Below are 57,671 nucleotides of genomic sequence, written 5' to 3'. Positions count from 1 at the left end.
TAGAAAAACCCAACTTTGAAAATCAACAGATTGCTGTCGGAATTTCAAATATGAGCAACATTGCTTTACTGACTTTAGAAGGAAGCGGAATGATTGGAATTCCGGGATTTTCTGCAAAATTATTTCAGTGTTTAAGCAATGAAAAGGTGAATGTTATTCTCATTACTCAAAGTTCATCTGAACATTCCATTACGGTTGCTATCCATGAAAAGGATGTTTTTAACGCAAAAAATGCTATTGATTTCGCTTTTGAAGATGATTTAAAGCTAAAAAGAGTTGACCCCGTAAAAATTGAAACCAATCTTGCTATTGTCGCTTTAGTCGGTGAAAACATGAAAAGCAGAAGTGGAGTAAGTGCCAAAATGTTTGGTTGTTTGGGAAATAATGGAATCAATATTCGTGCGATTGCGCAAGGTTCTTCGGAGAAAAATATCAGCATTGTTATTTCAGAAAAAGACATCAAAAAAGCTGTGAATATTTTGCATGAAGAGTTTTTCGAATCGGAAATAAAGCAAGTTCACCTTTACATCTGCGGAACAGGAAATGTCGGAGTGAAATTAATTCAGCAAATTTATGATCAGAACGAATATCTTAAAGAAAATCTTTTGATTAATTTAAGAATTACTGGACTTTCCAACAACCGTAAAATGATTTTCTCACATCAAGGAATTTCAGAAAATGAATTTGAAAATTTCAATCAAAATGGAGAAAATGCTTCTGCTGAAAAATTTGCTCAGGAAATAATTTCAAGGAATTTAAGAAACTCTATTTTTGTTGATGTAACAGCAAGTTCAGACGTTCCGAATATTTATGAAAAATTACTAAAAAAGAGTGTAAATATTGTTGCCTGTAACAAAATAGCCGCTTCATCAGAATTTGAAAATTATAAAAATCTAAAAAATATCGCTCGAAATCACAGTTGCAAATTTTTCTTTGAAACCAATGTCGGAGCCGGACTTCCCATCATCGGAACAATTAATGATCTGATAAGAAGTGGCGACAAAATCACTGCTATTCAAGCAGTTTTGAGTGGAACTTTAAATTTTGTTTTTAATAATTATGGTGGAAGCAAACCCTTTTCTGAAATCGTTGCCCAAGCTCAGAAAGAAGGTTACACCGAACCCGATCCGAGATTAGATTTGGCAGGGACAGACGTCGCCCGAAAAATTTTAATTCTCGCAAGAGAAGCTGGTTATTCTTTAGAATTTAATGAAATTAAAAATGAAAGTTTTCTTCCGGAAGAATGCATGAAAGGCAGTGTTGAGGATTTTTATAACGCTTTATTTAAATATGAAACTTACTTTAAAAATTTATTTAAAAAAGCCAAAAATGATGGAAAAATTTTAAAGTACGTTGCTGAATTTAAAGATGGAAAAGCAAAAGTCGGATTACAACATATTGCTCCCGAAAGTGACCTTTTTCATTTGTATGGAAAAGATAATATTGTGATTTTTAAAACATCGAGATATTCTGAGCAGCCTTTGGTGGTGAAAGGTGCAGGAGCCGGTGCAGAAGTTACAGCAAGTGGAGTTTTCGCTGATATTGTTCGTTCTGTTTAAAATTTTAATTATGAAAAAAGTAAAATTACAAGTTCCCGCAACGGTTGCCAATTTGGTTTGCGGATTCGATATTTTGGGAATGGCAATCCATGAACCGTTTGATGAAATGGAATTAAAATTATTGGAAACTCCCGAAATTATTATCAAACACAAAGACCATTTCGGATTGTCGGAAGAGCCTTCAAAAAATGTTACAGGAGTTGTTTTATTAAAAATTCAGGAGCATTTAAATTTGAAAAATGGTTTTGAAGTTATCATCAATAAAAAAATAAAACCTGGAAGTGGATTGGGTTCGAGCGCAGCAAGTGCGACCGGAGCTGCTGTTGGAGCAAACGAATTATTAGGAAATATTTTCACCAAAGAAGAACTTGTTCATTTTGCCATGTTTGGGGAAGAACTGGCTTCTGGTGTGAAACATGCGGATAATATTGCTCCATGTATTTTCGGTGGAATAACTTTAGTTAAATCCTCAAATCCAGTTGATATCATTCCGTTGAATTCTCCAGATTTATTTGTTACCGCCGTTCATCCACAAGTGGAAGTAAAAACTTCCGATGCAAGACAGATTTTGAAGAAAAATATTCTTTTGAAAGATGCGATTGAACAATGGGGAAATATTGCAGGTTTGGTTGCCGGAATTCAAAAAAATGATTTTGGGTTGATTGGCAGAAGTCTGAATGATGTTATTGTAGAGCCTGTAAGAAGTATTTTAATTCCGAAGTTTAATGAAATCAAAGAAAAAAGTTTGGAATTGGGAGCTTTGGGTGGGGGAATTTCAGGTTCTGGCCCATCAATTTTTATGCTTTCAGAAAAAGAAGAAACTTCGCAAAAAATTGCAAAAATGATGAAATCTGTTTATGAAAAAATTGAGATTGAGAGTTTTGTCTATGTTTCAAAAATAAATCCGTCGGGAATTAAAATTATTGAAGATTAATGCTATACTTAATTTATTTAAACATTAAGAAGTTTAGAAATTTACAAACTTGAAAAGAGTTTTTAAGGAATTTGACTTCGTCAAATAATAAGCATTCCGCTAAAAAAACATCAAAGATGTTTTCCTTAATCAATCTTAAAACCTTATAAAATCTTAATGTTAAAAATTATTCACAAAATATAAACTAATGAAGTATTACAATTTAAAAGAAAAAAAAGAAGTCGTTGATTTTAAAACAGCCACCATAAAAGGACAGGGAAGAGAGAAAGGTTTATTTTTCCCTGAACTTATTCCGCAATTTGATAAAGATTTTATTGAAAATTTACATCAATATTCTGATGAAGAAATTGCTTTTCGATGTATGAAAGATTTTGTCGGAGATGAAATTCCGTATGATGTTTTAAAGCAAATCGTCTCAGAAACCATCAACTTTGAAATTCCTTTGAAAAAAATTAATGAAAACATTTATTCCTTAGAGCTTTTTCATGGACCGACATTGGCTTTTAAAGATGTTGGAGCAAGATTTATGAGCCGATGCCTCTCCTACTTTCTGAAAGATGAAAATAAAAAAGTAACGGTTTTAGTGGCCACTTCCGGAGATACTGGAGGTGCTGTTGCCAATGGATTTTATAAAACAGAAAATATTAATGTTGTTATTCTTTATCCTAAAAATCGCGTGAGTGCAGTTCAGGAAAAGCAATTGACAGCTTTGGGTGAAAATATTTCAGCGTTGGAAGTTGACGGAAGTTTTGATGATTGTCAAAATCTGGTAAAACAGGTTTTTTCTGATGACGAAATAAACTCAAATTTATTCTTGACTTCAGCGAATTCTATAAATATAGCGAGATGGCTTCCTCAGCAGATTTATTACTTATTAGCTTTAAAACAATGGCAAAAATTGGAAACAGGAAATCCTGTCATTTGTGTTCCCAGTGGAAATTTCGGAAATATTTGTGCGGGAATTTTAGCACATTTCAGAGGACTTCCTGTTGAACATTTTATTGCAGCCTGTAATAAAAATGATATTGTTCCCAATTATTTAAAAACACAGAAATTAGAATCAAAAGAAACAGTTGCCACTCTTTCCAATGCGATGGATGTAGGAAATCCAAGTAATTTTGTGAGAATTTTAGAGCTTTTTGAAAACCATTTCGAGGATTTAAAAAGTAAAATTTCAGGATATTCTATTGATGATGAGGAAACTTTACAGACCATTCAAGATGTATATGAAAACTATCATTATTTACTTGAGCCTCACAGTGCAGTCTCCTACAAAGCAATGGAACGGTATTTGAAAGAAAATCCGGAGAAAAAAGGTTTTATTCTAGGAACAGCTCATCCAGTAAAATTTCCTGATGCAGTGGAAAAGGCAATACATCTTACAGTCGATCTTCCTGAGTCTTTAGAAAATTTAATAAAAAAGGAGAAAAAAAGTACCGAAATACAACCGGATTTTGTAGAATTAAAACGATTTTTGCTTAATAAAAATTAGAAAATATGAGTAAAATATATCTTGAAGATGTAAAAATATATGCATATCACGGAGTCCTTCCTGAAGAAAATATTATTGGAACGTATTACATTCTGAATGTAGAGCTTCACACCGATTTGTGGAAAGCTGCAGAATCTGATGATTTGAACGACACGATCAGCTATGCAGATATTAACCAAATTCTTCATGACGAAATGAAAATTAAATCCAAATTACTGGAACATGTTGCCGGAAGAATCATTACTAAGATCAATAAAAAATTCTCTCAGATAGATTATATTAAATTAAAAATCACCAAAACAGCACCTCCAATGCAGGGCGAAATGAAAGGAGCGAGTATTGAATTGGAAAAAAGCTTTAAACCAATAAGTTAATTTATTCCTTAATTTCGTTTTATAAAAAATGGCACCTGTGAAGTGTATTAAAATATTTTTTCTGATTAGTTTCATCAATATATTTGGGCAAACCAATATTGAAAATCAGACTGCTTACAATTTTCCGAAGATAAAATCGAATATTACAATGCCGGTAACGATTCCTCTTTCGGAAATCAGCAATATGATCAATGCCTCTGTAAAAGAACTTATTTATCAGGACGATTCTTATACAGATAACAACAATGATCAGTTTAAAGTAAAGGTATGGAAAACCAGACCTATCAGATTAGTAGGAGGAACCAGCCAAAATCTTTTAATTGAAGTTCCCTTGAAAATTTGGGCAGAAAAAGGCATTGGAACATTAGGGATTTACACGTATCAAAATACAACTTTTGAAACAGTGATGTACTTTAATACAACCTTAAATTTTCAAAATAACTGGACAATCGCCACGAGTACAAAGCCTAATGGTTTCAAATGGGTAACAAAACCTGTTTTAGATTACGGCAGAATTCAGATTCCTATTACATCTTTGGTGGAAAAAAGTTTGGTTGAGCAACAACAAAAATTCTGCAAAACCATAGATCAACAGATGGCTACACAACTTAATTTTCAGCAATACGCAGTGATGGCTTGGAATGTTTTTTCGAATCCTTTCAATATTTCTGAAGAATACAATACTTGGTTGAAAGTCTCTCCTATTGCAGTAAATATTACTCCTTTGAAATTCTACGCTAATCAGATTAACACCAATATTGGTATTGATATTTATTCTGAAACTTTTACAGGAACTAAGCCAGAAGCTTCACTTCCTATAAAAACAGCTTCAAATTTCAACTTCTCTCCCAATCTATCCGATAATTTTTTGCTGCAGACCACAGCTAATATTCCTTATACAGAAGCCAGCAATATTGCAAGAAAAACCTTCTTGAATAAAGAATTTGATGTAAGAGATTCAAAAGTAAAAATTACTGATATCAGAGTATATGGAGTGGATGATAAAATTATGATTGAGGCTCAGACGGATGGATATATAAAAGGGACATGCATTATTTCCGGAATTCCGGTGTATGATGAAACAAAAAGGAAAATTGTACTTTCAAACACCAAATTCAAACTTAAAACTTCTAATATCATACACAAAACAGCTTCTGTTCTATTTCAGGGAAAAATTGTAAAAATGATTGAAGAAGAATATGGTATTCCTACAGAAGACCTTGAAAACAGTTCGAAAAAAAGTATCGAAGAGGCTTTCAATAAAGAATATTATAAAGGATTAAAAATGTATGGAAAGGTTTTTAATCTGAAACCTACTAAAATACTCCTTACATCATCTGCTATTACTGCAGTTATTGATACAAATGCCTCTTTAAAACTTACACTTGGAGGAATTTGATCTTTTACTTAGTAAAAACAAATATATTTTTTTAAATTTATAGAACTGATAGACAATACAAAAAGACTGTTAAGTATAGAAATATAGCATAAAGTTTTTGTTGAGTAAGAAATTTTACTATATTTGCACACGTAAAAAATGGTGCTTTGGCCGAGCGGCTAGGCAGTGGTCTGCAACACCATCTACAGCGGTTCGAATCCGCTAGGCACCTCACTACAAAACCCTATTCTATTGACTATAAATAGTTTAGGGTTTTTTCTTTTCAAACCTTCACGATATTTTCACGATAAATAAAAATTTTGTTTTTTTTTCGATACTATTTATTATGAAACAACAAAGTCTGGCACGTACTTTAGTGCCTTCAGAATTTTAATCAATAAGTATGATAATTGTGAAATTCTTTAAAGGAGAAAATAAACCTTATTTCTTAATGGAAATAAAAGTTTATGAAGAGATAAATTAACTCGTTATTCTCAGTTCTCCTTCATAAGTAGTATGATTTACATTTAGTTCTATATCATGATTAGGTTTTACATCTTTAGATCCACTTATTTTAGTTAATTCACCATTTAGCTTTAAATACAATGATGGTTTCGGGTTTTCTATTCCATGTACTTTAAAAGGCACTGTCAGCCTATAATGACCATCAGATAGTCGCATCCAATCGGAGTGTTTAATTTTAAAGATATAATTAGTTCTGTTATAATTTGGCAATAATGCAGCTAAGAGAGGAAAAATCACAACCATTGGTAATGCTACATAATCCAAAGTTTTGCTATTAAACCATTGGTAGAGAGCATACCCACCACAGACAATTGCAATTAATATACAAGATATTTTAATTATTTTATTTCTCATGAGTATTAGTATTGATGTTCAAATTTAACAAAAATCCCGATCCGTAAACCGGGATAAAACTAATAACCATGAAAACTCAAATTAAATATGAGAATTGAGTACAAAGTTAGATAATAATGCATTTTTTAGCAATCGGACATATCAATGAGTTGTAATGTAAATTTCATTTATATTTTACTGTATTTCCATAATACATCTAATACAAAAGATATTTAAAGTCACAAAGGGGTTTTACGGAAACATAATGAGTTGACTAAATAATCTTTTGTATATTCGGCTGAACTAAACCATTTTAAATATGAGTAATCAAAAAGAAGAAAGTGATAAAATTCTTCGTTATGCTGCATATGCCATTGCATTTATAATAATTGTATTATTGGGAACATATATGCTTTTGAACGATGATATTACAAACAGAGGCACTTTCGGTGATATGTTTGGATTTGCAAACTCTTTATTTACAGGATTATCTTTTGTAGGATTACTCGTTACTATTATTTTACAGAGACAAGATATTAAAGGTCAAAAAGAAGAGTTAGAAAGACAAAATACAGCCATCCAAGTTCAGGGCTTTGAAAATACATTTTTTCAGATGATGAACATACTTTTCAAAGTCATGGAAGAAGTATTTTTTATGATCAAGAAAGGAGATTAGAAGGTAGATCAGCTATTAGTATGATACATTTTTCCATAATAGGTGCAGCAAGAAAATACAGTGCAGAAAAAGAAAACAGAAGATTAGATCCTAAACAAAATTATTTTGATTTCACAGGAATAGAATGTAAACAAATATTAAAAAATAGATTTATAGCTAATAAAAATCAAATAGAATCATATTATAGAACAATATTTAATATTGTTGAAATGATAGAATTAAATCCATTCATAGATAAGAAAATTTACATCAATATACTAACATCACAATTATCCAGGATAGAGATTATGATGTTATATTACTATGGAATTCTTGAAGGAAATGAAAAAGAAAAAGACTTAATAGAGAGATATGCTATGCTAAAAGATATAGATAGAGAAAACATGATATTCCCTGAATTAATGAATTTATACGATTCTCAAGCGTTTGAAAATTAGCAAAATGTCTAAAATCAAAAGAAGAGAATACATTTAACTTATAGATAACGTGGAAGGGAACTTTTTGGTCGTCACAACCTAAAGAACAATTCTACATCTCCCATTTAATCTTACATTAAACATGGGTTTACTAGAGTAAATAGAAATCATTATCATTGTATTTTATACTTTTATAGCATTATGCTTTTCCATTAGGATAATGCATCTCTTTTTCCACTTCAATACCCTTCCCGTCGATACTTTTTTTCTTAATCTCCATATATTTTTTATAATGAGGGAAATCATAACCATAATACCAAAATCCTGATCGGCTACTATTTTTTCTAAGAAAAAGGTATAAGCAGATCATAACAGACATCACTAACACTAATAGGAAAATTAGTTTGAAGAATGAATAATCAAATAAGTCCATGGTAAGTTTTTTTTAGTTTATACAAATCTACAAAAATAAAAATTCTATAAAAAACTAAAAAAATAGATTTTTATAGTTTTTTTTTCAACTTTTACATAAAAAAAATGTAAAAAAATCACCAAAAACAGATTTATAATTATTTCAATACATTTTGATATAATACAACATTTTTTTCACCAAAAAGTTCTTTCACCAGAACAAAAACCTTTTATCAAAAGCACTTCCAGCATATTTTTTTACGATATAAAAAGACTTTTTTCATTTTTCATCAAGAAAAAGTGAAATAATCATAAAAAAAACATCCCAATTATTGACCAATACACTAACTAATGATTTAAAATTCCCTTTTTCATCATCGAAATTTTTAAAATATTTTTTTTCACATCGATTCAATTTTAACACTTGTTAACATATTTTTGGCTTTATAATTGAAATGTCCTCTACAACCATTGGCAAGATTTCGTCAATAAAAAATTTGAGTTATGAAAAAGATAGTGTTAGCAAGCTTTTTGTCAGTATTTTTAATGACGGCTTGTAAAAAAGATAACCAAGTAGCTGAAAAATCTTTGGAACAGCAAAAAATGGAATTCCAGATGAGACAGCTGGAAATTGAAAAGCAGAAATTAGCTATTGAGAAAGAAAAAATGGCTTATGAAGCTCAAAAACAAGCAGACAGCATTGTTGAAGCTAAAAAAGCAAAAGAAGCTACTTCAAGCAATTCAAAACCACAGGTAATAAGAGAAAAAACCATCTATAGAGAAAGTTCAGGTTCAAACGGAACGTATGCCAACAACGGAAGCAGTGCGGCTTCTCAGGGAACAACCCAGAAAAAAGGGATGAGTAAAGCCGCAAAAGGTACTATTATTGGTGCAGTAGGTGGCGCTGCAGCAGGTGCAATTATTGCTAAGAAAAACAGAGGACTTGGAGCCGTAATTGGTGGTGTTGTAGGAGGTGCAACCGGTTATACAATCGGTAGAGCCGGCGACAGAAAAGACGGAAGAGTCCAGCCTAGTAATTAATTATTTTTCACGATAACACTAAAAGATTGCTTATTTTTAAGCAATCTTTTTTTATGATTTCAATTTTACTTTCAACGATTTTAATTATTCCTACTTTAATCGGTTGGGGGAAAATTTCAGACTATTTTTTAAGTTCTTCATTAAAAGGAATTTCAGGAAAAATATTTTCCGGGATTTTAATAATCAGTTTGATTTGGACACTCCTTTCCTTTTTCATTCCATTGAATATTTATATAGAAATACCAACAATTCTAATAGGTTTTTTTTTCTTTTTGAAAGATAAATATTATCAGGAATTTTCCGCTTTTTCAAAAAAAGATTACATATTATTTCTTATTATTTCACTGATCATTTTATTCTGCGGCTCATTTTATCCGTACATGATAGACCATTTTGGATATTATGTTCCCACCATCAAATGGCTGACAGAATTTGGTCTAGTAAAAGGCATTTCAAACCTGAATCTTACACTTGGGCAAATGTCTATATGGCATATTTTTCAGGCTGGATTTTCAAATTTCTCCGATCCTTTTTTAAGAATAAATTCAATTGTATTAATCATTTACGCCCTATATATCATAGAAAGGAAAAGCTGGATACAATTATGTTTTCTCCCTATTTTATTATTATTTTCCCAATCTCCAAGTCCGGATTTACCGGTAATTATTTTTTCCTTGCTTATTTTAAACGAGATTTTACAGGAAAACAAAAACATTTCCTTCCTATTTATTTATTCCGTCTTTGTTTTTGCGATAAAGCCAACCATGATTTGGCTACCCATTGTAAGCTTTCTATATTCAGTTTTTATTATCAAATCAAGTTTTAAAAACTTAATTCCGGGAATTCTAGTTGTTGGTTTATTTTGCATTAAAAATATTTACACTTTTGGTTATCCTGTTTTTCCAGTTTCTATTGGCGATATTGGAGTAAGCTGGAAACCTAATCCGGAAGTTTTAAAAATTTCGTCACAAATTGCCATTCGGAAAACCTACGACATGCAATACACATATACGCAAATCCAGCAATTCTCATCGTGGGAGTATATAAAAAACTGGTTTTTCTTACATGGAATAAAATCTAAAATCAATATTCTGTTTGTTATAAGCTTATTCATTTTCATAATCTTCACATTCAGAAAAAAAGACAAAACCACTACTCTAATTTGTATTTCAATACTCCTTAAAAGTATTTTAGTCATTTTATTTTCAGCACAATACCGATTTTTTATCGATGTATTTTTTGTCATCTTTTTTGTGATGTTCATTACTTATTTCGATAAGAAAAAATCACTGATCGTATTTTCTGTTTTTAGTCTATTTTTCGTCGGATTCATATCTATTCCTCATCTCGTTAAAAAGCATTTTCAGAGCTTCTATCTCGGTAACTTTATGAAAGAAGCTAAAATGGAACAATTTTACAAACCTGCCGTTTATAAAACCATGGATTTCAATTCTTACAAAATCGGAAATCTAAATTTCAATGTTGCTAAGAAATATCCGCTTAATTATGAAACTCCTCTACCAGCGATTTCAGAAGGTTATGTTTTTGAACACATAAGAGCAGGAATCTTCCCTCAATTGATTGATAAGAATAATATGAAAAAAGGGGTTATCTGGAAAAAAATGAATCCGGAAGAAAAAAAAGAAGCCCAAAATGTGATTCATTCTATCAACAATCTGTATAAACAGAAGTAATCTATTGGCCTTTTTATCTGAAGAAAAAGCCGTAAATTTGTATCATGTTAAATACTTTAGGTAATCTTCTCAGTCTTACAACATTTGGAGAGAGTCATGGCTTGGCTTACGGTGGAATCATCAATAATTTTCCGGCAGGTTTAACGGTAGATTTCGATAAAGTTCAATATGAATTGGATCGAAGAAAACCGGGACAATCCGCAATCGTAACTCAAAGAAAAGAAAGTGACACGGTACAATTTCTTTCAGGAATTTTTGAAGGAAAAACAACAGGAACTCCCATTGGTTTTATTATCGAAAATGAAAATCAGAAATCAAAAGATTATGATCATATTGCGAACTCGTATCGCCCAAGTCATGCTGACTTCACATATGACCAAAAATATGGTTTAAGAGATTATCGCGGTGGAGGAAAATCATCGGCAAGAGAAACGATGAACTGGGTGGTTGCCGGAGCTTTAGCAAAACAACTTTTATCAAATATTGAGATCAACGCGTACGTTTCTTCCGTAGGTGAAATTTTCTGCGAAAAACCTTATCAGGCTTTGGATTTTTCTAAGACAGAAAGCAATGAAGTTCGTTGTCCCGATGCTGAAACAGCAGAAAGAATGATCGAAAGAATCAAAGAAATCAAAAAAGAAGGTAACACTATTGGTGGAACGATTACTTGTGTCATCAAAAATGTTCCTGTAGGAATTGGCGAACCTGTTTTCTCAAAACTTCAGGCTGAATTAGGCAAAGCGATGCTTAATATCAATGCTGCAAAAGGTTTTGAATACGGAAGTGGATTCTGTGGTGCAAAAATGACAGGAAAAGAACACAACGATCTTTTCAACGAAGATTTCACAACAAAATCTAATCTTTCCGGTGGAATTCAGGGTGGAATTTCAAATGGAATGGATATTTATTTCCGTGTAGCTTTCAAACCTATTGCCACCATTTTAAGACCTCAGGAAAGTGTCGATAAATATGGAAACCCTGCAATTGTAGAAGGAAAAGGACGTCACGATCCTTGTGTACTTCCAAGAGCAGTTCCTGTAGTAGAAAGTTTAGCTGCATTTGTATTAGCAGATTTATTTCTGATCAACAAAACAAGAAACATCAATAATTTTTAAATATAAATAGAGTAATGGAAAATTACTGGGCTCAAGGAATTTCTTTTGAAGAGTATGTTCGCATTGCAAAAGAAAGATTAGAAAATCCTTCCACTCAACAAGAAATTGATTATAAACAATATTACGAACTGGGACTTCAGAGAATGGACAGAACTTTAAAAAAGTACGTTCTAGATGAAGAACAATTAAAAGAACTGGCTTCGAAGAATTTTGACGGAAAGATTTTAATTATTTCCGAAGCTTGGTGTGGTGATGCAAGCTCAACCGTTCCTGCTTTGGTTACATTCTTTGAAGGTCATAATGAAGTAAAAATCTTTTTAAGAGATAGTGATAAAAGTTTAATCAATCAGTTTTTGACCAACGGAACTGAATCTATTCCTAAAGTTATTATCTTGGATAAAGATCTGAATGTAAAAAATTCTTGGGGACCACGTCCGAAATATGGCAAAGAATTGCTTATGAAACACAAAGCTGATCCTGAAGGCTATCCAAAAGATCAGTTTTATAACGATTTGCAGCTATATTATGCAAAGAACAGAGGAAAAGATGCTGTTCAGGAAATTTTAGATCTATTATAATTAAAGTTAACCTAAAATATTGCGTACAGTTTGTCATTCCGTAGGAATCTAAACTGAATTTATAATTTTATTACGTTAATTACTTTGTCGAGATTCCTACGGAATGACAACTAAGTGTTTAACTTTTTTACAACAATTATTTACCTTTAAGGTTTAAAATAATCTTATTAAAAGTAAGAATGAAAAAAAACATAATTTATCTTGTATTAATCGTCATCATTGGAGTTATAGCTTTCGTTCCGGGAGTGAAAGAAAAACTACAGGACACATTTTTTCCGATCGCTACCATTGAAAATGCCGTTCATGTAAGCGACGAAGATTATGATATTGATTTACAAGGAATCAATGTTCCGAGTACCAATCTAAAAGCTTTCAAAGACAAAGCGGTTTTTCTTAATTTTTGGGGAACATGGTGTCCTCCTTGTAGAAAAGAATGGCCTTCAATTCAAAAACTATATGATGCAAGAAAAGATAAAGTAGATTTTGTTTTAATTGCAATGAATGATCAGGAAGATGCTGTGAGAAAGTTTTTAAAAGAAAACAATTACAATGTTCCCGTTTATATCGCTCAAAGTCCTATTTCAGAAAAAATACTTCCTAAAGTTTTTCCTACCACTTATCTTTTGGATAAAAACGGAAGAATCATTATCAAGGAAGACGCTTCAAGAGACTGGAATTCAGAATCTGCCCATCAGTTTATAGACAGTATCGTCAAATAATTTTTAACTAAATTTTATATATATTTGGTACAGAGTTTGTGAAGTTTATACCATTAAAATTATTTCAAACTAAACACAAAATGAAGTATTCAAAATTAAGTCTGGCAAAAGAAGCCATCAACCACAAAGGGTTCATCAAAAAGATACCCGACATTTTCAGAATGATAAAAATGTGGCGAAAAGGAGCATACCCAATGAAGTCTATGGATATCATTCTTCCTTTATTAGGTATTCTGTATGTACTCTCACCCATCGACCTCCTTCCTGAAGTAGCAATACCTGTTTTAGGAGTAATAGATGACCTTGCAGTTTTATATCTGGTAATCCCTAAACTGATAAAAGAAGTCGATAAATTTTTGCTTTGGGAAGCTCAACAAAAATACAGCACCGGAGAGACAAAGATTATTGATGCAGAAATAATAGAATAAAATCAAACATTCCTTTTGGGAATGTTTTTTTGTTAATGAAATATGTCATTCTGAACGGAGTGAAGAATCCATTGATCATAAATTATGATTTCTCTTATCGTCGAAATGACAAACTTCTGAAAATTTCACTTAAAACACATCAATAATGTTTTAAAATACTCTAAAAGTTTGAAATCAAAATTCACTATTTGTTTTACTAGATAAAATTGATATTTGACTTTTTTCACATTTCGTTTTCAAATCCTTAAATTTGCACCATCTAATAAAAAATAATGGAAAGTAAAAAAGAATTCTTTTTGGAGTGCTACAAACTAGGTATCATTAAATTCGGAAGATTTACATTAAAAAGCGGTATTGAAAGTCCGTTTTATGTAGATTTAAGACCGCTGGCTTCTGATCCTAAAATTTTGAAAAGTCTGGCAAATTATTTATTGGAAATGCTTCCTTTGGATAATTTTGATTTGATTTGCGGAGTTCCTTACGCAGCACTTCCTATGGCTACAGCAATGTCTTTGGAAAGCTATATTCCGTTAATTATTAAAAGAAAAGAAGCGAAAAGCTACGGTACAAAAAAACTGATCGAAGGAATTTATCAGAAAGGTCAAAACTGTCTTTTGGTAGAAGACGTAATCACTTCAGGAAAATCTTTGATCGAAACTATTGCAGAAGTAGAACAGGAAGATCTTAAAGTTGCAGACATCGTTGTTGTTCTTGACAGAGAGCAAGGCGGAAAACAGCTTTTAGAAAGCAACGGATATAAAGTTCACACTCTTTTCAATATTTCAGAGGTTTGCGAAATTCTTCAGGAAAACGGAGAATTATCTGATGAGGAAGTAAAAAGAATTCAGGATTTCTTACAAGGAAACCATATTCAGTTTGAAGAGAAAACAAAATCTTCTTACGAACAAAAACTAAGCACTACACAACACTCTGTTTCTAAAAAATTATTAGAGACTGCGATCGCTAAACAATCGAATTTAATTGCTTCTGCTGACGTTACAACAACGCAGGAATTATTAGATCTTGCTGATAAAGTAGGTCCACATATCATCGCATTGAAAACTCACATCGATGTTATTTCTGATTTTGAATACGAAAAAACAATCACACCTTTAAAAGCATTAGCTTCAAAGCACAACTTCTTATTGATGGAAGACAGAAAGTTTGCTGATATTGGAAATACTCAGGAGCTTCAGTTTACAAGCGGAGTTTTCAAAATTACAGATTGGGCAGATTTTGTGACTTCACAGGTGATTGGTGGTTTTGAGTCTTTAGACTGTTTCAAAAATGTAGGTGTAGTAGCGATTATCGGAATGTCTTCTAAAGGAGCTTTAACAACAAGCAGCTACAGAGAAGAAGCTTTAAAAGTAGCATCATCACATCCTAATGTAATTGGAGGAGTTTCTCAAAATACGCTTCCTGAAGAACTACTATTATTCACTCCAGGTGTAAACCTTGCTGATTCTGGTGACGGAAAAGGACAGCAATACAATACTCCGGAACATGTATTCAAAACTCTTCATACCGATTTCATTATCGTAGGAAGAGGAATTTATAAAGCTGAAAATGCTGAGCAAGCTGCTATCACTTATAAAAATGAAGGCTGGAAAGCTTATTTGAATTCTTTGTAAAAAACAATTCAACATATTTTTTTTAAACCACAAAAGGGATAAAAGAACTTATTTAAGTCTATTCTCTCTTTTGTGGTTAATTTTTTATCAACTCCTTACTCAAATCTTTACGAAATCTATTCAAAATAAGTTATATTTGATACTTTATCAGGAATATTGAAAAGGATTAGTATTTGTCTTATTTTGTTTTTAGGTGTTGTAGAGATTTCTGCACAGAAAGACAGTATCTCTATTGAAGCAAAATTGTCTTCAGATAAGAAAACAATCACAGTGAATCAGGAACTGGTGTATTACAATCACTCAGAGAAAGACCTGAACACTATAAAATTATTGAACTGGATTTCTGCTTATCATAAAAGAGGAACTTCTTTAGCCTACAGAAAACTTGAAGACCGAAATACCGATCTTCATTTCGCTAAAGACGAGCAGCTGGGAAAGCTTTTAAGCTTACAGATTAAAAGTTCCGATCAGGAAATTCCCGTTCAAAATCTCTCTGATGAAAATCTTTTCCTGCCTTTGCCAAAAGCATTGAAGCCGGGAGAAAAAATAAAATTACAGATGCAATATCAGATGCAGCTTCCTGATAAAAAATTTACAGGATACGGTATATCTGATAATAATGTAGCTTTAAAATATTTCTTTATTGTTCCGGATCATTTCGATCCGGACAATATTTTTTCAAAAAAGTATCATGATATTGAAGAATCTGTCAGCTTCAATACGTTTTGGAAGATCAACCTTACTACTGATACAAAATATTATATCCAAAGTAATATCTCCCAATCTTCAAATGGAAATTTCGTTGGTGATTTAGATTCTGATCCCGAATTTATTCTTTCTAAAAAGGAACTTCCGGTTATCAAAATAAATTCTGACGACATTCATACAGAAATAAAATTCGGATATGTTCTAAGTCCACAAGAAAAAGAAAATCTGGAATTTTTCCTGCCTCTTCATTTAAGATTTATAAAAGAGAAGTCGGGATTTGTTCCTGAAACTATTTTTATTTCTGATAAATTCAGGAATAAGGAAGATTTTTTTGGGAATAATGACATCAATGTCTTGAAGTTCAATTTCCCACTTTTTACAGATGCTGAAAAAGTTGATTTAGATTATTTCGGAATCATTGCGAAGAAAATCCTTGATGAAAGTATTATTACTGATAAACAGGACAATCATTGGTTTAAAAATGGTTTAAAATCCTATTTAGAAATTCAATATCTGGATAAGTTTTATAAAGAAACCAAACTTTTAGGAACTCTTCCCGAAACAAAGATTTTTGGAGTGAAGCCTTTAAAATTATTTCATGCTTCGAAAGTTAAGCTAGTAGATCGATACGGTCTTGCTTATCAATATATCATGTCACAAAATCTTGATCAGAAAATTGATGAAAAATTTACTGTATTAAGCAATTTCAATGATATGGCAATCAGCAGTTTTGAAACAGGGAGCCTGTTCAATTTTTCTGCGGATAAAATGGGCTATGAAAATTTCAACAATCTGTTAAAAGATTTCATTGTAAAAAATACACACCAAAAAACCAATCCGAAAGATTTTTTAAAAGAGCTTTCAGAAAAAGATAAGAGAACAGAGTATCTGACAGATTTTCTGGAACAAAAAAACAGAGTCAATTTTAAATTAAAAAGATTACAAAAGGAAAATGATACCCTGAATATTAAAATTCATAAAAATACATTTTCTACTATTCCCGTAAAATTAAAAACAGTAGATCAAGAGAATAACAAACAAGAATATTGGGTAGATACCGAAGAAAACGAAAAAATAAAAACATTTTCAATTCCGGCTGCAGACATTTATAAAATCACATTAAATGATGACTATATCTTCCCGGAATCTAAATACAGGGATAATTACCTGTATGCCAAAGGATTTTTCTCTAACGCAAAAAAAATTAAATTCAAATTCATAAAAGATATTCCCAATCCGGAATTCAACGAAATTTATTTAAGTCCAAGAATTAGATTTAATAATACTTACGATAAATTTTTATTTGGGATCAATTTTAAAAATCAGTCATTCTTTGATCAAAAATTCCTGTATTCAGTTACTCCAATGTATAGTTCCGGAACCGGTAAAATGACAGGTTCAGGAGCAATTTCTTATTCTTTTTTACCTGCTGAAAGTATTATCCGCAGTCTGACTTTTGGAGTTTCTGGATCCTATTTTCACTATGATTACAATCTTGCTTATAGTAAGTTATCCGCTTTCTCCAATATTAATTTCAGAAAAAATCCGAGAAGTACGGTAGGAAGAAGCTTAGCTTTTTCATACAATTATTTTGAGAGAGATCTTAGCCCGGCAAGAATTGCAAACAAAGACTATGATAAATACAACCTTTGGAGTCTTGGGTATGGATACAGCGACAGTCAAATGATTCATGAGAAAAGCTTAAGCATCAGTACTCAGGGAATGGAAGATTTCAATAAAATAACCGCAGAAGGTTTTTACAGATGGGAATTTGCTCCTAAACAAAAACTGAGTTTACGATTATTTGCAGGATATTTTGTCAGAAATGATACCCGAAACAGCACGTTCAACTACGGAATTTCAAGGGTTTCGAATTATTCGTTTTCATACACCTTATTAGGAGAAAGCGCGAGTAGCGGAATTTTATCTCAACAATTTATTTTGGCAGATGGAGGTTTCAAATCTTTCTTGCCCGGAAGCGTAAACCAATGGATCACTTCTTTTAATGTAGATTCAAGTATCTGGAAAATTTTCCACGTATATGCAGATGCCGGATTTTATAAAAATAAAAACCGACCAACACAATTTATCTGGGACAGTGGAATCAAAGTAAGAGTCATTCCTGATTTTCTTGAAGTTTATTTCCCTATACAATCTTCACTTGGTTTCGAACCTTCATTTAAAGATTATGCGAGACGTATTCGATATACTTTGGTTCTGAATCTGGGATCTATTATTAATGCGGCGAGAAGAGGTTGGTATTAATTACTAACATCTAAGAATTCATTATCAACAAATCCTACTTATATAAGAAAAAGAAAAGAGCTGTCTTTCGACAGCTCTTTTCTTTATAATATTATTTTAAAATTAATCTTTCAAAATTTTCTGAGAAACAGCTTCATTGTTTACTGTACCTGTAACAATATAATTCCCTTTTGCCAAATCAGAAACATTTAAAGTTCCGTCAGCTTTTACAGATGCTGTTTTAATAACTTGTCCAAACATATTGAAAACTTTCACATCTTTTGCATTTGCTCCAAAAACAATTTCATTATTTTTTACAAAAGTGTTTTTCACAAAAAGAGATTTTTCTTTTCCAAAATCTGAAACAGCTAATGTTCCGCTAGTAGAATTTTGAGGAGTTGGAGTTCCTGCTGTAAAATCAGCTCCATTATTATTTGTATCTACTCCATTCGTTCTACTTATAGATGTTGTGTTCGACGGCGCAGGTGCAGCTGCTGTACCTTCAAACCAAACTGCTGTAGAACCATAACCAACAAAATCTATAATATTAGAATCTGTTGCAGAAGCAACGGGTGTATTATTAGATGTCAAAAAAATCTTTCCCGCAGTAGCAGACATATTAAGAACATTTGTTGTTGGGGCAAAATCTACTGTTGGTAAAGCCGCACCAACAGAAGTAGTAGTCGTCCCTTCACCTATCAAAAAGGTTTGTCCAGGATTTAATGTAATATTTGGTAAAGCTTGAATATTTGAAGCACCAACCGCACTTGTAGATGTCGCCGAAGAATATTGAAGATATGCACCGGTTAATGTAACTGATGACGTTCCTTTATTAATCAGTTCAACATAATCTTGATTAAGCACAATACCTGCACTTGTTCCTCCGCCTCCTCCATACACTTCGTTAATCACTATCTGTGCATTCATAGCAACAGACGCACAAACAATCCCTAAAACAGTAAATATTTTTCTCATAACTTATTTTTTTAATTTTTTATAATTTATAGAGCAAAATTACATCATTTTTTAAACCAAAAATAATAATTGGATTAATTTTCCGTTAACAATACTAAAACCCCGACTATAAGTATTTTTTTAGCTATTTTTACCAATTATTTTTAAGGAATTGCGGAATTATCTTTTAATATTCGTATTGTTTTTTATGGGCTTATTTTTAGGTAATGCACAGGTTTTCTCATGGAAAAATCCCAACCTACCGAAAGACACCTTAAAGAGAGATGGTATTCTTTCTGCGAAAAAAGACAGTATCATTGCTGCAAAGCTTGAACAAGACATTTTTGCAAAAGACACCTTAGATTTCGTAAAGACCAGCAACAGAATTATTGTAGACGAAGCCGTCTTAGCTAAAAACGATAAAAAAAGATTTTTAGGAGAATTAAACTCTAAAGGTTCTATTATTCGTGGGATTACTTTTGGTAACAATCAAGGGCAGTCTGTACAAAGCTCTATGGATCTTCAGATTTCCGGAAGACTTTCAAAAGATGTAACGATTTTAGCCAGTATTTCCGATCATAACTTACCGATTCAAGCTGATGGATATACACAAACATTGGAAGAGTTTGATAAGATCTACATGCAGCTTAATATAAAGGATAAGTCTATCCTTAGAGCCGGACATTTAGATTTAGCCGAAACAAAAAATTATTTTGCCAAATACCAGAGAAGAAGTATGGGACTTCAGTTCCAGACGGAAATGGGAAAAGAAAACAAAACTTTTCTGGATGTCTCAATGGGAGTTGCACGAAGTGAATTTCACAGAGTCCGTTTTCAGGGGGTAGAAGGAAATCAGGGACCTTATCGATTGACTGGTAAAAACGGAGAACAGTTTATCACTCTTATTTCCGGTTCGGAACAGGTATTCATTGATGGGATTTTAATGAAAAGAGGTGAAAACCAGGATTACATCATCAATTATAATACAGGAGAGGTTACCTTTACCAGTTTCCGTCCAATTTTCCAACAAAACTTCATTACCATTTCTTATAACTATACCAATAGAAATTATTCAAGGTATTTGTTTACAGGGAAAATAGAACATGCAAGGGAGAAACTTAAACTAGGCCTTAACTGGTTTATGGAAAATGATAACAAAAACGCTCCTCTTGCGCTTAACTTATCTAAAGAAGATGAGCAAATTTTAGCCGATGCCGGCAATAATCCTAATTTAATGTACGCTCCATCGGGAGTTGTTACCGAATATGACGTCAATAAAATATTGTATCGACTGAATCCTACCGGAAATTATTATGAATTTTCAACCGATCCCAACGAAACTCTTTATCAGGTTTCCTTTACTTATTTTGGTGCCAATTTGGGAGATTATAAATTAACGCAGACAACAAATAACGGACGTGTTTTTGAATACGTAGGAACCAATTTAGGAGATTACAAAGCCGTTAGAAAATTACCTTCGCCAGAAAAATCTCAGGTTTACTCCGTAAATTCTGAATATTTGCTTAAAGATGGTAAAATAGGAGCGGATTTCTCTTTAAGTAATTATGATATCAACTTATTTTCTTCAAAAGATTCAAGTCAGAATACAGGATATGCCTGGAGAGTATTCGGAAATAAAATTTTCAAGAGAAACAACTGGAGTGGTACTCCAACTTTTGAATATCAATATATTGATAAGCAATTCCACATTTTAGATCGTATTAACGATGTAGAATTCTCCAGAGACTTTAACTTGGCTCAGGAATTCAGTGGAAAAACTCAAAACAGATTTATTTTCAGCTTTCTGAATAAATGGAATAACAAATCGACTTTAAATTACCGCATCAATTACCTTGATGAGCAGGATTCTTATAAAGGAATTAAAAATGATTTAGATTTCGGATGGACAAAAGGTAAATTTTTAACAAAAGGAAATCTATCTTATCTGGATACCAAAGCAACTCTTCAAAATACTAAATTTATAAGAGGAGGTGTTTCCACAGAGTTTACAGGGCAAAAAGGAAGTTGGGCTGTAGGTGGAAGTATGGAACATAATGAGAAGAAATACAACGAAACTCAACTGATGGATGTCACCAGTTTTAGTTGGAAAGAAATATTTGTTCAAAAGAAAATCGGAGACAGCACCAGAACTAAATTACTGGCAAAAGTTTACATGAGAGATAACGACTCTGTACGTGATAATCGCCTTCAAAGCATGAATAATATTTTAGGATTCATGGCCGAAAGTCAGATCATTAAAACAGAGAAAACAACTCTGAACGCTCTACTACACTATAGAAAGTTTTTCTATCAAAATCAGGATGCAGACATGACTCAAAATAATGATTTTGTTGTTGGGAATATTCTGTACAATCAGCAACTTTTCAGAAATGGAATGCGTTTGCAGGCATTTTATGAATTAGGAAACGGACAGGAAGCTCAAAGAGAATTCCAATATCTAAAGGTAACCGACGGACAAGGTATTTATAAATGGACAGATTACAACGGTGATGGTGTTCAACAGCTTGATGAATTTGAAATTGCCGAATATTCAGATTTGGCACAGTACATCAGAGTATATACCAATTCGGTACGCTATCTCCCATCCAATAAGAATAAGCTTCAGTTGGCATTATTTGTCAACCCTTCGATTATTTTTAACTCAGAAAATAAGTTTTTAAAACGCTGGAATTTTAATATTTCCATGAATTCTCAAAATTCATTCTATAAAAAAGATAAAGTTCTGGTACTAAATCCTTTTGAGAAAAGCGACAATCAGATCCTTAAAAATCAAAATATACTAACTTCCGTACAGTTCAATCCTACCGAAAAATCAGGCTGGAATGGTAACTATCGTTTTATATCGAACGACAACCTCATCAATGCCAATTTCAGCAATGAAGAAAGAGAGCAAACCTCTCATTTCTTGAATGTCGGGTATTGGTTTAATAAAGAATTCAGGGTAGACTGGGAAAATTCCGTTCATGATATTAAAAACTCGTCTCAGTTGTTTGCAACAAGAGATTATCGTTTAAACAATTTTGAAACAAAGCCTAAAGCTACTTACAAATTTACAGATGCTATACAAGCAGAGCTTTCTTCCGCTTACAGAGAAAAACAAAGAGTGGATGGAGAAGAATTATTAAAAGCGTTCGACATTACCGGAACCATACAGTGGGAACGCAAAAAAACGTCTATAAGAGGTAATTTCTCGTTCATTAATAATGATTTTACAGGGAACAATTTCAGTATAGTAGGAAATCAAATGCTTGACGGACTTAAACCTGGTAAAAACCAAGTCTGGAGTGTCTTTATTCAACAAGCCATCAATTCATTCCTTCAATTAAACTTGAACTACGAAGGAAGAAACTCAGGAGATAGAACAATTCATATTGGTAGTATGCAGGTGAAGGCTAGTTTCTAAATTTCTGATAATTTATTTTTCTACAGATTCCATTAATTTACTCAGAGATCTACACAATTCAATGATTAAAAAAAATCCCTGATTCATAAAGAATCAGGGATCAATATTTTAATTTAAATATTAAAAATTATCTTTTAAGAATCTTAAGTGACTCAGATGATTTCTCTGAATTTACTTTTAAAATATACATTCCCGGAGAAAGTTTTCTTACATCTACAGAACCTTTTTCTGCATTTATCGCTTCACTCATTAGTCTTTGTCCTCCTGCATTATAGATTTCTATATTTGTAATTTTGCTGTCGTTTGTGATATTTAAGTAATCAACAACTGGATTTGGATAATAACTGATTTTGTTGCCTTTGCCACCAACATCTTGAGTCGCCAAAACAATATTTGTAAATTCATATCCACCTAAATCTGGTGTTGTTGCACTTCTCGGATTATTATCTGCATCTACACTAACATCCGCCACCACTGTCCCTTTATTATCAAGCGCTGCATTTCCTGATGTTGCCAAATGAAAATCTGTTGCAGAAACAAATACCGGTAAAACATTAATTGAATTCACATTTCCTCCAAAACCAGTCTGAATATCAGTCATGGTAGCTAATGCAGAACCGATATATCCTAGATTTGATCCTGAAGAATAATAATTATTATAATTAATATTAGAAAAAACAGTATTTGCTGCACCGGAATAAATTGCATATTTATCTCCAGTCTGTGTCTGAGTATTTACAAAAATATTATTTCTCAAATCGATAGCACCTGCTGCTGTAATTGTAGACAATACATTCAATGCAGAAGGTCTTCCTGCAACAGTCTGGTTTGCATTCATTACAACTGTATTATAATAAATTTTGTAACCAGCACCTGTTCCAACTACAATTCCATTTCCATTATCATTTACCCCACCTGTTGTAGCATATCCATATCCTGCTACTCCACTTACAATATTATTTGCAATTAATGTATTAGCAGCAGTGCTCGTTGATGCTAAGTAAATTCCTTGTGCACCATAGCCGCTTGTATTGGTATTTTTAATGGATGTAACTTTATTTCTGTCAACAATAACACCATTAGTCAAAGTTCCTGCAACATAAATTCCACTAAACAAAGTTCCTGTTCCGCTAGAAGTAAAATTATTGATATTGTTACCTCTTATAATAACTCCTGCAACTGGTGCTGCACCTGTATTACCAGATGTTACAGATATCCCTGTTGCACCACCTGCACCTGTTCCGGTATACCCAATATTTGTAATTGTGTTAGATGAAATTGTAGTATTTACCGTTCCTGTGGCTAACCAGATTCCTCTTTTGATTTCAGCATTCGTAGTTTCAAAATTCCCAATAGTATTATTACTTACTGTTGCCCCATCTAAACCTTGCAAATAAATCCCGACAAGTCTGTTGGCATCAGTTCCTGAAGCACTGAAGTCATTACCCGTAACTAAGGTATTTGCTCCATTCCCCAGTGCGATTGCCGTAAATAAATACAAGGCAATGTAAGATTTTTTAATAGAGTTATTTTGAATAGTAACATTATTAAAATATCCTCCCGTAGGTGTCGTATTTCCATCATACATAATGAATGCAGATGATGTATTGATACCATTTACGATATTAAGATTTTTAACAACAATATTTGTATTGGCAGTGGCTGCACTGGTTGCTATAAAAGTAATTACCTGCGGACCAGTGGTCGCCGTATTCGTAAATGTAAGATCTCTCGTTGTGCCGGAAGCAGTATTACTTCCGTCTAGTGTAACGTTACTTCCGAGAATTCTCACCAATGCTGCACTCGCAATACTTCCTGAAACCGTAGGCGTTGTAGCCGCTGCCGGTTTTACAACTATAGATGTATAGCTTGTAGTTCCTCCAGTGGCATTTAAAACTGCTGTTGCTGTTTCTGTTGTATTTGCTGTTATGCTTATATTGATCGCTCCCTGATGTGTCCCGGCATTAATGGCGTCGAAAGCCCCTTTTAATGTCGTATAAGTCCCTGTTGTTGTTCCACCTGTAGCGGAAACATTCACCTGTGCGTGAATACTAACGACGGTAAGCCCCGTCATTAAGCAAAATAGAAGTTTTCTCATAGGTATTATTTTTCTATCTTAAATATATACAAAATATTTAATAAATATTTGATTAAAATAAAAATAAAACACTAAAATATCAACAAAACAACAAAAACATCAGCAAAATAGAGCTTTTATAAAAAATAAATAAATTCATATATGATCTACTTATAAACTCTATCAAGACATAAAATAGAATTTTGTAAATTTGCGCCATGATAAAAATAGGCAACATAGAACTGCCGGAATTTCCGCTTTTGCTGGCTCCGATGGAAGATGTAAGTGATCCTCCGTTCAGAAGGTTATGCAAAATGCACGGTGCTGATTTAATGTATTCAGAATTTATCTCTTCCGAAGGGTTGATTCGTGATGCAATCAAGAGTAGAAAGAAGTTGGATATTTTCGATTATGAAAGACCTGTCGGAATTCAGATTTTTGGTGGCGACGAAGAAGCGATGGCAATGTCTGCAAGAATTGTGGAAACAGTAAATCCTGATTTGGTTGATATCAACTTTGGATGCCCTGTAAAAAAAGTCGTTTGTAAAGGAGCGGGAGCAGGAGTTTTGAAGGACATTGATCTTATGGTTCGTTTGACAAAAGCGGTAGTAAGCTCTACTCATCTTCCTGTAACTGTAAAAACCCGTTTAGGTTGGGACAGTACTTCTATTAATATTGATGAAGTTGCAGAACGTCTTCAGGATACTGGAATTAAAGCATTAACAATTCACGCTAGAACGCGTGCTCAAATGTATAAAGGAGAAGCTGACTGGGAGCATATTTCAAGAATTAAACAAAATCCAAATATTGAAATTCCAATTTTTGGAAACGGTGATATTGATTCTCCAGAAAAAGCGTTGGAATATAAACAGAAATACGCTTGCGACGGAATCATGATTGGTCGTGCAGCAATTGGTTATCCATGGATTTTTAACGAAATCAAACATTTCTTTAACACCGGAGAACACTTACCTGCTCCAACCATTGAAGACAGATTATTAGCTGTTCGTCAACACGCAGAATGGAGTGCAGAATGGAAAGGAGAAAGATTAGGATTGGTTGAAATGAGACAACACTACAGCAATTATTTCCGTGGTGTTCCGCATTTCAAAGATTTCAGAAAAAAATTCCTGGAAGTATTTACTTTAGAAGAAATGGATGCTTTGATTAAAGAAACCCAAGCATTCTATACAGAATATTTAGCTCAACAGGCATAAAATAAAAGTCCATCACAAATTGATGGACTTTTATTTTTGTATTATTTAAAAATATTTTTTTACTAATACCCTTCCGAAGCAGGCTGATTTTTAATTAAAGCCAACGCCGAAGAAGTTCCTATTCTCTTTACCCCAAGATTAATCATTTTTTCGGCATCTTCAGGAGTCCTTACTCCACCGGCTGCTTTTACAGGAAGTTTTCCTGCGTTATCCAGCATGATTTTTATTCCTTCAAATGTGGCCCCATTAGGTTTTCCATTCTCAGTTTCAAAAAAACCGGTTGAAGATTTTACGAAAATTTTTGATAAGTCGTTCTCAGAGAAATTCTCTTCTGCCCAATTGGAAATATTTTTAGTAAGATCTGCAATTTGTACATCAGTTAAAGCTGCAATTTCAATAATCCATTTTGCAATTTTATGATGTTGCAGACACAAGTCTGTACATTTTACAAATTCGTCTTTTACTATATGTAAATCTCCTTTCAGATAGGCATTATAATTAATAACAAAATCTAATTCATCAGCTCCGTCAGCAATTGCTTTTGTAGCTTCTGCAAGTTTTTCATCAATAGAATACGTTCCTTCATGAAAACCAATCACAGTTCCTACCACAACATTTGAATTCTTTTCCTGAATATACTTTTTGATTTCAGATACATAATCCGGGCGAATCATCACGGCAAAAATTCCATTTTCAATAGCCTCCTGAGTAAGTTCTATATCTTTCTGTAAAGTTTCTTCATTTGAAAGCCCTGACTGAGCCGGAGTTTTCAAATATGTTGAATCCAAATATTGAGCAATATTCATAATCTGTTATACTTTCAATTGTCTGTAAATACCTTGTTCCAAAGATATGAAAGTTTCTGTTCTCGTTACTCCTTTTAACTTTTGAATTTTGCTAAGAATCTGCATCAAATGATCATTGTCTTTACACAACACTTTTAGGAAGATCGTATAATTCCCCGTTGTATAATGTGCTTCTACCACTTCATTAATATCTTTCAAGGCTTTCACCATATCCGGATAATGACTTGGCTGATCTAAGAAAACACCAATATATGAAATCACCTTATACCCGATCTTTTTAGGATTCAAAAAAGAAATTGAATTTTCAATTACTTCAGCCTGCTCCAATTTTTTTATCCTTTGATGCACTGCTGTTGTTGAGATCCCTACATTTTTTGAGATATGCGCTAAAGAAGTTTTAGCATTATCCATCAGCATATGGATAATCTGCTTATCTATTGAGTCTAAATGGTACGTTGTGTTTTCCGCGTCTTTCATTTTCGTTTAACTTTTTACTTTTTACTTTATATTTTACTTATTATGTTTTCTTAATTCTACTATCACAGGAAAATGGTCACTATAACCACCCAAATAACGGGTTCCTGCATAGGTTCTAAAAGGTCTCCCACTAAACATTTTATCGCGGCTGCTGATTTCTTCCGCGTTAAAAACAGAGGCCTCTTCAAAACAAAATCCTATACTTTTATTAAAAAAAGATATAGATAATATAATCTGATCAAATAAAAGACCAGATTTGTAATGGTAAGTGGAGTACTTTTTTTCAGTAAATAATTGCCGAAAAGGATTTTCTAAGATTTTACCGTGGGGGGCAGATAACATCTCAACTAAATTTTCTTCATCAGGATTCTCATTAAAATCACCAAACAAAATCACAGATTCATTACTATTGCCAATAATCTCTGCAATCTTACTTTTAATCTCTTTGAGAATAAAATCCCTTTTGGGCTTATTGACGTCTTTCTCTCTTTTAGAGGGTAAATGAGCTACAAAGACGTTGATAATTTCATCATTACATTTTATTTTGGAAAAAAGAACATCTCTGGTCGTATCATAATCGTCCTTGATGTGGTTTCCTCTTTCAAAAAAAAAAGTAATGGCTTCGGAATCTAAAATTTCCACTTTTGATTTGTCATACAATAACGCGACATCTACTTTCCTTTCATCCATAGAATTGTAATGTACAATTCCGTAGTTTGAATTAAAAGGCTGCATCTGCACAAGTTCTTCTAAAACTTTTCTTCCTGAAATCTCAGACAAACCAATGAGGAATGGCAAAGTACCTTTCTTATCTTCTATAAGTTGAAAAACATGAGAAATTTTATGAAGCTTGTTTTTATATTTCCGGTCATCCCAGTTTCTCAATCCTGAATTGGTAGGATCAAGTTTGTGTGTGGGCTTCGGATCAGGTAAAAATAAATTTTCTACATTATAAAAAGCTAATAATTCCATCAACATTTGTTTTCAAAGCGCGGTTTCTCGACCTTAAATTCCGAATGTAAATTTATTACTTTTTTACAAATATTATTACCTATTTCACAATTATTTTACTGAAAACCAAAAAACTAAATCTACATAATATGAAAATTAACAATTCAATCACCGATATAGATTTAAATTTTACCGTAAAATATTTAAATTTTAAATTAATTTTTATTTACAAGAATAGATACTTTCCTCTATTTTGGCTATATATAAATCAAATGAAAAACCACAAATTATACCTAATAATCACGTATTTTGTGGTTTTTTAATCTAAATTCCATTTTCAAAATGGTATTATTCTATATTTTTTTTGATCCGATTAAAATTTATTCTCTTTTTATTGAAATTTTCCAGAATTTGTTCAAATAAAAAACCGGAATTATAATAAATCCGGTCGTTTTTCTTTCGTTATTCTTACTGCTTCATCATGTCTCCATTCTTCAATTTTACCAAAATTACCACTTAGCAGCACTTTTGGAACTTCCAGCCCTTTATAGACTTCAGGTCTTGTATAAATGGGTGGTGAAAGGAGATCATCCTGAAAACTATCCGTCAAAGCACTTTGTTCATCATTCAATACTCCCGGCAAAAGACGAATTACAGAATCTGCAAGTACACATGCGGCAAGCTCTCCTCCTGTCAAAACATAATCTCCTATTGAGATTTCTTTTGTAATATGCAGATCTCGTACTCTTTGGTCAATTCCTTTATAATGTCCGCAAAGGAAAATCAGATTGTTTTTTATCGATAACGTATTGGCAATTTTCTGATTCAGAGTAACTCCATCCGGTGTTAAATAAATTACCTCATCGTACTGTCTTTGTGATTTTAGTTCAGAAATACATTTATCCAATGGCTCTACCATCATTACCATTCCTGCTCCTCCTCCATAAGGCTCATCATCAATCTGTCGGTGTTTATTGATTGCCCAATCTCTAAGATGATGAAAATGCACTTCTGCCAATCTTTTATCCATCGCTCTTTTCAATATAGAAGTTTGAAATGGACTTTCCATCAATTCAGGAAGTACGCTTATGATATCAATTCTCATTGTAATGTTCCGTTTTTCTTATTAGGTAAAATAATTAATCTTAATGCTGAATCTTTGTTGAAATAACTCCACATCCAATTAAAAAACACAGCGAGTTTATTTCGAACGCTCAAAATTAACATTAAGTGAAGGAACATCCAAAAATACCAAGCCAAGAATCCTTGAAATTTTATAAATGGCAGATCAACAACAGCTCTATGCTTCCCTATTGTTGCTAATGAGCCTTTGTCATCATATTCATACTCATTCCATTCGCTATTATTTTTCTTCAGAAAGTTTTTGCCTAGATTTTTTGCCTGATTAATGGCTACATTGGCAACCTGCGGATGACCTTGTGGATATTTTGGAGTTTCCATATAAGAAATATCTCCTACCGCATAGATATTGTCATATCCTTTTATCTTGTTGTATCGATCGACAATGTATCGGTTTCTCATAAGATTTTCAGCAGGGAAACCATCAATCACATTTCCTGTAACTCCTGCTGCCCAAATTACATTATTCGACGAAATTTCTTTTCCGCTTTTCATGTACACTTTATCACCATCATAATCCGTCACATATTCCTCACTAATGAAAGTTACTCCTAAATCTTTCAAATATTTTTCAGATTTATCCTGAGACTCATCACTCATCACAGCAAGAGGTTTTTCAGTGGAGCTTACCAATATAATTTTAAGATTGTCAAAATTCATATAAGGATAATCTCTCGGAAGAATCTCTTTTTTCATTTCAGCAAAAGCCCCTGCAAGTTCCACTCCTGTTGGTCCGCTTCCTACAATTACGATATTCCAGTTTCCATCATCGCTCCTGCTTTTTTCTAAAATCAGCTTTTCAAAAGTCATTAAAACATGATTCCTTATACTTATTGCTTCCTGAGTATTTTTCATCCCGAAAGCTTTTGATTCTAAATCTTTATTTCCAAAAAAGTTGGTTTTACAACCTGTTGCAATGACCAATTTATCATAAGTAAATTCGGCTTCATCCGTAATTACTTTATTATGTACCGGATCGATCTCTTTAACCTCGGTCAAACGAAACTGAGTATTTCTGGATTGCTGAAAGATTTTTCTGAACGGAAAAGAAATATTGGAAGGTTCTATTCTCCCACACGCCACCTGATAGAAAAGCGGTTGAAACATATGATGATTTACCCTGTCCAGAACAATAACTTTTTTATTCTTATTGTTCAAAGTCTTTGCCAGTTGTAATCCCGCAAAGCCGCCTCCTATTATGATGATCTTTTCGCGTGTTTCCATATTACACAAATTTACTTATTTATTTTAGTATTTTTTCGCTTAAAAAGTTAGTTTTGCAAAACTCTATGAGCCCTAAAAAGTACACCAAAAAGACTGCCAAAAAGATTCATAAAAGCCGACGAAAGAGCTATTTTTTCCGCCGTAAGATTGTATTGGCTTTGCTTTTTATTGCGCTTATCGGAACCGGATTGTATTTAAAACATTCTATAAGCTATTACTACGCTTTATATTTTAATAAATTTAAGCATAAAAAACTTCATAACTCTGAAACAGAAGCTTTAAGAATTCAGAAAATTCTTTCGGATAATCTCGATAAAACGTATGGTTTTGATGTCTCTCATTATCAAAACAAAGAAGACATCAGTTGGGACAGCTTAAGTATTGGTAATAAAACAATTCCTTTAGAATTTGTAGTAATGCGTGCAACCATGGGAAATCGTAATGCGGATAAGCATTTCGAGGAATTCTGGCAACAGGCTAAAAAACATGAATTAATACGGGGAGCTTATCATTTTTACAGAGCTGATGAAGATCCTATCATTCAGGCCAACAATTTTTTAGCTAATGTACACTTAGAAGATGGTGATCTCCCTCCTATTTTAGATATTGAAAAAATCCCCAGACGAAAAACCAACAAAAGATTGGTTGAAGATCTAAAAGTATGGTGTAAAATTGTGGAGGAAAGATATGGGGAAAAACCTATTATCTATACCTATTATCATTATTATAATGACTTTCTGAAAGGTGAATTTGATGATTACCCCCTCTGGCTTGCCAATTATAACGACGTTCCCAGTCCGTCTCCAAATGGCCATTGGGATTTCTGGCAATTTACAGAAAACGGAATCGTACACGGCATCAATACCAAAGTGGACCTTGACATCTACAATGGAAGTCTTTGGTCTTTAAAAGGACTAACCTTAGATTAGTTTTTCAGAAAATCAACAACGTCTTTGTTTAGATCTTCTGCAATTTCAAAAGGAAGATAATGGGTTGCTTTCGGATAAATTTTAAGCTTTGCATTTGGGATTTCTTTCGATATCATTTCCGTATGCTCTTTTTTAATGACATCATTTTCTCCGGCTAGAATCAATGTCGGATTCTGAATTTGATGTAAAGATTTTTTACTGATATTGGGTTCCTTCAGCATCAAACTCAACAATCTTTTTTCAGTTTCATTTTCCGGTTGATTGGCAAATTGCATCATCTGAACTTTACTTTTAAACTCTTTTAGCAAATCATCGTCTACTCCTTCCGGAAATGTATTGGCTCCAATAATAATTAATTTATTAAGGTTTTGAGGATATTTTAAGGCAAATTCAAGTCCGGTATTTCCTCCATCACTCCATCCTAAAATATTAGCCTTTGGGATATTTAAATGATCCATTAGCTTTTTCAGATCATCTGCAAAAATTTTGTAGTTCAAATCTCCTTTTGTAAGGTCTTTACTTTTTCCCTGAGCTCTTGTATCGATCGCAATTACTTTAAATTTTTTCGAAAGTTCAGGAATCTGCTTGTAAAACTCTTTAATACTTCCCCCATTTCCATGAAGCAAGACAAGCGGTTCACCTTCACCATAGACTTCATAATACAATTCCGCATCATTTAATTTAAAAGAATTTCCGACAGCCTCATTTTTACCATAAACAGAGTTTTCGGATTCTATATTATACTGACTAAGATCCGGAGCTAACATGGAAACTTTATCACTGTTATCTCTTACCTCGTCTTTGATATTTTTACCATTTTTATCCACTTTTACATCAATATTAATTGCAGGTGCCGCAATGCTCATTTTTTTCCAGTCCCCATAAAATTCCCTGATATATCCTGTTCTGAACAGCGCCGCACTAATCGTAATTCTCCCCTGAAATCTTTTCAAAAACTGTATCCCCACGAAAAACTTCCCCTGAACCCAGATATTCCGATCGTTGACATCCAACGTAAAGGTACCATCTTTTATCATCTCTTTCGTCAGTTCAACCGTAATCTCTTCATCTAAAATATTCTTATCCGGAAACCCATTTTTCTCAGAATAAATACTGTAACGCATAACAACAGGCTGATCTGAAGTATAGCTCGAAATATTCAGATTGATATTTTTAATTTTTGATTTCTTACTCGTATTAAATTCTAGAGCAGTCTCTCCCAAAAAATTCTCATTTTTAAAATCCGGGTTTACAGCGTACATAACACTCTTTGTTTTAGTATTTACACCCCAATTTTTATCCACCAATTTTTTAGGTTTAATCTTTACCTCATCAATATTTTTCACCTTTTCTTTCAGGAATATTTTTTGACCGTCTAAATTCTTAAAATTCTGAACAGACTGTGAATATTTTTTATATCCCGGAACTTCAATCAAAACAGACTTTGCTGCATTTATATTGGAAAGGTCAATAGAAAAATACCCTTTATCATCAGAAATCACTCCGCTTTTTTCTTTTTCAATCCCCACTTTTACATAAGGAATCGGTTTGTTTTCATCTTTGGAAAATACCGTTGCTGAAATAATCTGTGCATTGAAAGAAGCAGCAATAAATGAAAGAGATAAAATACGAAGTTTTTTCATGGTAAAAATTTGAAGCAAAAATCCTCATTTATTCCTTTAAAAGGTCATAATAGCTTATTAAATTTGATTCTTGCTTTGTTAAAATTAATTTAAAATATCACTATAATGTGAGATTAAGTATTAAAATCATTTAAAAACACACCCGAAAAAAAGTAAAAATAGATTTTATCTCTTCAAAGTCTTAGATTTCGTATTTTCGCGCTACAAAATTTATAGAAATGAATTACGTTGCTGCTGAAAACCTTACCAAATCCTACGGAATAAAAGTTTTATTTGAAAATATCTCTTTTAACATTAATGAAGGTGATAAAATTGCCATTGTTGCCAAAAACGGAAGCGGGAAATCTACTCTTCTGAAAATTCTGATGGGAAAAGAAATTGCAGATAGCGGAAATGTAATCATCAATAAAGATATTCAGGTTGTTTTATTTGATCAGGAAATAGATTTTGATTCTAATCTGACGGTAGATGAGTTCATGATGACTTTAGATTCAGCTCCTATTGCTGCTCTTAAGAATTATCATAAATCTCTTCATTCTACCGACAACGATTTCATCGAAAAAGCATTAGCTGAAATGGAAGTTCATAAAGCTTGGGATCTTGAAAATGAAATGAAACAAATTCTTTCTCAGCTTAAGATCACCAATCTTGATGCAAAGATGGGAACGCTTTCCGGAGGACAGATCAAACGTGTAGCCCTGGCAAAATTATTGACAGAAACCAGAGCGGAACACCGCCATACGTTGCTGATCATGGATGAGCCTACCAATCACCTAGATGTAGAAATGGTAGAATGGCTTGAAAATTATCTGAATAAAGCTAAAATCACTTTATTATTAGTAACTCACGACAGATATTTCTTAGACAGCGTTTGTGATATTATCTGGGAAATGGAAGATAAAAATCTTTACTTTCATAATGGTTCTTATGCAACCTACCTTGAAAATAAAATGATTCGTGAGGACAATACAAACGCAACCATTGATAAAGCTAACAATCTTTACAGAAAAGAGCTGGAATGGATGCGAAGACAACCCAAAGCGAGAACCACAAAGTCTAAATCGAGAATTGATGCTTTTTACGAAACAGAAAAAGTAGCCAAAACAGATACGAGAAAACAAGGTCTTGAATTAGATTTTGAAATGAAACGTTTGGGAAATAAAATTCTTGAGCTAAAGAACATCGATAAAAGCTTTGGTGATAAAGTTTTATTTAAAGACTTCAGTTATCAGTTTCAAAGAGGAGAAAAAATAGGAATTGTAGGTAAAAACGGTGCCGGAAAATCCACCCTCCTTAATATTATTCAAGGATTTGAAAAAGCTGATAAAGGTGAAATAGAAACCGGCGAAACGATTTCTTTCGGGTATTTTTCCCAGAAAGGATTAACCTATAAAGAAGATGAGAGAGTCATAGATTTCATTAAAGAAATTGCCGAATTTTATCCTTTAGCGAATGGCAAAAGTCTTTCGGCTTCTCAATTCTTAAGATTATTCTTATTTGACGATCAGTCTCAATATTCTCCTATTTCAAAACTTTCAGGAGGAGAGAAAAGAAGATTGCATTTGATGTATATTCTGTATCAAAATCCTAATTTCTTGATTTTTGATGAGCCTACGAATGATCTTGATCTTCCTACATTAACCGTTCTTGAAAACTTCCTGCAAATGTTCCAAGGTTCATTGATCATTGTTTCCCACGACAGATATTTTATGGACAGAATTGTAGATCATATTCTTGCTTTTGAAGGAGACGGAAAAATAAAAGATTTCGTTGGAAATTTCTCAGAATACAGAGAAGCGAAAAGCCGCGAAGAGTCTTTAGAAAAAAATACGGTTCAGAAACAGGAAGCTGTAAAAGAAAATACTTCAGCTCCCACTCAAGCTCAAAATTCGACAAAAAAGAAAAAACTGTCTTTTAAAGAACAAAGAGAATTGGAATTGATTGAAAAAGAAATGCCGGAACTGGAAGCACAGAGAGGAAAAATATTGGATCAATTGAACAACGAAGCGGATTACGAGAAAATATCCAAACTTTCTGCGGATTTAGAAACCGTTTCCGAAAAACTGGAAACCCACGAAATGAGATGGTTGGAACTTCAGGAAATTCTTGGAGAAGCATAAAATTAAAGGTTCATGAAAATTTCATGAACCTTTTTTTATTTTATTTAGAATGACTTTTAACCCAAACTAATAATCCTTCCTTCTTTTGCGCTTTCCTCAGCCGCTTCAATAATTTTCATATTCTGAATCACTTCATGTCCCGGTGACGGCAAAACATATCCAAAAACAATGTATTCATAAATTTGTTGATAGTAATTCATATAATCACCGGCTTCACTGAACATAAGAATTCTTTCCGTTTCGGAATTGTCATTGATGAAATTAAGAATACCATCTGCTTCCTGTAAAGGCTTCGTCCATTCTTTCCCATATTCCGGAATTGCTCCTGCCACCAATTCATTTTCCTGATCGTCTGTTCTTTCCTGTAAAAAGCTTCCTTTATCTCCATGAAAAATGTAGGCATAATGAGCTTCTTTACTAAAAACCGAAGACTTTAATCGTACTCTAAGATCATTAGGATAAAATAAAAGAATTTCGAAATAATCATTCGCAAACTGCTTTCCTTTCATTGAAAAAATATCAGCAAATAATTTTTGAGGATACCCAAAGAACTGAGTTGCCTGATCGATAAGATGCGATCCCAGATCATGTAGAGAACCTGATCCCATTTGCTCAGGATTTTCTTTATGTTGCTTTCCACTGGCTTCAGTTCTGAAACGGTCAAATCGTATTTCTGCTTCTCTCAGAGTTCCCAGTTTTCTATCCTGAATGATTTTCTGAACCTGTAAATAATCTCTATCAAATCTTCTGTTTTGATACACACTAAGAAACAGTCCTTTTTCATCTGCCAATTTCACCAATTCTTCTGCTTCAGCTAACGATACAGTAAAGGGTTTTTCAACAACAACATTTTTACCAGCATGTAAAGCCATTTTAGCATATTCAAAATGAGTTTGAACCGGTGTATTAACTACAACGACTTCAATATCTGCATGATTTACCATTTCTTCTACAGATCGATAAATAACTGCCTCCGGATATTTCTCTTTAGATTCTTCTTTGCTTCTCTCTACTATTGCCGAAATAAAAAAACCGGGATGTTCTTTTAAAAACGGAGCATGAAAAACTTTCCCACTCATCCCAAAGGCACAAAGCCCCACTTTTACCAATTGCATATTATTATTTTTAACAAAGGTATTTATAAATAAATTTTAATCTGATCGCCCAAATCTAAATTTTAACATTTTTTATGATAAAAGTCATTTAGATTATTTTTACTAAATCTAAATAAAGACAAATATTTAATTAGCTTTGCAGCTTATTTAAAACCACTCTAAATAAAAGTAAAAATGAGAAAGCAATTGGTAACTTTAGGATTGTTGTTTACAGCTATATCTATAGGTGCACAAATGAAAAACACTGAATCTGACACCGTTAGAATTCAAACTATTGAAGACGTAAACCTTTACAAAACAGGAAATCCCAATAAGGCAAAACCATTATCTACAAAGTCAAACCTGACGGTAATGGAAACTCCACAACCAATTGCAATTGTTACTCACGAAATCATCGAACAGCAACAGGCTAAGCAACTTAGCGATGTACTTCAGAATGTAAATGGAATGTATGTAACTTCATCAAGAGGTAATTCTCAGGACAGTTTTGGAGGTAGAGGTTTCATTTTAGGAAATGATAATATCTTCAAAAACGGAGCAAGAATAAACAGTGGAGTTTTCCCTGAAGTAAGTAGCTTAGAAAGAGTTGAAGTATTAAAAGGGGCAAACGCAATGTTGTATGGTAATACTGCTGCAGGTGGTGTTATTAATATGATTACTAAAAAGCCTAAATTTAATTTCGGAGGAAGTGTAGGGATGAATGCCGGAAGTTGGAATTCATATAAACCAACTGTTGATGTTTATGGACCTTTATCTAAGAATATTGCATTCAGAGTAAATGGAACTTACGAATATGCAGAAAGCTTCAGAGATGTTGTACAGTCTGAAAAATATTATTTCAATCCATCATTCTTATTTAATCTAAGTGAAAAATCACAATTGATTGTAGAGGCAGATTATCTTAAAAATAACTTTACTCCTGATTTTGGAATCGGATCAATTACGAACAAAGATTTAAGTTATTCAATGGTTGATACTTTACCTAGAAATACTTTTTTTGGAACTGATTGGCAATACCAAGATGTGCAACAAGCTTCAACAAATGTTACATTTAATCATAAGATTAATGACAAATGGACATTAAACGCTTCTGCATCTTATCAAAATTATACTAAAGACTACTTCTCAACAGAAAGAGTGCAATGGTTATATAATAAAGCTCCTTTAGCAGATCCAAACCGTTTATCTTGGATTACTCCATTCAATAAAACTTATAATGAGCAAAATTATGGTTCTGCACAGGTAAACTTAAACGGTGAATTTAACACCGGAAAAATAAATCACAAAGTATTAATTGGAACAGATGCTGATTATAGCCAATCTGATTCATATGCTTATACTTTGAAAAATGCTCCAACAAATGTATTATATTTAGATGATCCAAGCTCTTGGGACAATGGAAATTTAGAAATGCCTGAATCTGATTTAAATACTAATACAAGAACAAGAACAAGAAGAGTTGGAGTATACGCTCAAGATTTTATCAGCCTTACAAAAGAATTTAAAGTAATTGCTGGTTTGAGATGGTCATATGTAGAAAATATGCCAAGCCTTTTCACTCGTTTTGCATTAAATGAAAAAAGTGAAGTAGCAAATTCAGCAACATCGGATAATGCTGTTTCACCAAAAATAGGTATCGTTTATGCACCAAATGACAACCTTTCTGTATTTGCAACTTATACAAATTCGTTTGTTACAAACGCAGGATATACATCTGATGAGCTGAGCAATCTAAATACAAATGGAACAACTGCACAAGTAAAATCAAGAGTAGATAACCTACAAAAACAAGGTATAAAACCAACCACTGTAGATCAGTACGAAGTGGGGGCAAAGAAGAACATTTGGAATAATGCATTAGCTATTAACCTGACATTATACCAAATCATGTATAATAATTACTATCAAAATTACTTCTATGTTGATAATGCCAATGCTATACAGACTCCAGATACCAATTTAAAAGAATTTGCAGGAAAAATGAGAAGCCGTGGTGTAGAATTAGACATTACAGGTAATCCAAATGAAAACATCTCAATTATCGGAGGTTTCTCTTACAATAATTCGGTGTATATCGATACTCCAGAAAAAGGATATGTTGAAAAGCAAAGATTGGTAAGAACTCCTGCTACGACAGCAAACGCATCAGTTTTCTATAAATTCACCTCTTATTTAAAAGGATTAAAAGTAGGAGCCGGAATTTACTATATTGGTAACAGAATTGCAGGCTGGAACGACTCTAAATCTACAAACATAAGCAGAAACGGAGTAAGTAGAAGTTTTGAATTAAAAGATTATACTACAGTTTCATTATCTGCAGGCTACGACTGGAAGAAATTCTCAATCCAAGGAAAAGTTGGAAACCTGTTTGATGTAGTAAACTATAACGTTCACGAAAACTATTCTGTAAACCCAATTACACCAAGAAATTTCTATTTCACATTAACATATAAACTATAAGATTAAATAATTTTTCAAATCAAAGTGGAAGTTGCATTTTTGCAGTTTCCACTTTTAGCTTTATAAACAAAAATAATTAAGATATGGATAAGATTAAAGACACAAGAAGTTTCATGAGAATTACCCACCGATATTTAGGGTTTTTCCTTGCCGGTATTATGGCCGTTTACGCAGTAAGTGGGGTTTTACTGATTTACAGAGATACCGATTTTCTGAAAAAAGAAAAGAAAATTGATAAAGTAATCGCTAAAAACCTTTCCGAAAAAGAGCTGGGAAAAGAATTAAAAATGAAGAATCTTGAAGTAGAGAAAACGGAAGGAACTATTTTAAAATTCAAGCAGGGAACTTACGATGCTGCAACTGGTCAGGCAAAGTATACTAAAAAAGAACTTCCTTTTGTATTGGATAAAATGACAAAACTTCACAAATCCCAATCAAAAGACACATTGTCTCCATTAAATGCTTTCTTCGGAATCGCTTTGTTCTTCTTTGTTATTTCAAGCTTCTGGATGTTCAATCCTAAGACAAAAGCATTCAAACGTGGAATGGTATTTACAGTTGTCGGACTTATTGTTTCCATCATCCTTATTTTCATCTAAAATTGTAAAATCAGCAAGCAAGGTGTTCAAATAATTATATATTAATTTTAACAAAAATTAAGAATATTACAAAAATCACCTTAAAATGAGTTACATGGCATATTTATTGTTTTTAATTAATTATCAAAATAATAAACATTAATTATTAAAACGATAAAGTATGAAAAAACTAATTTTAGCAGGACTATTCGCCATCGGCGGATTGACAGCAACTGCGAATGCTCAGATACAGAAAGGAAATTGGTTGGTAGGAAGCAGCCTTTTATCCAGCAACTTCGGCTTAAATACAGGAGGTGGTTACAACATCTCTATTCAGCCAAAGGGTGCTTACTTTATTGAAGATAATGTAGCAGTCGGAGGATATGTAAATCTTGGAATAAGCAAAGTAACCAACGGAAGCCCAACCAGATTTGATTATGCGGTAGGAGGCTTAGGACGTTATTACCTATCTCCCGGAGAAAAAGGAGTTGATAATTTATTAAACCACGGAAGATGGTTTTTTGAAGGAAATGTTGGTATTGGAGGATCTTCTGTAGAAAACGGAAACTCTACTACCGGTCTTGATTTTGGAGTTGGACCTGGATATTCTTATTTCATCACGCCTAACATCGGATTGGAAGGTTTAGTAAAATACCAAGGTCAAGCAGGATTCGGAAGTGAGGGATTGAATTCTAATATTACCTTTAATGTAGGATTCAGTATTTATATTCCAACAGCGAAAGCAAAACAAGTAATTAGAGAAGCAAGATAAAATCTTCTTCTTTAAAAATAATAAAAGCGGCTCGGAAAATTTCCGAGCCGCTTTTCGTACAAATTAAAACTAAACTATAAAAAATCAAATAAATCATGTATTGGGTTGGGGCGTATATCTCAGATACGGCTTTATTTCTCTTACTCCTTTTGGGAATATTTTTTTAGCATCTTCAGTGGAAATTGCAGGTGGAATAATGACATCTTCACCGTTTTTCCAATTGACAGGCGTTGCAATTTTATGAGAATCTACCAATTGTAGAGAGTCTAAAACTCTTATGATCTCATTAAAATTTCTTCCCGTAGATGCCGGATAAGTAATAATCAATCTTACTTTTTTTTCAGGATCAATAATTAATAAAGAACGAACGGTAGCGGTTGCTGAAGCATTAGGATGAATAAAATCAAACAATTCTGAAACTTTTCGGTCTTTGTCTGCTATAATAGGGAACTCAACCTCTGTATTCTGGGTTTCGTTAATATCTTTGATCCAGTTATGGTGATCTTCTACTCCATCTACACTCAAAGCAATGGCTTTTGTATTTCTTTGTTCAAACTCAGACTTCAATTTTGCAGTATACCCAAGTTCTGTGGTACATACCGGTGTATAATCTGCAGGATGGGAAAATAAAATTCCCCAAGAATTTCCAAGAAAATCATAGAAATTCAGGTTCCCAATGGTAGACTCTGCATTGAAGTCTGGTACTATATCTCCTAGTTTAATTGACATATTCATTCGTTTTATTAGTCTACAAATTTAGTAGACTTTTTGAGACTGGCAAAATTTTTGTTGAAAAATTCTAAAAAAAATTTAATTTTAAAATTCTATGGAGAAAACAGGCTTAAGATATGTAGATGTGGTGTACAAAGTTTTGGAAAACTGGTATTTAACGTTTGCCGAACTCACCCCTAAACTGGTGGTAGGAATTATTGTATTTTCTTTTTTTCTTTTCACAAGTAAATATCTCAGCCAAATCGCCGTAAAGCTTTTGCATAAATTTTTCCCAAAAAGCAAAAAAGAAAGTTCATTGGTTACTTTAATCAGTGTTTTCAGATTTTTAATTATGATCATGGGAACTTTTATTTCATTAGAAATAATGGGATTCAGTGGTTTCTTATGGAAGTTTATCGGAAGTTTGGGAGTTGCAGGGGTTATTGCAGGGGTTGCCTTGAAAGATCTTGTTTCCAGTATATTTTCAGGAATGCTGATTGGAATTGATAAAGCATATAAAGTCGGTGATTATATTACGATAGGAAACCACTCCGGAACAGTACAGGAAATTGGCTTCTTAACGACAAAACTTCTTACTGACGACGGGAAGAAAGCTTATATTCCGAATCAGGTTGTTTTTAACGCACCGTTTTATAATATTACCGCTTCTCCTCAGCGAAGAATTATTTTAAATTTTGAAATTCCTGCCGACGAAGACATCAGTAAAGCACAAAAAGGAATTCTGGAGATCGTAAAAAGCTTGGAAAATGTAGACCGATTAGATAGTATAGAAGTTATTTTCACCGATTTAAAACAAGGAGTTTTCAATCTTCAGGCTAAATTCTGGATGAAAGTAGGAGCCAATATGGTTCAACTGAAAAGTGAAGCCCTCTTAAAAATAAAACAACGTTTTGATGCAGACGGAATTCAGTTGGTAACTCCAACAAGCATAAGCATCACCAATGGAGAAATCGGCATCAACGAAAATCATGATTAATAAAAAAAGCAGTCAATTTGACTGCTTTTCTTTTATATAAAATTCAAAAATTATTTTCCTATAATTAATTTTTCAGTTATTTTTTCTCCATTTTCTAAATCAATTGAGATCAAATAATTTCCACTGGTCAGATCGTTGACTTTAACTTTTGTTTCTCCTTTAAAACTTCCATTTTTCAACAATCTTCCTGAAACATCAAATAATGAATAGTCTGCTTTTTGAGATTGATTTTTCAATTTAATGTTAACCACATCATGGGAAGGATTAGGATAAATTGAGAAGCTCTTAATCTCAGATTCTGATGTTCCCAATGACTGGGTGATTGAAAAGCTTGAAGAATTTAAAGCATAATAAATATTATTGAGTGCTTTTACCATAATTCTTGCTGAGGCAATATTTTCATTAGGTAAATTCACAGAAGCTGAACCATTATTCGGAACACTTGCCGCCAAAACTGTATTAAAAGTTACTCCTCCGTCTTTTGAAAGTAAAATCGTTACATTCTGAGTATTGATGGTTCCTGTATTTGTTCCTGCCACATTCCAGGTAACATTCGTAGCTGTACCTCCGGTATAAGCAGTATTAATGGTATGCGAAGACACCGTGAAAGGTCCATCATTAGTAACCGTAACCACCATTGCATCTCTCGCTGCCTGATTTCCTGTTATTTTATTATCATTCACCAATAGTGAGAAATTCAGGGTTCTGGCAACACTTGGAGTAACCTCCCATTTAGGAATTAAGTTATTAGCAACAACAGAACTTAGCACCGGAAAGTATCTTGAAGGAGAAGTTGTAGGTAACAAAGAACGATAAACAGGACCTCCTGTAGCCGTAGAAACCGGAGGCTGAGTATTTGAAGTATTGTCATACTGCTCCCATAGATAAGTCAATGGATCACCATTTGGATCTGTTCCTGTTCCCGTTAACACAAAAGCTGTTCCCTTCGGAATAATATAGTCTGCTCCGGCATCTGCTGTAGGAACTAAATTATTATTAGGAGTTTTTACCGAACAATCTGTTGCTTTTTGTATTACAGCATTCATTTCCACCACATTTGCAGCATGAAAATAAGGATCACTATTATTTTGGACATTATTTGTAGATCCGCAAATTCCTGCGTAAGCCATAATCGTAGTACCACTCCCTGGTTCAAATGCCGTAGAAGTATTTGCATTACCACTACATGAACCTGTATTTGCTCTAAAGGTATGATTGCCACCAAACTGATGCCCCATTTCATGAGCAACATAATCAATATCAAAGGGATCTCCAACCGGAGCTCCAGAACCTGTAACACCTCCTGCTTTATTAGCAGTACATATTGATGCCAGATAAGCAACTCCGCCTCCACCGGTACTAAAAACATGACCAATATCGTAATTTGCTGTTCCAATCACCGTATTAATATTCGTCTGATTCTCACCTAACATGGTGGATCCGTTATTATTCGTATAAGGATCTGTAGTAGCATTAGTATAGATGATTAAATTGGTGTTGGCTACCATGACCATTGTAGAGGAGATTGTCTTTTCGTAGACCCCATTTACTCTTGTCATTGTCGTTGCCATTGCAGCTAATGCTCCTGCTACAGTTCCACCGTGAAAAGTTGTATATTCTCCTGTTGCTGCTAAAGCCAATCTGTACGTTCTGAACTGCCCATCAGAAACAACAGGTGCTTTGTTGGTAGAACTATTATTTTTTAAATTATCTAATTCATTTTCAACGTGGCATTCAAAAAGACGGTCATTTTTAGGAAGGTCTTTTCTTTTATATAAAATGAAAGATGAATGATCTTTTGCATAACTATCCAGATAACTTACTTCCCAATTATCAAAATACATTACGCTAATTCCCGTTTGTGGAGTGATACTAAAACGAATCGAATTTTCAGGATGATTTTTTTGCCATCCAATGTAAGATCGTATTTCCGGAAATTTTGCCTGTAATTCGGGCTCCATTACAGAAGCTTCCTGAATAATATAATCTATTATTTTCCCATCTGAGTCGGGGAATTTAATCAATAGATTTTCATTCTTAGAAAAACGTTGAGGAGCATTTTTAAGATCCGCTTTCATTTTATCTAAATCTAACTGATATAAAGAAAAAGTATTCGGAGTCGTCCATCTTGGGCTCAGATTTTCTCTGCTTACATGGGTATCTTTAAGTTTTGACCAGTAATTCTGTTGACCAAAACCTTGTGCCGCAATCAGCAAACACGAGACAATAAATGGTTTAGTTTTCATGAGAGTAATTTTATATATTAATATTAGTGGTATTTTCTAAGTGGGTGTTTTAAATTTTCAAATCGGATTTGCTTTTCATAAGACACTGCATCATTATCCACAATATGAAATTGAAAATTAAGAACTAAAAAGAGAGAAAACCATGAATGTATCTTCATTTTAAATCCCAATTATTGTAAAAATAATAATTTTAAAATGAATATGTTATATTTTAACAAAAAACCATTACTAAAATCAACTGACTATTTTTTTGACAATTTGTTCTTCAATGCAATGCTGTCTTTTTTATGAATTTTTGTTGTTTGCTGATCTTCAGGAATTACCGCTTCGCCCATTACGTAGCTTTTATTTTTTACCGTATCTATTTCAGTATCGGATACTACAACACCCGTAGTCATTGTACAAGATTCTTCTTTTTGTTTTGAGCAGCCGGTTAAAAAGAGAATAAAAGAAAAAACAGCCAGTATTATTCTGTTATTTTGAATAGAAGATGGAATATATCTGAAAAGTTCAGTTTTTAACTTTTCAGATGCACTTTCTTTGTGACTTAATTGATCGTCATAAAACCTTCCACATACTTCTCCCTCTTTCTTTTCATTAATGATTTGAAAAATTTCTTCAGATTGTTTTTGTGTAAAATCAATTACACATTTATCACAAACAGAACAAAATCTCCCTTTTTCCTGAGGAGACATCATTTCCCAGTTTTCTGAACATGGATCAGGAATGTATAGGTTTTTCATAAACACATTATTTTCCTACAATACATAAAAAAACCGTTCCAAAAATGAAACGGTTTTAAGTTTTATATAAAAATTTTAGATTAAGCTAAAACTTCTTTTACTTTGTTTGCAGCTTCTTCTAAAGTAATTGCAGAGTGAACCGGAAGACCAGACTCATCGATCAATTTTTTAGCTTCAACAGCGTTGGTTCCTTGTAATCTTACGATCAATGGAACCGGAAGGCTACCCATCGCTTTGTAAGCATCTACAACTCCTTGAGCAACTCTATCACATCTTACGATACCTCCGAAGATGTTGATCAAGATCGCTTTTACATTTGGATCTCTCAAGATGATTCCGAAAGCAGTTTGTACTCTCTGAGCATCAGCAGTTCCACCTACGTCTAGGAAGTTTGCAGGGTTACCACCAGATAATTTGATGATATCCATAGTTGCCATAGCTAGACCAGCTCCGTTTACCATACAAGCAACGTTACCGTCTAGTTTTACGAAGTTAAGACCAGCTTCACCAGCTTCAACATCGATAGGATCTTCTTCTCTTGTATCTCTAAGCGCTTCAAGATCTTTGTGACGGAACAATGAGTTACCATCCAAAGTTACTTTGGCATCTACAGCGATAATTTTGTTATCCGAAGTTTTCAACACAGGGTTGATTTCGAAAAGAGAAGCATCAATTCCTGTATAAGCATTATATAAAGAAGAGATGAATTTTACGAATTCTTTGAAAGCATTCCCTTCAAGACCTAAGTTGAAAGCAATTTTTCTAGCTTGGAAACCTTGAAGACCTAAAGCAGGATCGATCAATTCGTTGTGGATCAAATGAGGAGTTACTTCTGCAACGTGCTCAATATCCATCCCCCCTTCAGTAGAATATACGATAGTATTTTTACCTTCAGCTCTGTCTAAAAGAATAGAAACATAAAATTCTTTAGTTTCAGTTTCTCCAGGATAATACACATCCTCTGCAACCAATACAGAATTTACCAACTTACCTTCAGCAGAAGTTTGTGGAGTGATCAACTGCATTCCGATGATGTTCTGAGCGTTTTCTTTAAGTTTATCCATGTTTGGAGAAAACTTAACACCCCCACCTTTACCACGACCACCTGCGTGAATCTGTGCTTTTACAACCCAGCCTTGAGCTCCTGTTTCAGCAGTTAGTTTTTCAGCAGCAGCCACAGCCTCGTCTACGTTGTTTGCTACGTAACCACGTTGGATAGCTACTCCATACTTTGATAAAATCTCTTTAGATTGATACTCGTGAAGATTCATATTATTTTTATTATTTTATTTTAAAATTTAAAGGTTGACAAATTTACTAAAAAGACACGGAAGTTCAAGTTTATTGGCTCAAAAATTAAAGCCCATTTGAATTGATTTTTAACATGTCTTCTTAAACAGCTCTATTCTTCAGATAATTTTTCAGACTGTGAACCGATAAACGGAATTTTCGGAGCAAGGAAATACCCCGTTAAACTCGCAAAAAGTATGGGAACAAAATAAGTAAATCCGGTTAAAGTTCCCAAAATAATCGTGGTACTCATTGGTGTTCTTGTGACACAGGCATTAATGGCAGCCATACAGCTTACAATTGCTAATGTAGTATCAACTGTCGGAAACAAATTATGAATAATTAAACCCAAAGTCGTTCCTACAAAGAAAAGAGGAATGATAAAACCGCCTCTCCATCCTGAAGTCACGGTAATGGCTATTGCTAAGATTTTGAAAATTAAAACTAGGATTAAAAAATTCAGGGCAAAATTCCCGTTGATCAACTGATTGATCTCATTATGCCCGAAATATCTCGTAATCGGAAAATAGAAAGCGATGATTCCTAATATAATTCCGCCTACGAAAGTTTTAATATAAATCGGAAATTTTCTGTATTCAAAAACCTTTTTGAAGAACTTTACCACAAAAATAAAGATCCAGCCAAATAAAGTTCCTACCGCTCCAAAAGCAGTCGCATAAGCAAAATCATAAACTCCTGTATAATGATAAGCCTTCAAATCCCAGGTTGCCCCTATTCCTAGATGAATAATTAAAGCAAACATGACGTAACTGAAACAGCTCGCCACCAATGCAGGAATGATCGCCTTATAATATTCAACAGCATGTTTATGATGAAGAATTTCAAGCGAAAATAAACTTCCGCCAAGCGGAGCGCCAAAAAGTGCTGTAAAACCAGAAGCCATTCCGGCAATACTCAAAGAACGCAACTCCTCCCCTTTTAATCTAAATATTTTTCCGAGCCAGGTTCCTGTAGACCCCGTCACTTGAACTAAAGGCGCTTCGGGACCTAAGCTTCCTCCAGATGCTACACAAAAAAGGGAAGACAAAATCATGGATGGATTATTTTTCGGTTCCAACTTGCCTTTGTTAAATCGAATATTATTAACGATCAAATGGATTTCTCCGGGATCACCGATAAAATGAATAACCAAACCAGCCAGTAAACCACAGATAGCCATCGTAGGAATTACCATCCAGCCTTGAAACTCAGCTAAAAACTCTGTAAAATGCTCAAGAACGATCCAATAAAGACCGGCAATTATTCCTCCCACCAATCCTGTAATTGCCCACATGAAAAAAGTACGGCTAAATACGAAAGGATTGAATCTGATAGGCTGATCCAAAAGATCAAATGTCTTGATGAGCCTTCGCCTTCTATTAATTCTCATTTTTGATGTATTACATATTAAAAGGAAGTTTCATCATTTGTTTTAGTATTCTCTCACTTTGCAAACGAGGGTGAATGCAAAACTGAGCTCATAAAAGCTTTGAACGTTATTTAAAAAAATTTGAGATGCTTCGACTTCGCTCAGCATGACATTGCTAATATTATTTTTTGATCAGCTTGAGCAATATTGATTTTTCTTTTAAATCCTGCCTTTAGCAAAATGAAAAATAAGCATCAACCAGCTTAGGATCATGAATAATCCTCCAAGTGGAGTTATTGGTCCTAAAAATTTCAGATTTGCTCCCAAATAATCCTGTAAACTCAAGAAATAAATGCTTACTGAGAATAAAAGTGTTCCTACAATCATTAAAATTGAAGTCCATTTTTCTGATGAAGTTTCAAATTTCAAAATGTAGCCGATAATTAATAAAAAGAATGCAGCGTACATCTGGTATCTCACTCCTGTTTCAAAACTCTCCAGTCTCTCTACAGACAAAATTTTCTTTAAAGCATGTGCTCCGAATGCGCCTAAAATCACAGATAACATTCCGTAAACCGCTCCAAAAACTAAAGTAATTGTTTTCATTTTATAATTCTTCTAATTCTAGATTTAAATATTTTTTTGTTTTATAATCCTGCCAGGTTCCAACGATTTTATTGCCCTTGAGTTCTGCTTCTACCAAAGCTCTGAAAATCCACTGATTGGTTTCTTCGCTATAATAATCATTTTCTATAATAGAAATATGGTTTCCTTTCAACTTGCCATTCCATTCAATCAGCTTTTTATTTTTATCATACCAGTATTTCGCAGAAAAAGAACCGTCTCCATACACTTTTTCAATTAAAACCGTGATAGGATATTTCCCATCGATTTTCCCTTTATACAACTTATTGCTAAAACTTGTTCTATCCATTTTTTCAGAACCTGACAATAAATTTTTCGCATAAGGACTCCAGTATTTTTCCATATCCTTATAAGGAAACTCAACCACATGGCTATCCAGTTCATCCAATGCTCTCATCGCATGATTGGAGCATCTTCCTGCAATAAATCTGATTTTATCTTTCCCGAAATAATATTCAATTCCATCTAAGGTAAAATCTGTAAAACAATCTTCATAAATAGAAATCTGGTCTACAACTTCTTCTGAAGGATTTTTCTCAGATTTTAACTGTGTAAGAAAATCATTTACCTCTTTCTTTATGCTTTTCTGAATTAAATTTTCAACCGTTTTCACTGAATTGGGCTGAAATAAATCATTAGCATTAATTAAATTCCCGGTTCTCAGATCAAAATTCTTCCAGATGGAAAAACCTTCCGGATAAGCTCCTGAAGCTTCCCCATCCAATGCAAGACTCAGAATATTTTTAGGCGTTTCCAGTTTTTCCCAACTATAAAAATAAACATAATTGGAATAGGAAGTTTTTCCCGTAGAAACCAGTTTAAATGGATTCCCTATTGATCCAGGAATGTATTCCAGCTGATCAACCTGCAAAAAGGTATTGATTTTATTTTCCACTCTTGAATTTTCTGAATAGGAAATTACCGGAAACACTGAATCCTCAGATTTCGGCATCAAATCTTTTATGAGTAAATGTTTCTGCTGTGAAAAACTTAAACCGTAGATCAACAGAAAGAATACAATTTTCTTTTTCACTATGCGGGATGTAAAAAATAGAAAACCAGTTTGCTAATCAATACCGCACCTCCCAAAATAATAAACATAATCGCAAATCTTTTAGAACTCCTGAATCCCGGATGATTGGTTTTCTTTAAAAAGAGCCCGAAAAGCAAGATGATAATGGCAAGAATAATCTGTATCATTATTGACCTCTTAATCTGTTAAATTCATTAATAACTTCATGGTGAGTAACCGTTTTATCTTTGAAATAGGTCACAAAATGTTGCTTCTCTTCCTCTGTAGCTCCCATTTGATTCAAGATATTCAGTAAATGCATTTTCATGTGCCCTTTCTGAATTCCCGTTGTTACCAAAGAACGCAAAGCCCCAAAATTCTGCGCTAAACCGGAAACTGCCAAAATACTCATCAATTCCTGAGCAGAAGGTTTTCCAAGAAGTGCCAAAGAGAATTTTACCAATGGATGAAGATTCGTCAAACCACCAACAACTCCTACAGAAATAGGAAGGTCAATCCAGAATCTGAAAATTCCGTTGTCTGTTGTACAATGAGTTAAAGAAGAATATTTTCCATTTCTTGCCGCATAAGCATGTGCACAAGCTTCCGTAGCTCTAAAATCATTTCCTGTAGCAATTACCACGGCATCTACTCCATTCATAATTCCTTTATTGTGAGTGGTCGCACGGAAAGGTTCAATTTCAGCAATTGTTACGGCTTGTTTGAATTTTGAAGCAAATTCTTCATTGGAAATTCCACTATCGTCTTTTAAGTCTTCGATTTTACAAGAAACCTCAGCTCTTACGATACAATCAGGGGTAAAGTTGGAAAGAATATTCATCACAATCTGCAAAGAATTCTTTTCTTCGTGTGAGAAATCTTCACTGACTGCCACTTCCTGTTTTAGTGTTTTTCCAAACTGTTCCAGACAAGAATTAATGAAGTTTGCCCCCATCGAATCTACCGTATCAAAACTTGCTTTTAGCTGGTAATAATTTGGCATTTCGGAAGTTTTATCTACCAACTTAATGTCTAAAATCCCACCTCCACGATTTCTCATGTTGGCAGTGATATCCTCAGTCGCTTCCATTAATTTTTTCTTTAAATTAAAATTAAAGAAATGAAGCAATTTATGAGGTTCAACATTAAAGATGAAGTGAGTATGACCTAGTTTTTCATTGTTGATAATTGTTGTTTTAAAACCACCTTTATCAATCCAGAATTTTGCAGCTTTTGAAGCTGCTGCGACTACAGAACTTTCTTCAACCGCCATTGGAAGTGCAAATAATTTTCCGTCAATTAAAAAATTCGGAGCAATTCCGTAAGGCATATAAAAATTGGAAATGGTGTTTTCAGAAAACTCATCATGAAGTTTCTGCAAATCAGCATTTTCGTTCCAGTATTGATTTAATATATGTTGATATTCTGAGTTTCCTTCAAGGTATTCGTTAACTAGCCAATCGATTTTTCCCTGTTTTGTTAATTTAGAAAAACCTTCTACCGGTTTATGATTCATAAGTAAGCTATTTTATATAATAATGTAATATGCTTTGCAATTACACTCAATTCATTTAATGACCGTAAATATACTAATTTTGTCTCTGCAAACTGCGGATAACTTCAATCAAAAAGAGTTGACATTTATCAATTTTGGAATTATTTCTGAACATAAAATTTAAATTTCCAAACCGCAAAAGTCACAAAAGCTTTTGCCTTTTATAGCATAAAAAAGGACATCATAAGTATTTCAGAAACCTTCGATTTTTCCTTCTACAAAATTTTCATTTTCAAATTATGTAAGCATAAATTATTTTTTGCAACAAATAAAAATCTTCTAAATACGGTTGGTAGATTTCTTTTAGGACTTCGTCTATAAATATACATCAAACGTCGAAACTTCATTTTCTTGGTATATTTTATGAATGTATTGTAACAAATAATTTAACAATTTAATGTCATGAAAAATTCAACCAAAATATCAGTATTTATTGCTGCATTATTTCTTACCATTTCTAATGTTGCTGTGGCGCAACAAAAAGATAGAGATAACAGACCTAATCAATCGAACCAACAATCCAATAACAATTCGAATCGTCCTAATGGGCAATCAAACAATAAGCCTGGCAACATTAATAATGTAGGAAATGTTAATCGTAATAATGTTCAGTTCGAAAAAGGACAAACAAAAAAAGTAGTAACCATTAATAAGCGTCCAAATAATGCTCAACCTATTTCTCATAATAATAAAAATTATCAATATAAAGATGGTAAATATTATCTTGAAACAGGCGGAAGATATGTAAATGTAGCTCCCCCAAAAGGAATGAGAGTAAAAACAATTCCCAACAATTATCACAGAGTAACTTTCGGGAACATTTTATACTACTTCCTTGACGGTATTTTTTATAACCAAAACAATGGTTACTATGAAGTTGTAACTCCAAGAATAGGAACAATTGTACCTTCTTTACCAGCTGGCTATGAGAGAGTAAATTACCAAGGATATATGTACTACGAATATGATGGTGTATTATTCACTAAAGTTTCTAGAGGATATCAAGTTGCAGGATATTTAAATTAATTTCACAAACTGATATTGAAAAATAACTTAAACTTAGTCGGAAGAAAAATCTTCCGGCTTTTTATTTTTATCTATTGTATTTGTTAATTGAAATACAGTCTGAATGTTTGACGAAAAAATCACCTTGATACAATTTCACTATCGTCTCGCCAAAGACTCAAACAGTGAGTGCTATTTCCAAACTTACAAGTTTTAGATGGGTTTAATAATTTATATTCAAAACTCTTATAAAGTTACTACCATTATCTGAACTTGTTTTTGTAAATTTGTGTTCGAAATTTTTTACTAGATGAAAGAGAGTGCTGTAAAAAAAATTGCAGTTCTTACTTCAGGAGGAGATTCTCCGGGTATGAATGCAGCATTAAGGGCGGTAGTAAGAACCGCGAATTATTATAATATCGAATGCTACGGAGTAAGAGAAGGCTACAATGGCTTAATCCACGATGATTTCCTGAAAATGGGTCCTCGTTCCGTAAAAAATATAATCAATCAGGGAGGAACCATCTTGAAATCCGCCCGTTCCATGGAGTTTAAAACGAAAGAAGGTCGTCAAAAGGCTTACGATAACTGTGTAAAACATGGTGTCGATGCTTTGGTATGTATCGGAGGAGACGGAACTTTCACGGGAGCAAAAATCTTTAACGAAGAATTCGGAATCCGAGTGATTGGCGTTCCAGGAACGATCGATAATGATATTTTCGGAACTGATAATACCATCGGTTACGATACAGCCTTAAATACTGCTATGGAAGCGATCGATAAAATTCGTGATACGGCAACTTCTCACAACAGAGTTTTCTTTGTGGAAGTAATGGGTCGTGATGCAGGTTTTATTGCTTTAAATAGTGGATTGGCAGCCGGAGCTCTTGATATTTTAATTCCTGAGAGAAAAGACAGTATTGATGAACTTTTCGCAAACTTCAGAAATGCTGAAAAAACAGGAAAATCTTCCAGTATTGTAGTTGTCGCAGAAGGCGAAAAATTAGCTAACATCTATGAATTAGCTGAAAAAACAAAAGCTGAATTCCCTGATTATGATATCCGTGTTGCTATCTTAGGACACATCCAGAGAGGAGGTTCTCCAAGCTGCGCCGACAGAGTTTTGGCAAGCAGACTGGGGTATGGAGCCGTAACAGGATTAATGGAAGGACAAACAAACGTAATGGCAGGAATGCGTTCCAACGATTTGGTGTATACACCAATTGAAGAAGCCATTAAAAAACATAACGAAATCAATAAGGATCTTTTACTGATTTCAGAAATTTTAGCAATCTAATATTTTTTAATATAATTTAAAACAAACTATTATGTCAACAATCAAAGTAGGTATCAACGGGTTTGGTAGAATTGGACGTCTTGTTTTCAGAGCAATGACTGAAAGAGACAACATCGAAGTAGTAGGAATCAATGACCTTATCGATGCTACATACATGGCTTACATGTTAAAATATGATTCTGTACACGGGATTTTCCCAGGTGAGGTTTCTGTAGAAGGAAGCGACCTTGTTGTAAACGGAAAAAGAATCAGAGTAACAGCTGAAAGAGACCCTAACAACTTGAAGTGGAACGAAATCGGAGCTGATTATATCGTTGAATCTACAGGTTTATTCTTAGATAAAGAAAATGCTGCAAAGCACATCAACGCTGGTGCTAAGAAAGTAATCCTTTCTGCTCCTTCTAAAGATGATACTCCAATGTTCGTAATGGGTGTAAACCACACTGAACTTACAGACGATATCAAAATCTTATCAAACGCTTCTTGTACTACAAACTGTTTAGCTCCTTTGGCTAAAGTAATTCACGATAACTTCGGAATTGTAGAAGGTTTGATGACAACTGTACACGCTACAACTGCAACTCAAAAAACTGTTGACGGTCCTTCAATGAAAGACTGGAGAGGTGGTAGAGCTGCTCTAAACAATATTATTCCTTCTTCTACAGGTGCTGCTAAAGCAGTAGGAAAAGTAATCCCTTCATTAAACGGAAAATTAACAGGTATGTCTTTCAGAGTACCAACTGTTGACGTTTCTGTAGTAGATTTAACAGTAAGAATTGAAAAAGCTGCTTCTTACGAAGAAATCTGTGCGGTAGTAAAAGCTGCTTCTGAAGGTGAATTGAAAGGTATTCTTGGATACACTGAAGATGCTGTAGTTTCTCAGGATTTCGTAGGAGATAAGAGAACTTCAATCTTTGATAAGGATGCTGGTATTATGCTTTCTCCTAACTTCGTAAAACTTGTTTCTTGGTATGACAACGAAATGGGGTATTCAAACAAGTTAGTTGATATGTTGGTACACGCTGCTTCTCTATAATTAGCAACTCGCAACAAATTATAAAAACCTTCCCAATGGGAAGGTTTTTTGTTTTTCGTCTTAAATTGTATGAAGAAATTAATTTATTTTTTTTAGAAAGTACACTGATACTTTATATCATTAATTAACTCCCTTATCTCCAGTATTACCACCTTGGTTGTTAAAGGCTACATTAATTCCTAATCCAAACCAGCCTTTATTATTATACTTCCAATCATAATTATTTTGGTCATTTTTACTAATTCGATCAAGTCCAAACGTTACACCAACATTAATCGCATTTGTAATATGAAATAATACCCCCGTATTTACTGTAAAAGCACTTACATTTGTATTGGCAGTTGTAACATTGCTATTTGATTCATCAAGTTTTATACTTGCCAAACCGAATCCAAAAATTGGTTCAATCGCAAAGCCATTTTCTATTTCTCTATCCCATCTGATTTTTCCTCCAATATTAGCACCCAAATTCACATTTGCATCAAAAGCAAATCCTCCAAGACGTAGTTTGAACGGAACGGTATAGACACCAACTCGCCAATCAATTCTATCATATAAAGGTTGCGTCACAATTTTAAATTTATCTTTAGGCAAAGAGTATAAAACTTTCTTTTTATCTTTAGTTTGTTTAGGAATTCTTGCCATGAACTTTTGAAATTCTGAATCACTCATTCTTTTCTGAAGCTCCTTTAAATATATCCCTTGCACATCAGCGCTCTCAATATTTACATTATTAATTTTACTTTCCATTTCTGATTCGGAAAATTTCCCAAATACAAAATAAACCATATTATCATCCACTTTTCTAACCTGAATTCTAAATTTTGATCCTTCAATTTCTTCTTGGATACTAGAAATTTCTACTTTATCTTTAAGATTAGTTTCATTTTTAAACTTTTTAAGATTTTCTTTTGATGGATAATTAAAGTAATAATTCCCTCCTTCTTTAATTTCTTTCTCTTGTCCCAAAACCATTCCTGCACATCCAAGCAGAAACAGCAATAAAATTTTTGTTTTCATAGTTATTTAGTTTATTAGTTAAAATTAAGCGAAAGCCTCCAACATAGATTAACATTAGGTTTTAACCAAATTTAATTCATTTTCAAATACTAAAAAATCACACTTTTGTGGTATTTTTAATAAAGTTTAAAAGAAGAAAGATCATTAACATTTTGATGAAACTGATAAATCTCACCATCTCATTTAAATGGAAAACTTGTACTTTTATAGGAATGGAAAACACAATTTTACAACCGCGATTTAAGGATTCATCTCATTTTAAAGATTTTTGGACGAAAGGCAACGGAAAGCAGCTTATTGAATTTTCCGGAGCAGAAGTCAATTTTAATGATTTTAAAAAATTCGCGCCCTATTTTTATCATGTGGATGAAATTGGTGATCAGGTTGTAAGAGAGGTTTATCTTACAAAAAAATTCCATGAAGCTTCTAAAGAAATTGAGCAGTATATTAGAAATGGTGTTTCTGAAAATGATAATGTTCCTGAAAGCGTAAAACAACTTTTTCAACAGACACAAAGAATTCCCGACTGGCTTGATTATGATTTAATTAAATCCGGTGCAGAACTTTGTATGAGAAGCAATCTCGACTCTCTGATTTCTTTAAGAGATTATTGTCTGATTGGTGGCTATGATTATGCTTACCTCAACAAACCTCTGATCGCAACAGAAGCACTGAAAAAAGGAGCTGTAAAACGTCTTTCCGAAACGTTGGATTTTTGGGTAAACGCAACAAGATATAATGCGTTGGAAGTTCATAAAAAAGGATATGAATTTGCTATCAAAACTAGATTAATTCATTCTTATGCCAGAGTTTCTTTAAAAAAGTATTACAAAAACTGGGATACAGAAAACTGGGGAGAACCTATCAATTCATGGGATATGATGGCTACTTATATTGGGTTCAGTCTTGTTTTTTTACACAGTCTTCATAAATTGGGAAATACCTTTTCAGAGAAAGAGGAAAAAGGACTTTTCCATCTTTGGAAATATGTAGGTTATTTATTAGGGATTCCTGAAAATCTTCTTCCAAATGATAAGAAACAGGCTACAGAATATTTTTACTTATGGACTTCTGTTCAACCACCGGCTGATAAAGATTCTGTACTTCTAGCCCATTCTCTTCTCAATGAATCGTTAGAAAATCCAATTTTGAAATATCAGTTTCAAAGAAAAAACTTGCGTTATCTTCATATCTGTTGTACCTGGTTTTTACTAGATGATGAAGTTTGTAAGAGACTACAAATTCCTGAGGTTTCTAACAAAAATACTTTTCCCAGAACAAAATGGCTGATCAATAAAATCTATGACAAAACAGTTAGCCGACAAGCCAGAATCAACAAAGGAAACAAGGATCAGATGAAGGTATTGAGCGATTATTTAAAAATCACCCATAACTCAAATTTTCATTAAATCTATAAAAAACTCCATCAATACATTCTTTTAATTTTGAACAAGTTAAGGATGAATACATTATATTTCTCTTACTTAAAAAATGATTTCTGGCAACAAATAATATTAGCTTTTCAACTATAAATTATGTACTTTTGAGAAATTATAATTATACAGATGAGCAACGCAGACGATAAAAAGAAAGCACTTGCCTTAGTGCTTGAAAAACTAGATAAAACATACGGAAAAGGGACTGTAATGACATTAGGAGACAGTTCTGTAGACAATACCATTGAAGTGATTCCTTCAGGATCTTTAGGATTAGACATCGCTCTAGGGGTTGGAGGTTATCCAAGAGGAAGAATCATTGAAATCTACGGTCCGGAATCTTCAGGTAAAACTACTTTAACACTTCACGCAATTGCAGAAGCTCAAAAAGCAGGAGGAATTGCTGCTTTCATTGATGCTGAACATGCATTCGACAGAACCTATGCTGCAAAATTAGGAATCGATTTAGAAAACTTAATTATTTCTCAACCAGATAACGGGGAACAGGCATTAGAAATTGCAGATAACCTTATCCGTTCAGGAGCGATCGATATTGTAGTAATTGACTCTGTGGCAGCACTTACTCCAAAAGCAGAAATTGAAGGAGAAATGGGAGATTCTAAAATGGGGCTTCATGCGAGATTGATGTCCCAGGCGTTAAGAAAATTAACAGCTACGATTTCAAGAACAAAATGTACGGTAATCTTCATCAACCAGTTGAGAGAAAAAATCGGAGTAATGTTCGGAAACCCTGAAACAACTACCGGTGGTAATGCTTTGAAATTCTACGCTTCTGTAAGAATTGATATCAGAAAAGCATCTGCTCCTATTAAAAACGGAGATGAAGCCATCGGAAGCCGTGTGAAAGTGAAAATTGTAAAAAACAAAGTAGCTCCACCTTTCAAACAAGCTGAATTCGACATTATGTACGGTGAAGGAGTTTCTAAAACAGGAGAAATTTTGGATCAGGCTGTAGAACAAGGAATTGTGAAGAAAAGCGGTTCTTGGTTCAGCTACGAGGAAACAAAATTAGGACAAGGTCGTGATGCAGTAAAAGATGTATTGAAAGACAATCCTGAACTTTCTGAAGAATTGGAAAATAAAATTAAAGAAGAGATTGCTAACAAAAAATAGTAATTTATTCAGATAAAAAAAGCTCGGCGGGA

General features: G+C 33.3%; 49 protein-coding genes and 1 tRNA gene (1 of these 50 running past the window's edge). 29 read left to right on the top strand and 21 right to left on the bottom strand.

Translation table 11 applies throughout. From position 1 onward, the window contains the following. From thrA to RM51_RS09140, 6 genes are all read left to right on the top strand, one after another. Positions 1 to 1,559 carry the 3' portion of a bifunctional aspartate kinase/homoserine dehydrogenase I gene (thrA, locus tag RM51_RS09165; RefSeq protein WP_039368003.1) on the top strand. The gene continues 892 nt to the left of window position 1, outside the view, so 1,559 of the gene's 2,451 nt are visible here — the last part of the coding sequence; its start codon lies off the left edge, out of view; the stop codon is at positions 1,557 to 1,559. A 10-nt stretch (positions 1,560 to 1,569) separates the two neighbouring features. After that, positions 1,570 to 2,493: a homoserine kinase gene (locus tag RM51_RS09160; protein WP_039368000.1), complete on the top strand. Its 924-nt coding sequence runs from the start codon at positions 1,570 to 1,572 to the stop codon at positions 2,491 to 2,493. 187 nt (positions 2,494 to 2,680) lie between these two features. Beyond that, positions 2,681 to 3,985 (top strand): threonine synthase, encoded by a 1,305-nt coding sequence (thrC, locus tag RM51_RS09155; protein WP_039367996.1) that lies wholly within the window; start codon positions 2,681 to 2,683, stop codon positions 3,983 to 3,985. Between the two features lie 5 nt (positions 3,986 to 3,990). Continuing rightward, positions 3,991 to 4,359: a dihydroneopterin aldolase gene (gene folB / locus RM51_RS09150; protein WP_039367994.1), complete on the top strand. Its 369-nt coding sequence runs from the start codon at positions 3,991 to 3,993 to the stop codon at positions 4,357 to 4,359. 28 nt (positions 4,360 to 4,387) lie between these two features. Beyond that, positions 4,388 to 5,758 carry a DUF4403 family protein gene (locus tag RM51_RS09145; protein WP_228375795.1) on the top strand — a complete coding sequence of 457 codons (1,371 nt, stop codon included), beginning with the start codon at positions 4,388 to 4,390 and terminating at the stop codon, positions 5,756 to 5,758. Between the two features lie 140 nt (positions 5,759 to 5,898). After that, positions 5,899 to 5,969 (top strand) — tRNA-Cys (locus RM51_RS09140). Between the two features lie 248 nt (positions 5,970 to 6,217). Here RM51_RS09140 and RM51_RS09135 read toward each other — a convergent pair. Next, positions 6,218 to 6,616 carry a hypothetical protein gene (locus tag RM51_RS09135; RefSeq protein WP_039367992.1) on the bottom strand — a complete coding sequence of 133 codons (399 nt, stop codon included), beginning with the start codon at positions 6,614 to 6,616 and terminating at the stop codon, positions 6,218 to 6,220. Between the two features lie 298 nt (positions 6,617 to 6,914). Between RM51_RS09135 and RM51_RS19105 the strand changes: the two genes are divergently transcribed. Both RM51_RS19105 and RM51_RS09125 read left to right on the top strand, forming a co-directional pair. Further along, complete coding sequence (locus RM51_RS19105; protein ID WP_052248452.1) at positions 6,915 to 7,271, top strand: hypothetical protein; 357 nt, start codon at positions 6,915 to 6,917, stop codon at positions 7,269 to 7,271. 20 nt (positions 7,272 to 7,291) lie between these two features. Next, entirely contained in the window at positions 7,292 to 7,708 is a 417-nt protein-coding gene (locus tag RM51_RS09125; RefSeq protein ID WP_039367989.1) for a putative phage abortive infection protein, read from the top strand. 178 nt (positions 7,709 to 7,886) lie between these two features. On the opposite strand, the gene RM51_RS09120 is transcribed toward RM51_RS09125, so the two are convergent. After that, positions 7,887 to 8,120 carry a hypothetical protein gene (locus RM51_RS09120; protein ID WP_039367987.1) on the bottom strand — a complete coding sequence of 78 codons (234 nt, stop codon included), beginning with the start codon at positions 8,118 to 8,120 and terminating at the stop codon, positions 7,887 to 7,889. Positions 8,121 to 8,602: 482 nt separating this feature from the next. Here RM51_RS09120 and RM51_RS09115 point away from each other — a divergent pair, with 482 nt between their 5' ends. From RM51_RS09115 to RM51_RS09080, 8 genes are all read left to right on the top strand, one after another. Continuing rightward, positions 8,603 to 9,139, top strand: a complete 537-nt coding sequence (locus RM51_RS09115; RefSeq protein ID WP_039367985.1) for a YMGG-like glycine zipper-containing protein — start codon at positions 8,603 to 8,605, stop codon at positions 9,137 to 9,139. A 53-nt stretch (positions 9,140 to 9,192) separates the two neighbouring features. Then, positions 9,193 to 10,833, top strand: coding sequence for an LIC_10190 family membrane protein (locus RM51_RS09110; protein ID WP_039367981.1), 1,641 nt, complete (start codon positions 9,193 to 9,195; stop codon positions 10,831 to 10,833). 44 nt (positions 10,834 to 10,877) lie between these two features. Then, positions 10,878 to 11,948, top strand: coding sequence for a chorismate synthase (gene aroC / locus RM51_RS09105; RefSeq protein WP_039367978.1), 1,071 nt, complete (start codon positions 10,878 to 10,880; stop codon positions 11,946 to 11,948). A 14-nt stretch (positions 11,949 to 11,962) separates the two neighbouring features. Then, entirely contained in the window at positions 11,963 to 12,526 is a 564-nt protein-coding gene (locus RM51_RS09100; protein WP_039367975.1) for a thioredoxin family protein, read from the top strand. A 179-nt stretch (positions 12,527 to 12,705) separates the two neighbouring features. Next, positions 12,706 to 13,245 carry a TlpA family protein disulfide reductase gene (locus RM51_RS09095; RefSeq protein ID WP_039367972.1) on the top strand — a complete coding sequence of 180 codons (540 nt, stop codon included), beginning with the start codon at positions 12,706 to 12,708 and terminating at the stop codon, positions 13,243 to 13,245. 80 nt (positions 13,246 to 13,325) lie between these two features. Then, the gene (locus RM51_RS09090) at positions 13,326 to 13,673 is read left to right on the top strand and encodes a YkvA family protein (protein ID WP_039367969.1); all 348 of its coding nucleotides are present in this window, start codon (positions 13,326 to 13,328) and stop codon (positions 13,671 to 13,673) included. A gap of 272 nt (positions 13,674 to 13,945) precedes the next feature. Next, positions 13,946 to 15,304 carry an orotidine-5'-phosphate decarboxylase gene (gene pyrF, locus RM51_RS09085; RefSeq protein ID WP_039367966.1) on the top strand — a complete coding sequence of 453 codons (1,359 nt, stop codon included), beginning with the start codon at positions 13,946 to 13,948 and terminating at the stop codon, positions 15,302 to 15,304. Between the two features lie 156 nt (positions 15,305 to 15,460). Beyond that, the gene (locus RM51_RS09080; protein WP_039367963.1) at positions 15,461 to 18,277 is read left to right on the top strand and encodes a gluzincin family metallopeptidase; all 2,817 of its coding nucleotides are present in this window, start codon (positions 15,461 to 15,463) and stop codon (positions 18,275 to 18,277) included. Positions 18,278 to 18,379: 102 nt separating this feature from the next. Here the strand turns inward: RM51_RS09080 and RM51_RS09075 are convergent, their stop codons facing one another. Continuing rightward, complete coding sequence (locus RM51_RS09075; RefSeq protein WP_039367960.1) at positions 18,380 to 19,231, bottom strand: lamin tail domain-containing protein; 852 nt, start codon at positions 19,229 to 19,231, stop codon at positions 18,380 to 18,382. A gap of 187 nt (positions 19,232 to 19,418) precedes the next feature. Between RM51_RS09075 and RM51_RS09070 the strand changes: the two genes are divergently transcribed. Then, on the top strand, positions 19,419 to 22,634 hold the full coding sequence (locus tag RM51_RS09070; RefSeq protein ID WP_039367958.1) for a hypothetical protein: 3,216 nt from the start codon (positions 19,419 to 19,421) through the stop codon (positions 22,632 to 22,634). A 127-nt stretch (positions 22,635 to 22,761) separates the two neighbouring features. On the opposite strand, the gene RM51_RS09065 is transcribed toward RM51_RS09070, so the two are convergent. Beyond that, on the bottom strand, positions 22,762 to 24,732 hold the full coding sequence (locus tag RM51_RS09065; RefSeq protein ID WP_084111039.1) for a beta strand repeat-containing protein: 1,971 nt from the start codon (positions 24,730 to 24,732) through the stop codon (positions 22,762 to 22,764). A gap of 197 nt (positions 24,733 to 24,929) precedes the next feature. On the opposite strand from RM51_RS09065, the gene dusB reads away from it, so the two are divergent. Continuing rightward, positions 24,930 to 25,928, top strand: coding sequence for a tRNA dihydrouridine synthase DusB (gene dusB, locus RM51_RS09060; protein WP_039367954.1), 999 nt, complete (start codon positions 24,930 to 24,932; stop codon positions 25,926 to 25,928). A gap of 62 nt (positions 25,929 to 25,990) precedes the next feature. Here the strand turns inward: dusB and deoC are convergent, their stop codons facing one another. From deoC to RM51_RS09035, 5 genes are all read right to left on the bottom strand, one after another. Continuing rightward, a complete protein-coding gene (deoC, locus tag RM51_RS09055; RefSeq protein WP_039367951.1) occupies positions 25,991 to 26,737 on the bottom strand; it encodes a deoxyribose-phosphate aldolase in 747 nt (248 codons plus the stop codon). A 3-nt stretch (positions 26,738 to 26,740) separates the two neighbouring features. After that, entirely contained in the window at positions 26,741 to 27,211 is a 471-nt protein-coding gene (locus tag RM51_RS09050) for an Lrp/AsnC ligand binding domain-containing protein (protein ID WP_039367949.1), read from the bottom strand. Positions 27,212 to 27,244: 33 nt separating this feature from the next. Then, positions 27,245 to 28,183 (bottom strand): endonuclease/exonuclease/phosphatase family protein, encoded by a 939-nt coding sequence (locus RM51_RS09045; protein ID WP_084111036.1) that lies wholly within the window; start codon positions 28,181 to 28,183, stop codon positions 27,245 to 27,247. 412 nt (positions 28,184 to 28,595) lie between these two features. Beyond that, positions 28,596 to 29,267 (bottom strand): tRNA (guanosine(37)-N1)-methyltransferase TrmD, encoded by a 672-nt coding sequence (gene trmD, locus RM51_RS09040; protein WP_039367943.1) that lies wholly within the window; start codon positions 29,265 to 29,267, stop codon positions 28,596 to 28,598. Next, on the bottom strand, positions 29,264 to 30,526 hold the full coding sequence (locus RM51_RS09035; RefSeq protein ID WP_039367940.1) for an NAD(P)/FAD-dependent oxidoreductase: 1,263 nt from the start codon (positions 30,524 to 30,526) through the stop codon (positions 29,264 to 29,266). Before RM51_RS09035 ends, trmD begins: the two co-directional genes overlap by 4 nt. A gap of 65 nt (positions 30,527 to 30,591) precedes the next feature. Here RM51_RS09035 and RM51_RS09030 point away from each other — a divergent pair, with 65 nt between their 5' ends. Next, positions 30,592 to 31,455, top strand: a complete 864-nt coding sequence (locus tag RM51_RS09030; RefSeq protein ID WP_039367937.1) for a glycoside hydrolase family 25 protein — start codon at positions 30,592 to 30,594, stop codon at positions 31,453 to 31,455. Here the strand turns inward: RM51_RS09030 and RM51_RS19285 are convergent. Next, positions 31,452 to 33,098, bottom strand: coding sequence for an alpha/beta fold hydrolase (locus RM51_RS19285; protein WP_084111033.1), 1,647 nt, complete (start codon positions 33,096 to 33,098; stop codon positions 31,452 to 31,454). The two genes, RM51_RS09030 and RM51_RS19285, sit on opposite strands and share 4 nt — an antisense overlap. Positions 33,099 to 33,316: 218 nt before the next feature. Here RM51_RS19285 and RM51_RS09015 point away from each other — a divergent pair, with 218 nt between their 5' ends. Then, positions 33,317 to 35,218, top strand: a complete 1,902-nt coding sequence (locus tag RM51_RS09015) for an ABC-F family ATP-binding cassette domain-containing protein (RefSeq protein ID WP_039367932.1) — start codon at positions 33,317 to 33,319, stop codon at positions 35,216 to 35,218. A 56-nt stretch (positions 35,219 to 35,274) separates the two neighbouring features. Here the strand turns inward: RM51_RS09015 and RM51_RS09010 are convergent, their stop codons facing one another. After that, positions 35,275 to 36,333, bottom strand: coding sequence for a Gfo/Idh/MocA family oxidoreductase (locus RM51_RS09010; protein WP_039367929.1), 1,059 nt, complete (start codon positions 36,331 to 36,333; stop codon positions 35,275 to 35,277). A 174-nt stretch (positions 36,334 to 36,507) separates the two neighbouring features. Here RM51_RS09010 and RM51_RS09005 point away from each other — a divergent pair, with 174 nt between their 5' ends. From RM51_RS09005 to RM51_RS08995, 3 genes are all read left to right on the top strand, one after another. Then, on the top strand, positions 36,508 to 38,793 hold the full coding sequence (locus RM51_RS09005; RefSeq protein ID WP_039367927.1) for a TonB-dependent siderophore receptor: 2,286 nt from the start codon (positions 36,508 to 36,510) through the stop codon (positions 38,791 to 38,793). Positions 38,794 to 38,876: 83 nt separating this feature from the next. Beyond that, on the top strand, positions 38,877 to 39,392 hold the full coding sequence (locus RM51_RS09000; RefSeq protein WP_039367925.1) for a PepSY domain-containing protein: 516 nt from the start codon (positions 38,877 to 38,879) through the stop codon (positions 39,390 to 39,392). A gap of 160 nt (positions 39,393 to 39,552) precedes the next feature. Continuing rightward, positions 39,553 to 40,143, top strand: coding sequence for a hypothetical protein (locus RM51_RS08995; protein ID WP_039367923.1), 591 nt, complete (start codon positions 39,553 to 39,555; stop codon positions 40,141 to 40,143). Between the two features lie 93 nt (positions 40,144 to 40,236). Here the strand turns inward: RM51_RS08995 and RM51_RS08990 are convergent, their stop codons facing one another. Then, a complete protein-coding gene (locus RM51_RS08990; protein ID WP_039367921.1) occupies positions 40,237 to 40,872 on the bottom strand; it encodes a peroxiredoxin in 636 nt (211 codons plus the stop codon). A 97-nt stretch (positions 40,873 to 40,969) separates the two neighbouring features. Between RM51_RS08990 and RM51_RS08985 the strand changes: the two genes are divergently transcribed. Continuing rightward, positions 40,970 to 41,851: a mechanosensitive ion channel family protein gene (locus RM51_RS08985; protein WP_039367920.1), complete on the top strand. Its 882-nt coding sequence runs from the start codon at positions 40,970 to 40,972 to the stop codon at positions 41,849 to 41,851. Between the two features lie 50 nt (positions 41,852 to 41,901). On the opposite strand, the gene RM51_RS08980 is transcribed toward RM51_RS08985, so the two are convergent. The 8 genes from RM51_RS08980 to RM51_RS08950 form a co-directional block, all read right to left on the bottom strand. Next, positions 41,902 to 44,097 (bottom strand): reprolysin-like metallopeptidase, encoded by a 2,196-nt coding sequence (locus tag RM51_RS08980; protein ID WP_039367918.1) that lies wholly within the window; start codon positions 44,095 to 44,097, stop codon positions 41,902 to 41,904. A gap of 242 nt (positions 44,098 to 44,339) precedes the next feature. Beyond that, positions 44,340 to 44,840, bottom strand: a complete 501-nt coding sequence (locus tag RM51_RS08975) for a hypothetical protein (RefSeq protein ID WP_039367916.1) — start codon at positions 44,838 to 44,840, stop codon at positions 44,340 to 44,342. An 80-nt stretch (positions 44,841 to 44,920) separates the two neighbouring features. Then, positions 44,921 to 46,111 (bottom strand): ADP-forming succinate--CoA ligase subunit beta, encoded by a 1,191-nt coding sequence (gene sucC, locus RM51_RS08970; RefSeq protein ID WP_039367911.1) that lies wholly within the window; start codon positions 46,109 to 46,111, stop codon positions 44,921 to 44,923. 131 nt (positions 46,112 to 46,242) lie between these two features. Next, complete coding sequence (locus tag RM51_RS08965; RefSeq protein ID WP_039367909.1) at positions 46,243 to 47,520, bottom strand: chloride channel protein; 1,278 nt, start codon at positions 47,518 to 47,520, stop codon at positions 46,243 to 46,245. Between the two features lie 198 nt (positions 47,521 to 47,718). Next, the gene (locus RM51_RS08960; RefSeq protein WP_039367907.1) at positions 47,719 to 48,105 is read right to left on the bottom strand and encodes a DUF423 domain-containing protein; all 387 of its coding nucleotides are present in this window, start codon (positions 48,103 to 48,105) and stop codon (positions 47,719 to 47,721) included. A gap of 1 nt (position 48,106) precedes the next feature. Further along, positions 48,107 to 49,177, bottom strand: coding sequence for a hypothetical protein (locus tag RM51_RS08955; protein ID WP_039367905.1), 1,071 nt, complete (start codon positions 49,175 to 49,177; stop codon positions 48,107 to 48,109). Then, positions 49,177 to 49,344, bottom strand: coding sequence for a hypothetical protein (locus tag RM51_RS19475; RefSeq protein WP_165584996.1), 168 nt, complete (start codon positions 49,342 to 49,344; stop codon positions 49,177 to 49,179). The genes RM51_RS08955 and RM51_RS19475 overlap by 1 nt, the downstream gene beginning before the upstream one ends. Next, complete coding sequence (locus tag RM51_RS08950; RefSeq protein ID WP_039367902.1) at positions 49,344 to 50,672, bottom strand: hydroxymethylglutaryl-CoA reductase, degradative; 1,329 nt, start codon at positions 50,670 to 50,672, stop codon at positions 49,344 to 49,346. The genes RM51_RS19475 and RM51_RS08950 overlap by 1 nt, the downstream gene beginning before the upstream one ends. A 441-nt stretch (positions 50,673 to 51,113) precedes the next feature. Between RM51_RS08950 and RM51_RS19100 the strand changes: the two genes are divergently transcribed. The 3 genes from RM51_RS19100 to gap all read left to right on the top strand — a co-directional run bounded on the left by RM51_RS19100 (position 51,114) and on the right by gap (position 54,049). After that, on the top strand, positions 51,114 to 51,737 hold the full coding sequence (locus tag RM51_RS19100; RefSeq protein WP_052248449.1) for a DUF6515 family protein: 624 nt from the start codon (positions 51,114 to 51,116) through the stop codon (positions 51,735 to 51,737). 289 nt (positions 51,738 to 52,026) lie between these two features. Continuing rightward, positions 52,027 to 53,013, top strand: coding sequence for a 6-phosphofructokinase (gene pfkA, locus RM51_RS08940; protein WP_039367899.1), 987 nt, complete (start codon positions 52,027 to 52,029; stop codon positions 53,011 to 53,013). Positions 53,014 to 53,044: 31 nt separating this feature from the next. Next, the gene (gene gap / locus RM51_RS08935; protein WP_039367896.1) at positions 53,045 to 54,049 is read left to right on the top strand and encodes a type I glyceraldehyde-3-phosphate dehydrogenase; all 1,005 of its coding nucleotides are present in this window, start codon (positions 53,045 to 53,047) and stop codon (positions 54,047 to 54,049) included. Positions 54,050 to 54,169: 120 nt separating this feature from the next. Here the strand turns inward: gap and RM51_RS08930 are convergent, their stop codons facing one another. Then, positions 54,170 to 55,069, bottom strand: coding sequence for a hypothetical protein (locus RM51_RS08930; RefSeq protein WP_039367892.1), 900 nt, complete (start codon positions 55,067 to 55,069; stop codon positions 54,170 to 54,172). Positions 55,070 to 55,281: 212 nt separating this feature from the next. Here RM51_RS08930 and RM51_RS08925 point away from each other — a divergent pair, with 212 nt between their 5' ends. Both RM51_RS08925 and recA read left to right on the top strand, forming a co-directional pair. After that, on the top strand, positions 55,282 to 56,478 hold the full coding sequence (locus tag RM51_RS08925) for an oxygenase MpaB family protein (protein ID WP_039367889.1): 1,197 nt from the start codon (positions 55,282 to 55,284) through the stop codon (positions 56,476 to 56,478). A 156-nt stretch (positions 56,479 to 56,634) separates the two neighbouring features. Beyond that, positions 56,635 to 57,639, top strand: coding sequence for a recombinase RecA (gene recA / locus RM51_RS08920; RefSeq protein ID WP_039367885.1), 1,005 nt, complete (start codon positions 56,635 to 56,637; stop codon positions 57,637 to 57,639). The last annotated feature ends 32 nt before the right edge of the window (positions 57,640 to 57,671 follow it).

This window comes from Chryseobacterium taiwanense, from assembly GCF_000813825.1.
GTDB classification, from domain to species: domain Bacteria; phylum Bacteroidota; class Bacteroidia; order Flavobacteriales; family Weeksellaceae; genus Chryseobacterium; species Chryseobacterium taiwanense.
This window is presented reverse-complemented; position numbering and strand designations above follow the sequence as displayed.

Excerpts from the sequence above, each read along its gene's own strand:
- RM51_RS09160 (WP_039368000.1), top strand. The coding sequence starts at position 1,570 with ATGAAAAAAGTAAAATTACAAGTTCCCGCAACGGTTGCCAATTTGGTT.
- thrC (WP_039367996.1), top strand. The coding sequence starts at position 2,681 with ATGAAGTATTACAATTTAAAAGAAAAAAAAGAAGTCGTTGATTTTAAA.
- folB (WP_039367994.1), top strand. The coding sequence starts at position 3,991 with ATGAGTAAAATATATCTTGAAGATGTAAAAATATATGCATATCACGGA.
- RM51_RS09145 (WP_228375795.1), top strand. The coding sequence starts at position 4,388 with ATGGCACCTGTGAAGTGTATTAAAATATTTTTTCTGATTAGTTTCATC.
- RM51_RS09135 (WP_039367992.1), bottom strand. The coding sequence starts at position 6,616 with ATGAGAAATAAAATAATTAAAATATCTTGTATATTAATTGCAATTGTC.
- RM51_RS19105 (WP_052248452.1), top strand. The coding sequence starts at position 6,915 with ATGAGTAATCAAAAAGAAGAAAGTGATAAAATTCTTCGTTATGCTGCA.
- RM51_RS09125 (WP_039367989.1), top strand. The coding sequence starts at position 7,292 with ATGATACATTTTTCCATAATAGGTGCAGCAAGAAAATACAGTGCAGAA.
- RM51_RS09120 (WP_039367987.1), bottom strand. The coding sequence starts at position 8,120 with ATGGACTTATTTGATTATTCATTCTTCAAACTAATTTTCCTATTAGTG.
- RM51_RS09115 (WP_039367985.1), top strand. The coding sequence starts at position 8,603 with ATGAAAAAGATAGTGTTAGCAAGCTTTTTGTCAGTATTTTTAATGACG.
- RM51_RS09110 (WP_039367981.1), top strand. The coding sequence starts at position 9,193 with ATGATTTCAATTTTACTTTCAACGATTTTAATTATTCCTACTTTAATC.
- aroC (WP_039367978.1), top strand. The coding sequence starts at position 10,878 with ATGTTAAATACTTTAGGTAATCTTCTCAGTCTTACAACATTTGGAGAG.
- RM51_RS09100 (WP_039367975.1), top strand. The coding sequence starts at position 11,963 with ATGGAAAATTACTGGGCTCAAGGAATTTCTTTTGAAGAGTATGTTCGC.
- RM51_RS09095 (WP_039367972.1), top strand. The coding sequence starts at position 12,706 with ATGAAAAAAAACATAATTTATCTTGTATTAATCGTCATCATTGGAGTT.
- RM51_RS09090 (WP_039367969.1), top strand. The coding sequence starts at position 13,326 with ATGAAGTATTCAAAATTAAGTCTGGCAAAAGAAGCCATCAACCACAAA.
- pyrF (WP_039367966.1), top strand. The coding sequence starts at position 13,946 with ATGGAAAGTAAAAAAGAATTCTTTTTGGAGTGCTACAAACTAGGTATC.
- RM51_RS09075 (WP_039367960.1), bottom strand. The coding sequence starts at position 19,231 with ATGAGAAAAATATTTACTGTTTTAGGGATTGTTTGTGCGTCTGTTGCT.
- RM51_RS09070 (WP_039367958.1), top strand. The coding sequence starts at position 19,419 with ATGGGCTTATTTTTAGGTAATGCACAGGTTTTCTCATGGAAAAATCCC.
- RM51_RS09065 (WP_084111039.1), bottom strand. The coding sequence starts at position 24,732 with ATGAGAAAACTTCTATTTTGCTTAATGACGGGGCTTACCGTCGTTAGT.
- dusB (WP_039367954.1), top strand. The coding sequence starts at position 24,930 with ATGATAAAAATAGGCAACATAGAACTGCCGGAATTTCCGCTTTTGCTG.
- RM51_RS09050 (WP_039367949.1), bottom strand. The coding sequence starts at position 27,211 with ATGAAAGACGCGGAAAACACAACGTACCATTTAGACTCAATAGATAAG.
- RM51_RS09045 (WP_084111036.1), bottom strand. The coding sequence starts at position 28,183 with ATGGAATTATTAGCTTTTTATAATGTAGAAAATTTATTTTTACCTGAT.
- trmD (WP_039367943.1), bottom strand. The coding sequence starts at position 29,267 with ATGAGAATTGATATCATAAGCGTACTTCCTGAATTGATGGAAAGTCCA.
- RM51_RS09035 (WP_039367940.1), bottom strand. The coding sequence starts at position 30,526 with ATGGAAACACGCGAAAAGATCATCATAATAGGAGGCGGCTTTGCGGGA.
- RM51_RS09030 (WP_039367937.1), top strand. The coding sequence starts at position 30,592 with ATGAGCCCTAAAAAGTACACCAAAAAGACTGCCAAAAAGATTCATAAA.
- RM51_RS19285 (WP_084111033.1), bottom strand. The coding sequence starts at position 33,098 with ATGAAAAAACTTCGTATTTTATCTCTTTCATTTATTGCTGCTTCTTTC.
- RM51_RS09015 (WP_039367932.1), top strand. The coding sequence starts at position 33,317 with ATGAATTACGTTGCTGCTGAAAACCTTACCAAATCCTACGGAATAAAA.
- RM51_RS09010 (WP_039367929.1), bottom strand. The coding sequence starts at position 36,333 with ATGCAATTGGTAAAAGTGGGGCTTTGTGCCTTTGGGATGAGTGGGAAA.
- RM51_RS09005 (WP_039367927.1), top strand. The coding sequence starts at position 36,508 with ATGAGAAAGCAATTGGTAACTTTAGGATTGTTGTTTACAGCTATATCT.
- RM51_RS09000 (WP_039367925.1), top strand. The coding sequence starts at position 38,877 with ATGGATAAGATTAAAGACACAAGAAGTTTCATGAGAATTACCCACCGA.
- RM51_RS08995 (WP_039367923.1), top strand. The coding sequence starts at position 39,553 with ATGAAAAAACTAATTTTAGCAGGACTATTCGCCATCGGCGGATTGACA.
- RM51_RS08990 (WP_039367921.1), bottom strand. The coding sequence starts at position 40,872 with ATGTCAATTAAACTAGGAGATATAGTACCAGACTTCAATGCAGAGTCT.
- RM51_RS08985 (WP_039367920.1), top strand. The coding sequence starts at position 40,970 with ATGGAGAAAACAGGCTTAAGATATGTAGATGTGGTGTACAAAGTTTTG.
- RM51_RS08980 (WP_039367918.1), bottom strand. The coding sequence starts at position 44,097 with ATGAAAACTAAACCATTTATTGTCTCGTGTTTGCTGATTGCGGCACAA.
- RM51_RS08975 (WP_039367916.1), bottom strand. The coding sequence starts at position 44,840 with ATGAAAAACCTATACATTCCTGATCCATGTTCAGAAAACTGGGAAATG.
- sucC (WP_039367911.1), bottom strand. The coding sequence starts at position 46,111 with ATGAATCTTCACGAGTATCAATCTAAAGAGATTTTATCAAAGTATGGA.
- RM51_RS08965 (WP_039367909.1), bottom strand. The coding sequence starts at position 47,520 with ATGAGAATTAATAGAAGGCGAAGGCTCATCAAGACATTTGATCTTTTG.
- RM51_RS08960 (WP_039367907.1), bottom strand. The coding sequence starts at position 48,105 with ATGAAAACAATTACTTTAGTTTTTGGAGCGGTTTACGGAATGTTATCT.
- RM51_RS19475 (WP_165584996.1), bottom strand. The coding sequence starts at position 49,344 with ATGATACAGATTATTCTTGCCATTATCATCTTGCTTTTCGGGCTCTTT.
- RM51_RS08950 (WP_039367902.1), bottom strand. The coding sequence starts at position 50,672 with ATGAATCATAAACCGGTAGAAGGTTTTTCTAAATTAACAAAACAGGGA.
- RM51_RS19100 (WP_052248449.1), top strand. The coding sequence starts at position 51,114 with ATGAAAAATTCAACCAAAATATCAGTATTTATTGCTGCATTATTTCTT.
- pfkA (WP_039367899.1), top strand. The coding sequence starts at position 52,027 with ATGAAAGAGAGTGCTGTAAAAAAAATTGCAGTTCTTACTTCAGGAGGA.
- gap (WP_039367896.1), top strand. The coding sequence starts at position 53,045 with ATGTCAACAATCAAAGTAGGTATCAACGGGTTTGGTAGAATTGGACGT.
- RM51_RS08930 (WP_039367892.1), bottom strand. The coding sequence starts at position 55,069 with ATGAAAACAAAAATTTTATTGCTGTTTCTGCTTGGATGTGCAGGAATG.
- RM51_RS08925 (WP_039367889.1), top strand. The coding sequence starts at position 55,282 with ATGGAAAACACAATTTTACAACCGCGATTTAAGGATTCATCTCATTTT.
- recA (WP_039367885.1), top strand. The coding sequence starts at position 56,635 with ATGAGCAACGCAGACGATAAAAAGAAAGCACTTGCCTTAGTGCTTGAA.